Here is a 56,285-nt window from a genome sequence, read left to right as displayed (position 1 = left end):
TCGCGTGTCATCGGGCGACCTCCCCCTCGGCGGAGACGGCGCTGCGACGGCGCGCCTCCAGTTCGTCGGTGACTCTCCGGGCGTCGCGGGGATAGGTGAAGTACAGAGCACTGAGGATCACGCCGTTGACGGCCATGAGCACGAACAGCACCCAGAAGAACACGCCCTGGATGCCCAGGGCCTCGGCGAGGTACCCGGCGGAGAGCGAGAACAGCGCCCAGGCGATCGTCTGGAAGAACGTCAGGAAGATCGCGAAGGCCTGGCCCCGCAGCTCCGGCAGGACCACGGACATGACGATCGGGCGGTTCACCGGCGGGTTCATGCCCTGCGTCGCCCCGAACAGCGCCCAGAAGATCGCGTACACGCCGATCGAGCCCCACTCGAACTGAGTGCCGAGAAGCGCGGCGATCGCGAAGAGGAACTGGGCCGCCTGGATGAACACGACGCGTCCGTGGTCGGGGAGGAGTCTGTCGAGCAGCTCGACGGCGTAGCCGCTGAGGAAGGTGGCGATCACGTATCCCAGTCCGAAGGGCACGAGGACCGTCGCGGCAGTGGCGTTGGAGAACCCGCGCTCGGTGACGAGGAACTGGATGCCGAAGACGGTGATCAGGAGGTGCCCCGAGAGCAGTCTCGAGAGCATCATGATCGAGAAGGTGGGGATGCGGAAGAGCGCGAGCACGCCGCGGACGGTCACCTTGGATGCGCGCCGCGACTCATCGAGATCGGCGAGCTGCGCCTCGGCCGCGCCGATGCCGGGCTCGCGGTAGAAGGCGGAGATCAGCAGGGACGACAGCAGGCAGATCCCGCCGATGATCCACATGCCCCAGCGCCAGCCGTCGGGGTGCCCGGAGAACAGGGCGAGGACGGGGCCGATGAACGAGGACACGGCGGTGAGGATGCCGTAGTAATAGCCGGTGGCCCGCGCCCGGGACCGCTCGTCGAAGGAATCGGCGATGATCGCGTTCGTCAGCGGCTGGCCCGAGCTCACGGTGCCGGCCAGGAGCGTGTTGAACAGCAGCAGGGTGATGAAGCCCGGGGACATGCCGGCGGCGATGCCGAGCAGCCCGCCGATGACGTTGTTGAGGATGAGCGCCTGCTTGCGGCCGATCCGCGTCGCGATCCAGACCCACATCGGACCGAACGGGACCGCGGCGAACTTGCCCAGGGCGCTGAGGATGCCGAGGTGGCCGTTGTCGAGGCGCAGCGCGGCGGCGATCGAGGGGAACAGGGTGTTCAGCAGGCCCGCCTCGGTGTTGTCCACGACCTCGGCGCCCGTGATCGTGATGAGGTTCCGCCAGCGGTGGGGCACCTTGGTGGAGGGGGCGGGCCCGGCGGGTTCGAGCACGGGTGCGTCCGAGCTCTGCGCGGGGTGGGTCATGGTGACTCCTGTCGTCGTCGTCAGGTGCGGGGCGCGACTGCTCGCCGACGAGCGGTCCGAGCCGACGTGGCCGTCCACGCTGTGCATGACACAATGCGAATGCCTCGCTGCGCAGACGATGACACAACTGGAACGGTCTCGTCAATGGAACCGAGGCGATCGCTCCGTTGCGCAATCCATTCCACATGTGTAATGGTGGGCGTGCCACAGCTGCAGCTCCGAAGGAGGGCGCCTTGAAGCTCGAGCACCTGCTGCTCGGTGTGCTGGCCATGAAGCCCGCGACCGGCTACGACCTCAAGAAGTACATGGACACCCACGGGCGATTCCTGCGCGCCAACACGCAGATGAGCCAGGTCTACCGCTCGCTCGCAGGCATGGAGCAGCGGGGGTGGGTCGTCCACGACGTGGAGCCGCGCCCCGGTGCGACGGACGCGAAGCGCTACCGCCTCACCGAGGAGGGGTCGACCGTCTTCCTCGACTGGCTCACCGGCCCCTACCAGCCGCCCACGCGCTTCGAGGAGCCGGACCTCCAGGCCCGGCTCGCCTTCGCCGGATTCATGGACCGGGAGAACCTGATCGCGCTTCTGGACACCGAGCTCGAGGCGCGCACCCAGGAAGTCGCCCGCTACCGCTTCCGCGACAGGCGCCTCGAGCGCACCCCGGAGCTGCCCTTCGATGCGGGCCTGGCCGACGCGGTCGGGGAGTGGGCTCATCGCGCCGGAGCGGAGGCCAAGGATGCGCACATCGCGCGGATCGCCGCGCTGCGCGACCAGATCCAGGACGCACCGTCGACCCCGCCGAGCGCGCCGGCCGTGAAGATCGACGCACCGCAGAACCTCGAGGAGCCCACCCGATGAAGGCCATCATCCTGATGTTCGACAGCCTGAACCGGCACATGCTCGAGCAGTACCGCGACACGATCGTGCAGGCTCCGAACTTCGCCCGTCTCGCCCAGCGCGCCGTGACCTTCGAGAACTTCTACGCCGGCTCGATGCCCTGCATGCCCGCCCGGCGGGAGATGCACACCGGCCGGTACAACTTCCTGCACCGCTCCTGGGGTCCGCTCGAGCCCTTCGACGACTCGATGCCGCAGATCCTCAAGGATCACGGCGTCCACACGCACCTCGCCTCCGATCACCCCCATTACTGGGAGGACGGCGGCGCCACGTACCACACCCGCTACTCGACCTGGGAGTTCTTCCGTGGTCAGGAGGGGGATCCGTGGAAGGGAGTCGTCGCGCAGAGCGTGCCCGACGCCCCGCTGCACGAGCGCATGGTCGCCCAGGACGGCGTGAACCGCACCTACATGGCGACCGAGGCCGACCACTCCCAGACCCGCACGGTCGACGCGGGCATCCACTTCATCGACACCAATGCGGCGGCCGACGACTGGATGCTGCAGATCGAGCTGTTCGACCCGCACGAGCCCTTCTTCAGCCACCAGGCCTACAAGGACCTCTACCCCCACCAGTACGACGGCCCCGCCTTCGACTGGCCCGGATATCAGAAGGTCACCGAGCCCGAGGCGCAGGTCGAGCACGCCCGCCGCGAGTACGCGGCGCTGGTCTCGATGTGCGACCGTTCGCTGGGGCGGGTGCTGGACGCCATGGACTCCCACGGCCTGTGGGAGGACACGATGCTCATCGTCAACACCGACCACGGCTTCCTGCTCGGCGAGCACGGCTGGTGGGCGAAGTCCGTGCAGCCCTGGTTCAACGAGCTCGTGCACCTGCCGATGTTCCTCTGGGACCCGCGCGCCGGTGCGGCCGACGAGCGCCGCGGCGATCTCGCCCAGACCATCGACATCGCCCCCACGATGCTGCGCTACTTCGGCATCGAGCCCACCCCCGACATGCAGGGACGGGACCTCGCGCATCCTTCGGCCCGCGAGCGCACCGCCCTGTTCGGCGTGCACGGCGGCCACGTGAACATCACCGATGGCCGGTACGTGTACATGCGCTCGAGCGCGGGCAGGGACAACGCCCCGCTCGAGGAGTTCACGCTGATGCCCACGCACATGCGCTCGCGCTTCGGGGTCGATGAGCTCGCCGAATGGGAGCCCGCCGAGCCCTTCGCATTCACCAAGGGACTGCGCACGATGCGGATGGACGCGCTCGGCGGCTGGATGAACCCCTGGCAGCACGGCACACTGCTGTTCGACCTGAAGGCCGATCCGGATCAGCACTCGCCGATCCTCGACGACGAGGTCGAGCTGCGGATGGCCGGCCAGCTCGTCGAGGCGATGCGCGCCGCGGATGCACCGCGCAGCCAGTACGAGCGCCTCGGCCTTCCCCTCGAGGGCGAGGTGACGACCGAGCATCTGCTGGCCCGCGCGCACGCCGAGCGCGCCGCGGAGATGGCGATCGCCATGCCCTCACGGGAGGAGCTGCCCGGTGCCGATCTGCTCGGGCTCCCGCTGCTCGAGCTCGCCTCGCGCTCCTATGCCCGCGAGGCGCTCGCCCGCGAGGTCCCGGGCGTCGTCCACACCGAGGCCGTCAACGTGCCGGCGGGCATGACCCTGTACGACATGGCCGCCGCCGGGCTCGTGAGCGTCGCGCAGCTGCGGCGGGTGGGGGAGGCGCTCGTCGCACAGTGAGCGCGCGGCGCGCTGTCGCTGGTGGGACGGGGCGCCGCCGGCCCGTTGAGCCGCGAGGGCCGGATCCGATCCCCGGATCCGGCCCTCGCGCTGTCAGCGATGCGGTGCTTACCTGCTGGTCGCGTCGATCTCGGCGACGTACTCCGCCACGCGGGCGAAGACCTCTTCGTCGTAGGGTCCCCATTCCGGGCGCGGGGTGTCCTCGCCGCGGTAGGGCTCGTCGGCGTAGCGCTGCTGGTACTGGGCGAGCTTCGCCTCCATCTGCGCCCGCACCCCGGCGTACTCCGCGTCGTCGACGACGTTGCGGACCTCCGTCGGGTCCGACTGCAGGTCGTAGAGCTCCCACTCGGGCTCGAAGATCCGATCCGAGGCTCCGGGCACCCCGAGGCCGGCCCCGTAGTAGTGGATGTACTTGAAGCGGTCGGTGCGGATCCCGTAGTGGGCGGGGGCGTGGTGGATCGGGTCGTCGTGCTCCCAGTAGCGGTAGTACATGGCGTCCGGCCAGTCTTCGACGTGCTCGCCGCGCAGCAGCGGCAGGAAGCTGCGCCCCTGCGACGTGGGCAGGGCGGAGGCGGCATCCAGGCCGCACACCTCGAGGAAGGTGGCGGCGAAGTCGACGTTGGTGATGATCGAGTCGCAGCGCGAGCCCGCCTGGATCTGCTCGGGCCAGCGGATCAGCATCGGCATCTGCAGCGACTGGTCGAACATCAGGCGCTTGTCGAACCAGCCGTGGTCGCCCAGGAAGAACCCCTGGTCGGAGGTGTAGACGATGAGGGTGTTCTCGGCCAGGCCCTGCTCCTCGAGGTGATCCAGGAGCCTGCCCACGTTGTCGTCGATCGACTGGATGCACTGCAGGTAGTCGCGCATGTAGATCTGGTACTTCCAGCGCATGCGCTCCTCGCGGTTCTCCTCGCCGCGCAGGTGCTCGGGGACCTCGGTCTTGAGGTCGTCGGCGCCCATGTCATCGGCGATCGTCATGTGCACGCCGCGCACCGCCTTGGAGCGGGACTCGAGGTCGTCGAAGAAGGTCTCGGGCTCGGGGATCGACCCGTCGGCGTAGAGGTGGCGGTGCTTCTCGTCGGGCACCCACGGGCGATGGGGCGCCTTGTGGTGGACCATCATGCAGAAGGGCTCGTCCTGCGCACGCTCGTCGACCCAGTCGATGGCGAGGTCGGTGACGATGTCGGTGGCGTACCCGGGGACGGTCGACTCGCCGTCCTCGTCGATCATCGCGGGGTCCACGTAGTCGCCCTGGCCGGGGAACACCTTCCAGGCGTCGAAGCCGCGCGGGCGGGAGACGCCGTGCTCGCCCAGGTGCCACTTGCCGAACATCGCCGTCGCGTAGCCGTCGTCGTGGAGGGCGTCGATGAAGGTGGGCACCCGGTAGTCCATCTCCGTCCAGATGGAGGAGACGCCGTTGACGTGGCTGTAGGTGCCGGTGAGGATCGACGCCCGCGATGGGCTGCAGATGGAGTTCGTGCAGAACACGGCGTCCATGCGCATGCCCTCCTGGGCGATGCGGTCGAGGTTCGGGGTCGAGTTCACGCGGCTGCCGTACGCGGAGATCGCGTGCGCGGCGTGATCGTCGCTCATGATGAAGACGATGTTCGGGCGGGTCATGGGGTGCTGCTCCTTGCTGGGTGTCGTGCGGGATGGCCTGAAGGGATGAGACGGGCGACGCGAGGTCCGGTCACTGCGGTCCGACGCAGGATCGGGTCAGGACGATGACAGCGCCTCCGGCGGCAGGAGCACGTGCTCGTGGTGCGCGTCGGGCGTCAGCTCCTGGGTCAGCAGACGGGCCGCGGTCTCGCCCGCCTCCTCGAGGGGGAGCCGTGAGTAGGTGAGCCCGGGCCAGACCTCGACCCTCGGCCAGCCCCCGGCGAGGGCGGCCACCGTGGCCCCTGGAGCGACGCGCTGGACGACGCTGAGCGCGACCTCGACGTCCGCGCCCCACGAGCAGAGCACTGCGACCCGCGCGGCCCGCTCATCGACGTCCTCGAGCGCTGCCGTCAGTCGCGCCGCCTGGTGATGCAGGTAGTCTCCGTGCTGGCCCGCGGCGTCGAGCTCAGCGAGATCTGCGTCCTTCAGCCCGGTGCTCACGACCTGCAGGGAGATGCGGTCGTGCGATCCCAGGACGCGCATGAGCGCCATCTGCCTCAGTCGCTCCGCCCTCGACGAGACCTCCGGCCGCACATGGAGCACGGTGGTGATCCCGCGCCCGGCCAGGTGCTCGATCATCGATGCGGTGCCGAGCTCGTAGTCGAAGTCCACGGTCGAGAAGGGGGTGTCGGCGTCCGAGGCGCCGCAGTCGATGGCGACCATCGGGGCGAGGCCTTCGCTCGCGGCGTCGACGAGCTCCTGGGGAACCGTGACGTCGTCGTGGCCCACGAAGATGATGCCCTCGAGGAAGCCGCTTCGGCAGTCGTCCAGATAGCCGCTGACGTCCGGCCGGGGGAGGACCGTCATGCGCAGGCCCCGATCCATCAGCGCAGTGCCCGTGCCATGGACGATCGCCGCGTAGCGGGGGTTGGTCAGGGGCTTGCTCACCACGACGCCGATCGTCCTGCTGGACCTCGCCTGCAGGGAGCGCGCGAAGAGGTTCGGCGTGTATCCGAGCTCCTTGGCGATGCGCCGCACGCGGCCGCGAGTCTCCGCGGACAGCTGCACGCGGGAGGTGTCGTTGAGGGCGTAGGACACCGTGGAGACCGATACTCCCGCCCTCCGGGCGACATCCTTCAGGGTCGGGCGTGCCATCAGATCACCTCGTCGTTCGCGGCGCGACGCTCGGCGAGCACGGAGACGTTCTCCTGGACCTTCCGGCGGCCGAGCGGGTAGAGCACCAGCAGTATCAGCGCGGCCGCGATGTACAGGAGGCCGGGGACGAGGGTCGAGACCATGTAGATGCCGTCGATCGTGGAGGACGACTGGGCGGACGACGCGGAGCGGAATCCGACCGCGGACAGGGCGAACCCGCCCAGGCCGCCGGCGACGGCCTGGCCCACCTTGCGCGCCCACGTGTTCACGGCGTACACCGTGCCGTCGTCGCGGTGCCCGCTGCGCACCTCCTCGGCATCGATGATGTCCCCGATGAGGGCCCAGATCAGAAGGTTGTAGAAGCCCAGGCCGAAGCCCGCGACGAACATCAGGCCGATGAAGACCCACGGATCGGAGATGTGCAGCAGGGACAGGAGGACGTAGAGGACGCCCGCGCCGAGGAGCGCGAAGGTCACGACCTCCTTCTTGCCGAATCGGGCGGCGAGCCGTGCTGCGACGACCGAGAGCAGGAGGCCCGGGAGGAACGACGTGAGCTGCGCCGGACCGGAGAGCGCGCCGTTGTTGAAGTGGTAGAGCCACAGGTAGGCGGCCATGGTGCCGACCAGGAGCGAGGCCAGCATGATCAGGATGTTGGCCGCGATCAGCGAGAGCAGGGGCCGGCTGCTGGCGAGGGAGCGGAAGAGCGCGAGCAGGCCGGGCTTCTCGATGCCCTGCGTCGGCGCGGCGACCCGCTCGGCGGTGTTCGCCCAGCACAGGACGTACCAGAGCGCGGCCAGCAGGGAGAAGACGACGGCCACCGCGAAGAGCCGTCCCGGCTGGAGCTCGGACGAGCCGTCGACCATCGCGTAGATGAACAGCGGTGGCACCAGTGAGACGAGGAGCCCGGCGCTGTTGGCCCCGATGCCTCGGAACACGGAGAGGGAGGCCCGCTCCACGGGCACGATCGTGAGCACGGAGGCCATGGAGCCGTAGGCGATGTTCGTGGTGGTGTAGAAGACCGAGCCCCACAGCAGATAGGTCACCCCCGCGTAGGCGAGCTTCAGCCCGTAGTCCCACCCGCTCGTGAACGGGACGTACATCAGGGAGCTCGCGATGGCGACGGGGATCGCCATCCTCCCGATCCACGGGCGGAAGCGACCATTGCGCCCAGGGGTGTGGCGATCCAGGAATCGACCCCAACCGATGTCGGTGAAGGCATCGATGAACCGTGCGATGAGGAAGAGCAGTCCGACGTGGGCCGCGGAGAGGCCCGCGACGTTCGTGAAGTAGATCATCAGGTACGACGACGCGAGGAGGAACGTGAAGTCGTTCCCGAGGTCGCCGAACATGTAGCCGATCCGGTCCCGTGCCCCGAAGGGGCGGGGAGTCGCTGGGAGGGATCGGGATGCGAGTTCTGCGGAGGTGGACATGGCTCTCCTTCGAGCACGTTCAAGGGCAGGTCGCTCGAGCTGTCGGCGACTCCGGACCGACGCTAGGGACTCAACCGTTTGAGGGGAATCCTCAAAGGTTTGAGGTCTCGCCCCGGTGGCCGCGAAAGCGCGGCGGGACGGCTTCCCGTGAACGCCGAGACCTGGAAAAGAGCAGGCCAGCCGCGAGGGTGGGCTCGCAGCGCGACGGCACGTGACATGGCGCACAACGGGTTCTGCACGAGGCCGCGGTCCGCGTGCGCACACGAGTCGTGGGCCGGTTCCTCTCGGACCTCGCCGGACCTGAGAAGATCGGGGACGGATGGAGACGGCGCGAGCCACGGAGGAGAGGAGCTCGATGAGCGAGCACACGGGATGCGGATGCGGCTGCGGCATGCCGGAGCGCGAGAGCCTCGAGCTCGCGAGCGCGCCGCCGGAGCCCGCGCCCTCGGTGCCCCGCTTCTCGGGCGCGACCGACGTCGCCCAGAATCCAGCCTCCCGCCACGGCATCCCTCAGGCCCGGATCCCCGCCGGCACCTTCACCATGGGCGACTCCTCCGGCGACAGGAACCGGGCCGACGGCGAAGTGCCGCGCCACCCCGTCTCGATCAGCGCCTTCGACATCGATGCCACGACCGTCACCAACGCCGACTTCGCTCGCTTCGTCGAGGCGACCGGCCACCGGACCGAAGCCGAGACCTTCGGCTACTCCGCGGTCTTCCACCTCGCGATCGCGGCCGACGACGCCGACATCATGGGTCCCGCCTCCGGGACGCCCTGGTGGGCCGGCGTCCAGGGTGCCGACTGGCGGCATCCGGGCGGCAGGCGCTCGAGCATCGACGGTCTCGGCGACCACCCCGTGGTGCACGTGAGCTGGAACGACGCCAAGGCGTACTGCGCGTGGGCGGGCCGACGTCTGCCCACCGAGGCCGAATGGGAGTACGCCTCCCGCGGCGGCCTCGAGGGCGCCAAGTACCCGTGGGGCGACGAGGAGCCGGACACCGGCGGCGACGCCGACCGCGGCGGCTGGCGCGCGAACATCTGGCAGGGCGACTTCCCGCGCGCGAACACGCGCGAGGACGGCTTCCTCACCACCGCCCCGGTACGCGCCTTCGCCCCCAACGGATACGGGCTCTTCCAGAGCGTCGGCAACGTGTGGGAGTGGTGCGAGGACTTCTTCCACCCCGCGACGTACCGTCGGCCCGGCGTGGAGAGGGACGCCGACGGCGCCGTCCACGACCCCACCGGACCCGAGGAGGGGCAGGCACGGCTCCTGCGCGGCGGCAGCTACCTCTGCCACATCTCCTACTGCAACCGCTACCGCAACTCCGCCCGCTCCCAGAACACCCCCGACTCGTCGATGGGCAACGCCGGCTTCCGGACCGTCGCCCTCGCCGCCCCTGCCTCCGCCGCCCCGACCGACACCGCCCCCGGAAAGGCCACCGCATGACCGCCCCGCGCCGCTTCCCCGCCTCCGTCTACCGCGACGGGGACGAGCCCGATCCCCGCTTCAGCCTCGCCAACGAGCGCACCTTCCTGGCCTGGCTGCGCACGGCGCTCGCGATGTACGCCGGAGCCTTCGCCCTCGAGGCGCTCGCCCTGCCCGAGGCCGTGGGCTGGCGCGCCGCCGCCTCGATCGTGTTCCTCGCGCTCGGCACCCTCGCCGCCGTCCAGGCCTGGCTGGGATGGAAGGCGACCGAGAAGTCGCTGCGCGCCGGCACCCCGCTGCCGGGCCTCGCCGTCGGCGGGATCCTGGTGATCGGCGTCGTCGTCGCGGCCGCCCTGGTCACGATCGGGCTGTACGCGTGAGTCGAGATCCGTCCGATGGGCCCGAGGGGTCCGGCGCGTCCGGCGCGTCCGGCGGGTCGGGCGGGCCGGCAGGGCCCCCGCCCGTCGAGCCCGACGCCGTCTTCGACAAGGGGCTGCAGCCCGAGCGGACGCTGCTCGCCTGGCGCCGCACCTGCCTCGCCTTCGGGGTCGCGAGCCTCGTGGGCATGCGCTTCACCGTCGGGGCGATGGGGATCCTCGCGGTCGTCGCCGGCGTGATCGGTGCGGCCCTCGCCGTCCTCGCGTATGCGCTCGCCGCGACCGGCTACCGCCGCGCCCACCACAGCCTGCGCGGCCAGGGCATCCTGGTCCGCGGAGGCCTGCCGATGCTCGCCGGCACCGCGGCCGTGCTCGTCATCGGCGCCCTCTGCGCCGGCTATCTCGCGATCGGGCTGCTCGGGTCCTGAGAGCGGAGCGGCCGCGCGTCGGCCCCGATCCCTCCGCTCCCCGACGGTCCTGGCCCAGACCCTGCTGCCGTCTCGCGGCCGCGATGATGTTGCGCGCCATCGAGGGGAACACCAGCGCGTGGAACGGCGAGATGCCCCACCAGTACAGCCGTCCCAGCAGCCCGTCGGGGAAGTAGACCGCCCGCTGCCGGTACACGGCCCCGTCGCTCTCGTCGGGCCCCTCGCCCCCGTCGGTCCCCTCGACGCCCAGCTGCAGCCAGGCCCGCCCGGTCATCCGCATCTCCGCGCGCAGGGTGAGCAGCCGTCCCGGCTCGACCTTCTCCACGCGCCACCAGTCCACCGCGTCGCCCGCGCGCAGGTGCCACGGGTCCCGTCGGCCGCGGCGCAGTCCGGGGCCGCCGACGAGCCTGTCCGCCAGCCCGCGCAGCGACCACAGCAGGGGAGTGGAGTACCAGCCGGACGCGCCGCCGATCCCCTCGATGACCTGCCATATCGCGGCCGGGTCGACGCCCTCGGCCCGTCGCTCGCGCACGTCGGTGAACACCGTGTGCCCCGCCCAGTCGGGGTCCTCCGGCAGCGGCGCCTCGGGCCCGCGCGCGGCCGCCGCGTCGTCGTCCCAGCTCGAGGCGAGATCGCCCGACTTCTGCGCCTCCAGGGCGGCGCGCACCGCCCGGCGGTAGGGGAGGGGCCCGCCGGGCGGGGACCCCAGGACCTCCTCGGCGAGGGGATGGTGCGTGATCGCCTCGTGGCGCATCGACTGCGCGAGCGGCACCGCGATCGCGAGCGGCACCGGGGTGACCAGCCCGATCCACAGTCCCGACAGCAGCGGCGCCGGCAGCGGCAGCGCGAACACGCGGCGACGCGGCAGACCGGCCTCCTGCGCGTACTCCTCGAGCAGGTCGGCGAAGCGCAGCTCGCGCTCGCCGCTGCCCAGCCCGAACGTTCCCGAGACGGGCTCGGGGACGACGACGGCGCGGGTCAGGTGGTGCAGCACGTCGGTGATCGCGACCGGTTCGATGCGGTTGTGCACCCAGCTCGGGGCGGGCATCACCGGCAGCCGCTCGGCCAGGTGCCGGATGATCTCGAAGCTCGCCGATCCCGCGCCGATCACGGTCGCCGCCTCCAGCACGAGCGTGGGGACCTCGCCCTCGCGCAGGATCCGCGCGACCCGCTCCCGCGAGGCCATGTGCTCGCTGAGCTCCTGGGAGCGCGGATGCAGCCCGGAGAGATAGACGATCCGGCCGACGCCGGCGCGCTGCGCCTCCTCGGCCATGATCCGCGCCATCCGCGCCTCGCGCTCCTGGTAGCCGCGGCCCCCGCCCATCGCGTGCACGAGGAACACGACCGCGTCGACATCCGCGAGGGCGCGGCGCACGGCCGCGCGGTCGTCGAGATCCGTCACCGCGATCTCGACCTCGCCCGACCACGGACGCGCACGCAGCCGCTCGGCGCTGCGGCCGGCCACGCGCACCGTCAGCCGCTCCTCGAGCAGGCAGGGCACGAGCCGACTGCCCACGTAGCCGGTGGCGCCCGTGACGAGGACGCGCCGGGTCCGTCCGGCGTCGCTCATGCCTGCGCCCCACTTCCCTCGAGCGCCCGGGCGACGCCCTCCTGCCCGAGCGCCGCGCGCGCATCCGCCGCGGAGTCCAGGGCCGAGGTGGTCGGGCGCGCGCTGGCCCTGGCGCTCCCGGACAGGCAGCAGGCGGTCCCGCACACGTCGGCCGTACCCCCGAAGTCCGTCGCGCAGCGGCGCGGCGCGTCCTCGCGCATCCGCTCCTCGACGAGGTCGGCGAGGGCGGCGACGAAGCGCGCGTCGGTGCCGGGCGTCGGCAGGCGGAGGCACGCGAGCCCCTCCTCCTGTGCGGTCTGCGCGGCCTCGGTGTCGAGGTCCCAGATCACCTCGACGTGGTCGCTGACGAAGCCGATGGGCACCAGCACCACCGCGTCCGCGGCACCCGCGCGGGCGATCTCCCGGATCGCGTCGTTGACGTCGGGCTCGAGCCACGGCACCTGCGGCGGGCCGGAGCGCGACTGGAAGACGAGCCGCCACGGGACGGGGGAGGTCGGGGCGGGGGAGGCCGGGGTGTCCCCCTCGGCCCTCTCCATGACGTACCGGCAGGCGGCCTCGTGCTGGGCGACGTACCAGCCGCCGGGCGTCCCGTGCCCCTCCTCGGCGGGTCCGGAGGCCGTGGCCATGGCGAGCGGGATCGAGTGCGTCGTGAACAGCACCTGCACGCGCTCACGCGGCGTGCCCCGGCGCTCCAGGGTCGCCAGGGCCTCCGCCAGGTGCTCGACGAAGGGGTCGAGGAACCCCGGGTGATCGAAGTACGGCCGCACCTTGTCGATCCGCATCCGGCCCAGCATGCCGGTCTCGACGAGAGCGCCGGCCACGTCCTCGCGGTACTGCCGGCACGAGGAGTAGGACGAGTAGGCGCTGGTCGCGATCGCCAGTACGCGACGATGCCCCTCCTCGCGCAGCCGCTCGACGGCCTCGCGCATGGTCGGGGTCCAGTTCCGGTTGCCCCAGTGCACGGGCACCGTGATGCCCCGCTCGCCGAGCTCCGTCCGCAGCGCCGCGAGCAGGCGACGGTTCTGCTCGTTGATGGGGGAGCGCCCGCCGAGCGCCCGGTAGTGCTCGCCGACCTCCGCGAGCCGCTCGTCGGGGATGCCGCGGCCGCGGGTGACGTTGCGCAGGAACGGCATCACGTCGTCCTGTCCCTCGGGACCGCCGAAGGACGCCAGCAGCACCGCGTCGTACGGCTGAGGAACGGCGCGGCGTCCCCGGGGCGAGGCCTCCGTGTCCGGCCGGAGGTCGGCATGGAAGGGGTTCTCGATGTGCGTGTCCACAAGACCTCCGTTAGAGTGGCGAATACTTAGGCAGGCTACGGAAAGAGGTCGAGCGTGTCCATTCGACCCCGCGCGGTCGGGCACAATGTGCTCAGCGACATCGGCGAGAGTCAGGAGGTGGCCGGTCGTGGACTCCGCATCGGCCGACGGCTTCTGGTACCCGCCCTCCCACGAGGCCTCGCCCACGGCGACCGAGCTGCTCGAGGAGCTGCGCGTCTACCAGGAGTCCGGCCACCGCATGCGGTCGCGGATCCGCGAGCACATGCGGATGGGCGAGAAGGACCTGCTGGCCATGCGCCATCTGCTCGCCGCCCGCAGCGCCGGGACGGTGCTGCGGCAGAGGGACCTCGCGGCCAGGCTCGAGGTGCGCGAGGCCTCGGCGAGCGCTCTCGTGGACCGGCTGGTGCGCCACGGCTTCGCCGAGCGGACACCGCATCCCGACGACCGCCGCTCGACCGCCGTCGCCCCCACGCCTCGCGGGGAGCAGCAGGTGCGGCGCACACTGGAGGACACCCACGCGCGCATGCACGAGGTGGCCTCCTCCCTGAGCCCGCACGAGCGGGCCGTGGTCATCGACTTCCTGCGGCGCATGAACCACGACGTGGACAACAGCTGATCGCCCGCGCGGGCGATGAAGGGCGGGGGCGCTGATGAAGCACAGCCTCCAGCAGAAGGCGGCCGACGACTTCCGCCGCACCGCCGAGGCCGCCGCCGAGCGCGTCATCGGCCGCTACTCCTCGAGCTTCGGACTGGCCACGCGCCTGCTGCGCGAGCCCGTGCGCACCCGTGTGCGCAGCATCTATGCCCTCGTGCGGATCGCCGACGAGATCGTCGACGGCGCCGCGGCCGGCAGCGGTGCCGGCGCGCGCCTGATCGCGGCGGCCCTGGACGACTACGAGGAGCGCACCGAGGCCGCCATGTCCGCGGGCTTCAGCACCGATCTCGTGATCCACGCCTTCGCGACGACCTCCCGCGCCTGCGGGATCGGCACCGACCTCACCCGTCCCTTCTTCGCCTCCATGCGGGCCGATCTCGAGGTGACCTCCCATACCGACGCGAGCTTCGCCCGCTACGTCGACGGCTCCGCCGAGGTGGTCGGGCTGATGTGCCTGCGCGTCTTCGCGACCGACGGGGCCGACCGCCCCGTGGAGCCCAGCCCTTCCCTCGTCGAGGGCGCGCGCAGCCTGGGCGCCGCGTTCCAGAAGGTGAACTTCCTGCGTGACCTGGGCGACGACGCCGACGGGCGCGGACGCGCCTACTTCCCCGGCATCGACCTGCACGGGCCCACCGAGCGCCAGAAGCTCGCCCTGCTCGACGACATCGACCAGGACCTCGCGCGCGCCCAGGGTGCGATCGCCCACCTGCCCGTCTCGAGCAGGGCGGCCGTGCAGTCCGCCCACGACCTGTTCGCCGCGCTCTCGGCGCGGCTGCGGCGCACGCCCGCCGAGGTCCTGCGCGGCCGGCGGGTGCGGGTCCCCACCGCGCAGAAGGCGCTCATCGCCGCGCGCGCCGCCCTCCCCGGGCGCCGGGCCCCCGCGGGCCCGGCTGCGGGCCCCGGGTCGGCCCCAGGCGGGGCCGCGGGTCCGAGGACCGCCCCGGCCCCGGCGTCGGAGCAGGCCTCGGCCCCCGCCCCGCGCGCCGACGCCCGGCGCGTCGTGATCATCGGCGGCGGCATCGCGGGGCTCGCCACGGCCGCGCTGCTCGCGACCGAAGGGCACCGGGTCACGGTGCTCGAGCGCGGGCAGGAGGTCGGCGGCCGCGCGGGGACCTGGCGCGAGGGCGGCTTCACCTTCGACACGGGCCCCTCCTGGTGGCTCATGCATGAATGCTTCGAGCACTTCTTCGCGCTGCTGGGCACCCGCCTCGAGGACCATCTGGACCTGGTCGACCTGGACCCCGCCTACCGCGTCTTCGGCGAGGAGTACGCGCGGCCGCTGGACCTGTTCGGCGACCGGGAGCGCTCGGCCGCCGCCTTCGAGGCCGAGGAGAGAGGGGCGGGCGATGCGCTGCGCCGCCACCTCGACTCGGCGGGCGCGGCCTACCGCATGGCCACCGCCCACTTCCTCTACACCACGTTCTCGAAGGTGCCCGCGCGCACGCTCCGGGAGCTCGCCCCGCGCTCGCCGGCCCTCGCCCGTCTGCTGGGCGAGTCCCTCCACGACCTCGCCGCGCGCACGGTGCGCGACACCCGGCTGCGCCAGGTGCTCGGCTACCCGGCGGTCTTCCTCGGCGCCACCCCGCGGACCGCGCCGAGCCTCTACCACCTGATGAGCGCCATGGACCTCGAGGACGGCGTGCGCTACCCGCGCGGCGGGTTCACCCGCTTCGTCGAGGTGCTGCGCGCGCTCGCCGAGGATGCGGGCGCCGAGATCCGCACCGGCGCCGAGGTCACCGCGATCCGCACCACGCCGAGCGGGCGGGGCGTCGGTGCGCGCCGCGCGCGAGTGACGGGCGTCGAGGTGCGCGCCGCGGACGCGGCCCTCGCCGCTGATGAGACCCGCGAGGCGGGGGCGTCGACCGAGACGATCGATGCGGACGTCGTCGTCTCCGCGGCCGACCTCCACCACACGGAGACCGCGCTGCTGCCCCGGGAGCTGCAGACCTACCCGGAATCCGCGTGGACGAGGCGCACCTCCGGGCCCGGGGCGGTGCTCGCGATGCTCGGCGTGCGCGGACGGGTGCCCGAGCTGCTGCACCACTCCCTGTTCTTCACCGACGACTGGGACCGGAACTTCGCGCAGATCACGCCGGTGGACGCGCGTGGCGCCAGCCGCGCACCGGATCCGGCGAGCATCTACGTCTGCGCGCCCTCGCGCACGGACCCGACCGTCGCGCCCGAGGGCAGGGAGAACCTCTTCGTGCTCATCCCCGTCGCCCCGGAGACGGCCGACGGCCGGGGCATCGGCCGCGGCGGCGTGGACGGCGCGGGCGACGCGGAGGTCGAGCAGGCTGTTGACCGCGCCATCGCGCAGATCGCCGACAGGGCGCACGTGCCGGACCTCGCCGACCGCATCGAGCTGCGCCGCACCGTCGGCCCCGGCGACTTCACCGACGCCTTCCACTCCTGGCGCGGCAACGCCCTCGGGCCCGCCCACACGCTGCGGCAGTCCGCGTTCCTGCGCGGCAGCAACCGCAGCAGGAAGGTCGAGGGGCTCCTGTACGCCGGGGGCACCACCGTGCCGGGTGTCGGAGTGCCGATGTGCCTGATCAGCGCCGAGAACGTGCTCAAGCGCCTGCGCGGGGACACGAGCAGCACGCCGCTGCCGGAGCCGCTGTAGTCCGCGGGGGTCCTATCGGCGCCGCGACCGGGCGCGGCGCAGCACCCCTGTCATCGGCACCGTCCACCAGTCCTCGCCGCGCACGCCCCAGCGGGCGAGCAGGCTGTTCGCCGCCTGCACTCCCGTGAGCGCGGCCCGCTCCATGAGGGCGACCGGCTCCCGCGTGCGCAGCCAGTCCCCGGCGACGACGATGCGCGCATCTGGGGTGTCCACGCCCGCCCGCTCGTCCCACGGCTCGGTGCCCACGAGCGGGCAGTCGTCCTCGACCAGCCACTGCTCGTGGAGGATGCGCGCGTCGGCGAGCTCGGGGTGCAGGCGGTGCATCTGCCGCAGCAGCTCGTCGCGCAGCCGCCCGTCCCGCGCGGCCTCCTCGGCGGCGGGGTCGAGCGCGTAGGCGTGCAGCTCGACCACGCTCCCGCCCCGGTGGCGCGCCCACTCGTGGGCCGTCCTCTCGAAGCGATCCACGACCGAGACGTTGTCGAGCGGACCGAAGCCGCTGGTGCCCAGGAACGCGGGGGCATCCGGTGCGGCCGGCCTATCGAGCCAGAGCCGCAGCACCGCGAAGGGCGGCGCGTTGCGCTGGGCCGAGACCCGATCGAGCCAGCCCTCCCACCCCGGCACGGCGGCGGCGGTGGAGCCCAGGAGTCCGCGCGCGGAGAGCGGATCGGCCGCCATCACCACGGCGTCGGTGCGCAGGTCGCCCTCGGCGGTCCTCACCACGAGCCCCGGCGCTCCTCCAGGCCCGTCGGACGCAGGGCGCGGCAGGCTGTCGATGCCGTGCACGACGACGCCCGTGCGCGCGTCCGCGCCCAGGCCGCGCAGTCGCTCGACGAGCGGATCCCAGAGCGTGGGGGAGTAGGCGTCGGAGGGCACGTCGAAGATCAGGCCCTCCGCGGACCCCATGAAGTAGGCGTGGAACATGCCCACGAGCTCCCCGCCGGAGAACTCGCGCGGGTCGGCGAAGAAGGACCGGGCGAAGACCTCGAGCGCGAGGTGCCGGGCGTCGTGGGGGAAGCGAAGCCCGTCGAGCACGTCCTGCGCGCTCCTCCCGTCGAGCGCGCGGAAGGTGCCGGGGAAGTCGACGCGCAGCAGGTCCAGGGCGCGGCGCACGTCGACCCGCGCGAGCTCGCGCAGCGGGAAGCTGTCGCTGCGCAGGGCGAACGCGGCGACGCTCCACGGCGGGGTGCGGGGGATGCCGCGGAAGGTGTCGCGGGGTCCGTCCGCGAGCTGCAGGGGGTAGTCGCCGATGTCCCGCAGGGCCGCCAGGGACGGGTCGGCGCGCGCGAGCAGTCGGCGCAGCGTGTAGTACTGGCGGAAGAAGGCGTGGAAGCCGCGGCTCATGGAGCGCCCGTCGCCCAGGTCCCACGAGCGCGCCCTGCCGCCCCAGGTCTCGCGCGCCTCGAGGAGGTGCACGTGCACGCCCCGCTCGGCGAGCACGGTGGCGGCCGAGATGCCCGCGATCCCGCCCCCGATCACCACGACGTCGGTCGACGGTGCGTCCTCGCGCCCCGCCGGCCCGCGATGCAGGACGGCGCGGCGGTCGCGACCGGGACGCGCGCTCATCGCTGCGCCCTGCGGTGCTCGTCGGCCGCCTCCGTCGATCCCGCGCGCGTCCACAGCAGCATCGCGAGCGTGACCATCGCGGCGCCGAAGCCGAAGTCCTCGATCGGGATGTCGAAGGGGAAGCGGATGCCCAGGGTCATCGCGTCGTCGTAGAGGACGATCGGGGCGGAGAGCTTCGTCAGCCAGCCGTCCACCAGCACCTGGAAGCCGAGCACGATGGCCATCGAGATCCAGTAGGCGGGGCGGCGGAACAGGCCCGTGCGCAGCCACAGCAGCTCGAGCGCGGGGACGGCGAGGAGCGCGATGACGGTGAGGATCGTGTACTCAGGCACTCCGGCTCCTCGTCTCCTCGTCGGCGGGGCGGGCCCGACGGCGGGTCCGTCGGCGGATCCGGCCGAGGAGGATCTCCACGGCCTCGAGCGTGAGCAGCGCGCAGATCGGGATCACCAGGAAGAACAGCAGCTCCTCGAGCGGCATGCCGCCGGGCAGGGTGATCCCGGAGATCTTCGCGGGGTCGTACCACCAGTGATGCCTGTGGATCCCCACGTAGTCCCAGGCCAGGAAGATGATCGCGGTGGGGAGCAGGGCCGCGAGCAGACGGCGCGGGCTGCGGTGCACGCGCGCTCCGATGACGAACTCGAGCGGCAGCGTCACCAGCAGGCACAGCCCCAGCAGGATCAGGTACTCACCGTGCATGCGGTGCTCCAGCGCTCCTCGTCGAGCCCTCCGCCCAGTCCAGCCCTGCAGGGGACAGCTCGCCGGCCATGTCGAGCAGGAAGCGGGTGACGGTCCCGCGCTCCTCCGAGCTCAGACGCGCAGCGGCGCGCACTCGCCCCGCCTGCTGGCGGCCCATCGAGTCCATCGCCGCGCGGCGGGTCGCGGGGGAGACGGCGATCGTCACCGCCCGACGGTCCGCGGGGTGGTGCCCGCGCGTGATGTGCCCGCCCCGGGCGAGCCGGTCCAGCAGCTTCGTGGTCGCGCCCGAGGAGATGCCCAGGTGCTCGCCGAGGGCTCCCGGCGTCGCCAGCTCACCCGTGTGGGCTGCGGCGATGAGGTAGTGCAGCGCGCGCATGTCCGTCGCGCCGAGGTCCATGAAGGCCCGCGATGCGGTGGAGAGCTCCTCCTCGGCCCGGCGCAGGGCGACGAGCGCCGCCATCAGCTCGTCGATCTCGTGCTCGGCGGACTCGTCGAGTCCCGAGCGGTCGGCGAGCTCCCCGTCGGGATCGCTCGCGGCGAGGTCGTGGACGCGCCAGGGCCGACGTCCGCGGGCGCTCGCGGGGGACTCGGGTGCGGCGGTGTCGCTCGTGCCGGGCTCGGTCATGGCGGCCACCCTACTGCCGGACGGCGAATTCTGCTTCCACGGCTGGAATCTTTCCGGGGAAGATGGCATGCTGAGGCACTCCGCGGCGCCGCTCGGATCCGCGGGTGCGCGCGGTGCGGATACCGTGCAGACAAGGGGACGATGGTGGAGATGAGCAGCGAGGCGATGGAGGAGATCGATGCCGTCGAGGACCACGTCGACGCCGCGGCGCACGACGTCCGCGTCCCGGGGGATCTCCGCCTGGCCGGAGACCTCCCCGCCCGCTCCGGCGATCTCGTGATGGACGTGAGCGAGGACGTCCGCCGGGCGACGGCACGACTGATGGACGAAGGGTCCCGGCGCGCACGCCGTCACGGGGCGGAGGTCCTGCAGCTCTGGGAGCTCGCCGCCGCGCAGCTCCAGGGAGGGAAGCTGCTGCGGCCGCGTCTGCTGCTGGAGACCTTCGACGCCCTGAGCGCGGACCTTCCCTCGCGCACAGGCCGGCCCGTCGCCGAGCGCGCCGGGGCGGTGCGTCTCGCCGCGGCGCTCGAGGTGCTCCACTTCGCCTTCCTCCTCCACGACGACGTCATCGACAACGACCTCACCCGGCGCGGCCGCGCCAACCTCGTCGGCGCCCTGATCGCCCAGGGCTCCGGCTCGGACTCCGACTCGGACCCGGATTCGGGGTCGGACTCGGGCCCGGCGGGGCCGGACTCGGACTCGGGCTCGGTCGGGACGGGCGACCGGCGCAGCCACTGGGCCCGCAGCACCGCTGTCCTGGTCGGCGACCAGATGCTCGCCCTCGCCCACCAGGTGGTCGCGCGCGTCGACCTCCCCCGCTCCGAGCGTCTCGCGCTGCTGGACGCCCTGGGCGATGCCGTCGCCGAGTCCGCCGTCGGCGAGTTCCTCGACGTCTCGCTCAGCGACGGCTTCGTCGCCCCCGAGACGGACGTGATCGCGGAGATGACCCGCACCAAGACGGCCACCTACAGCTTCGAGCTCCCCCTGCGCGCGGCCTGCGTCCTGGCCGGCGCCCCCGAGCCCGCGCGCGAGGCGCTCACGAGCGCCGGACGGCACCTGGGCATCGCCTTCCAGCATCAGGACGACGCCCTCTCCGTGTTCGGGTCCGCCGCCGAGCACGGCAAGGACCCCAGCTCCGACCTGCGCGAGGGCAAGCAGACGGCGATCACCGACTTCGCCCGCGGCACCTCGGACTGGCCGCGCATCGAGGCGGCGCTGGGACGTGCGGACCTGTGCGCTCCCGACGGTCGGCACGTGCGCTCCCTGCTCGCGGACTGCGGCGCCGAAGCGCATGTGCAGGCGCTCGTGGCACGGGAGGTGGCGCAGGCGCGCGCCGTCCTGGCGGAGGCCCAGGACGTCGTTCCCGCACCCGCCGCCCGCGTGCTCGGCGCCGTGATCGAGGAGCTCGACGGGAGGCTGCGGTGAGCCGCGACCCCACCGACTCCGACGACGCCCGTGCGGACCCCAGTGGCGCCCGCGCCGACCCCACCGGCTCCGGCGCCGATCCTGCCGGCTCCCGACGCTCGGATCGGCCCGAGGAGCGCGGCTGCCCGCTGCACAGCGACATCCCCGGCGCGGGCCCCCTCGGCCTGCGGTCCCTGCTGAGGGGCTCGCGCGTGCCCGGTGCGGATCCGGGCGCTGACCGGCCCGGCGGCTCCCGAGTCCCGCGCGTCTGGCGGATCCGTTCCCACGCGGCGGCGCGCGAGGTGCTCCGGCGCCGCGAGGGCACGACGCAGGCAGGGTTCACCGCGGAGGCGATCCCGCGCGGCCGGCTGCGCCGCCACCCGATCCTGCTGTCCGACGGACCCGGCCACGACGCCCAGCGCCGCGCCGTCGGCCGCTTCTTCTCCCCGCAGGGCATCGAACGCTCCAGCGCGGAGACCATGGAGCGCGAGGCCGTCCGCCTCGTCGGCGAGGCGGTCCGCGAGGGCGGCTGCGACCTCGGTCAGCTCGCCCTGCTCTACTCGGTGGCGGTGAGCCGCGAGATCGTCGGCCTCACCGCCTCGCCCCTGGAGGCGATGTCGCGCCGGCTCGTGCGCCTGCAGCGGCAGCCCGACGTCGACCTCACCCGCCCGCGCTGGGGCCGCTCCCTGCCGCAGTGGGCGCTCGCCGCCGTCCGCGGGCTCGGACCGCTCGCCGCCTTCCACCTGCGCGATGTCCGTCCGGCGATCCGCCGGCGACGCCGACACCCCGCCGACGACGTGATCAGCCACCTTCTCGACCAGGGCGCGCGTGGCGCCGACATCCTCGTCGAATGCGTCACCTACGCGAGCGCAGGGATGATCACCACCCGCGAGTTCCTCGTGATGGCGTGCTGGCGCCTCCTGGACGACGAGGCGCTGCGCACGGAGTTCCTCGCCGGCGACCGCGAGGAGAAGGCCGCGATCCTGCGGGAGATCATCCGGCTCGAGCCCGTGGTCGGGCACCTCTACCGCCGTGCCCGGGAAACCTTCGACGTGTCCGGATGCCCCGCGTCGGCCGACGTCCGGCCCGGTGACCTGATCGACGTCCACGTCCGGGACGCCAACGCGGACGCGCAGGTCATGGGGGAGGATCCGCTCGAGATCCGGCCCCACCGCCCGCTGCCGCGCGGGGTCTCGCCCGCCGGTCTCAGCTTCGGCGCCGGGCCCCATCGCTGCCCCGGCGAGCACCTCGCGATCACCGAGTCGGCGGTGCTGCTGGAGCATCTGCTCGCTGCCGCTCCGCGCCTCGCACGCGCCCCCGAGATCGCCTGGGACGACGTCGTCGCCGGATACCGCCTGCACGGCATGAGGGTCGAGTTCCCCGACCGCGTCGCCTGAGGGCGCCGCAGTGTTCACACCGCGACATCGACTTCCCGAGCACCCGGATCGCGGTGCTAGTGTCGCTCGCGAATGAACCACATTCTCCGGGGTCAGTGAAACTCTGAACCGGCGGTGACAGTCCGCGACCCGGCTCCCTCGGGAGCCGGTTGACCTGGTGGAACTCCAGGACCGACGGTAAAAGTCCGGATGGGAGGAGATGTGGCGTCGCTGTGCGCGACGTCGGCTCGCCGTCGTCCGCCCCGGTGACGCTTCTGCCGCCGTGCCATCGCCCCGGACCACCGCCGATCCGGAGGCTTCCGTGCACGGGCACCACACGCCCCCATCCGCTGCAGCCGCGACGCCCGACGAGCGCGCCGCGATGGACCGCGCACTCATACTCGCCGCCCGCGGTCCCGCCGAGGACGCGAACCCCCGCGTGGGCTGCGTCCTCTTCGCGACCGACGGGACGACCCTCGGCGAGGGCTGGCACCGCGGCGCCGGCACGCCCCACGCCGAGGTCGCGGCCATCGCCGACGCGCGCTCCCGAGGCGGCGAGACCCGCGGCGCGACCGCCGTGGTCACCCTCGAACCCTGCGCGCACACCGGCCGCACCGGCCCCTGCACGAGGGCGCTGCGCGACGCCGGGATCGCCCGCGTCGTCTTCGCCCTGGCCGACCCCGGCGCCGCCTCGGGCGGAGGCGCCCGCGAGCTCGCGGCGGCCGGCGTCGACGTGGTGGGCGGCCTGCGGGAAGAGCAGTCGCGCCAGCTCCTGGCCGGCTGGCTCGATCAGGCCGCTCCGGCAGCTCGGGACGCAGCCGGGGCGTCGGAGCCGGACCGGGCGAAAGCCCCGGAGCAGGCATCGGACTCCGAGCAGGGACCGAGTCCCGAGCCGACCACCGTGCATCTCGTGCTGAAGACGGCGACGAGCCTGGACGGCAAGGTCGCCGCGGCCGACGGCACCAGCCGGTGGATCACCGGCGAGGCCTCCCGCGCCCACGCCCACACGGTGCGCGCCCGGACCGACGCGATCATCGTCGGCACCGGCACCGTGCTCGCCGACGACCCGTCGCTCACCGCCCGGCCGGGAACTCCCGCGCACCCCGCTCCCGCCGCGCCGAGCCAGCCGCTGCGCGTCGTCGTCGGACGCCGCGACGTCCCCGAGGACGCTGCGGTGCGCGGCAGCGACGGACGATTCCTGCACCTGCGCACGCACGACCCGCGGGAGGTCCTCGCCGCGCTCGCCGCCCGCGGCGTCGGCCACGCCGTGATCGAAGGAGGGCCGGGGCTCGCCACCGCCTTCCTCCGCGCCGGCCTGATCGACCAGGTCCATTCCTACCTCGCGCCCCTGCACCTCGGGGAGAGCGGCCGATCGGCGATCTCCGACCTCGGCATCCCGACCCTCGCCGATGCCCCGCGCTGGCACACCGAGGACGTGCAGCGCCTGGGCGAGGACGTGCTCCTCATCGCCCGTCGCGCCGCGCCCGTGCACGCCTCGGGGACCTGATCCCCGCCCCGTCGTCCGCTCGCCCACCCACCACCGGACCCACCACCACCGGACCCACCACCACCGGACCGCCCACCGTCCCCTCCCGGAAGGAGACCCCATGTTCACCGGCATCGTCGAGGAGATCGGCACCCTCGAGACCCTCACCCCGCTGCCCGGCGGCGAGGCCCGCCTGCAGCTGCGCGGCCCGCTCGCAGCGTCCGACGCCCGCCTCGGCGACTCGATCGCGGTCGACGGCGTGTGCCTCACCGTCGTCGACCTCACCGGCGACGGCGGCTTCGCGGTCGACGCGGTCCCCGAGACCCTGCGCCGCACCGCCCTGCGCGACGTCGCCCCCGGCGCGCGCGTGAACCTCGAACGCGCGCTGCGGGCCGACGCCCGTCTCGGCGGCCACATCGTCCAGGGGCACGTCGACGGCGTCGCTACCCTGCGCAGCCGCCGCGACGGCGGACGCTGGGTCGACCTCGTCTTCGCCATCGATCCCGCGCTCGCACCGCTGATCGCCGAGAAGGGCGCGATCACCGTCTCCGGCGTCTCCCTCACGGTCACCTCCGCGGGCGAGGACAGCTTCGGCGTCTCCCTCATCCCCGCGACGCTCGAGGCCACCACCCTGGGCGGCCTCGTCGAGGGGGGCCTGGTGAACATCGAGGTCGACGTGCTCGCCCGATACGTCGCGCGTCTGCAGCAGACCGGCGCGGTCGGGGCCGACGCGCCTGATCAGGCCGTTCCCGACGTGCCCGACGTTGCAGAGGCCCCCGACGTGCCCGAGGTGCCTGAGGCCGAGGCGGCGCGGCGATGAGCGGTTCGACGCCGACGACGGACACGACGACGGCCGGTGCCCTGTTCCCCGGGACGCGCGAGGCCCGGATCGACGCGGCGCTCGTGGAGCTGCGCGCGGGTCGGCCCGTGCTCGTCGCGGACTCGGAGGACCGTGAGAACGAGGTCGACGCGATCATCTCCGCCCAGCTCGCGACCCCGCGCTGGGTGGGCTGGATGGTGCGGCGGACGTCCGGCTACCTGTGCGCGCCGATGCCCGCCGAGATCGCGGATCACCTCGAGCTGCCGCTCATGGTGCCCCGCACCGAGGACTCCCTGCGCACCGCGTACACCGTGAGCGTCGACGCCGCGCGCGGTGTCACCACCGGGATCTCCGCGAGCGACCGCGCCACCACCCTGCGCGCCCTTGCCGACCCCCGGGCCGTGCCCGCGGACCTCATCCGCCCCGGCCACGTGATCCCGCTGCGCGCCGTGCCCGGCGGCGTCGGCGAGCGGCCCGGGCACACCGAGGCCGCGGTCGATCTGTGCCGTGCCGCGGGCCTCCCGCCCGTCGGCGCGATCGGGGAGCTGGTCAGGGACGACGGCGAGGTCATGCGGCTCGAGGAGGCGAGCGTCCTCGCCGCCGACGAGGGACTCGTGCTGCTCACGATCGCGGACCTCGTCGACGGGCTCGCGGGGCGCGCGCGTGACCGCGGGCGTGCGGGGCAGGATGCGGGGCAGGACGAGTCGCGCAGCGTCGGACCCGCCCCTCAGGCATCAGCGCCGGCTCGTGTCGAGCACACGGGCAGTGCCGACCTGCCGACCCGGCACGGCGCGTTCCGTATCCACGGCTTCCGCGACCTGCGCACGGGCGCCGACCACGTCGCCCTGGTGGCGGACCCGCCCGAACACCTGGCCGAGGCGGCTCTGGCATCCGCGTTGGCCCCGGCACTGGTCCGCGTGCACTCCGAGTGCCTGACGGGGGAGGCGTTCGGCTCCCTGCGGTGCGAGTGCGGGCCGCAGCTCGAGGAGTCGCTGCGCCAGGTCGCCGAGCGCGGCGGCACCGTCATCTACCTGCGCGGGCACGAGGGCCGCGGCATCGGCCTGCTCGAGAAGATCGCCGCGTACGACCTGCAGGACCACGGGTTCGACACCCTCACCGCCAATCTGGAGCGCGGATTCGAGGGCGACCTGCGGGAGTACGGAGCGGCCGCCGCGATCCTCCGCGATCTGGGCATCGAGCACGTCGACCTGCTGACCAACAATCCGCAGAAGGCGCAGGAGCTCGCGCGGCACGGGATCGACGTGGCCCGCACGACCCGGCTGCTCGTCGGCCGCACCCCGCACAACGCCCGCTACCTGCGCACCAAGGCCGAGGCGATGGGGCACCTCATCCCCCTCGACACCACCACGACCCCGGCCACGACAACACAGGCCACCGCAACCCAGGCCACCGCAACCCAGGCCAGCACACCTCTCACCACCACAGGAAGGACACCCCAGTCATGAGCGGAGCAGGAGCGCCCCAGCTGAACACGGACGGCAGCGACCTGAGGGTCGTGATCGTCGCCGCGAGCTGGCACGAGCAGATCATGAACGGACTGATCGACGGCGCCGCGCGCGCCCTGGAGGAGGCGAAGGTCAGCTCCGTGGACCTGGTCCGCGTCCCGGGCTCGTTCGAGCTGCCGGTCGCCGCCCTCCACGCCGCGGCCTCGGCCGATGCGGTCATCGCGCTCGGCACCGTGATCCGGGGCGGCACCCCGCACTTCGAGTACGTGTGCCAAGCCGCGACCCAGGGGCTCACCGACGTCACCCTTCGCACGGGCATCCCCATCGGATTCGGCCTGCTGACCTGCGACACCGAGCAGCAGGCCCTCGACCGTGCCGGTCTCGCGGGCTCCATCGAGGACAAGGGGGCGGAGGCCGCCGAGGCCGCCGTCGCGACCGCCAACGTCACCCGGCGTCTGCAGGAGGAGGCGGAGAGCTCGGGCCGTCCGATCGGCAGGTCCGCGTCCCGCGCCGGAGGCGTCGGCTTCCGCATCGCCGGGGTCGACTGACCCGATCCACTGCGCCTGCCTGGCGCTGCGCGTGACGACGCGGGACTGCGCGTGACGACGTGGGACGGCGCGGGGCCACCGGGCCTGGGAACGAGGGCCGAGTCCTCGACGTCGGACGGCACCCCGTGCTCCGCCGACTATTCGGGCGGCGGCGGACGCGGTCCGAATGACCGCCGCCGGGCCGCACGCGCTGATGACGGGACATGTTCCGGAGGCTACGAGTTGCGGTGGATTATGTACGGACAGCCGAGCTCGGCGATACCGTCTGTTTCCCACCGCAACTCGTAACGGCGGGACAGCTGAACGGCGGGACACCTGGTTGTACTGACCGGAGACGTTGAACGAGCGGTCAGCGGCAGGTCAGTGCGCCCTCTCGAAAGTGTCCAAGTCGACGTCGTAATAGCGGTCGCTGCGACCGAGGTAGGTCATGCCGAGTCGTCGGCAGACAGCCTGTGAGGCGAGGTTTTCCGGGGCGACGACGGCGATGATCCGTTCGTGTCCCTCGCCCAGCACGGCGGTGAGGAGTGCTTGGCCCGCTTCGGTGGCGTAACCATGGCCTGTGTGGTGCGGGTGCGTGCGCCAACCGATCTCGACCTCGTCGCCGGTCTGGCCAGCCGAGTAGATGACTGGTTCCAGGAGGAGCGCGGCGACGGGGGTTGTGTCGTGGAGGGTGGCGCACCAGAACCCGTGCCACGGGTTGCGCTGACCGATCGACCGGGAGATCCACTCGTCCGCATCTTCGAGGGTGTCGAGGACTGCGGACTCGATGAACCTGCGGAGATCGGGACCTTGGTGGAGTTCCAGCACGAACTGGCGATCGCTGGGCTGGAATCGTCGGAGGGACAGTCGGCTGGTGCTGAGTCTGGGTGCGCTCACGCGCCCATGATGCGACATGGTCGAGCTGGCGGCCGCCGGCCTCGGCACCGAGAGGCCCGACTGCGTGCTGTCACGACCGCTCGACCAACGTCTCCGGTCAGTGCACCCAGTCCACGGCGTGGTCTGAGAACCGGGGCACGGCAGCGCACGCGTCGGCGGGCCCGACCGCCGCCGGAGCCGCGACGTGGCCGGACGGGACCGGGGCCGAGCGAGGCAGACCGGCCGGGGCGGACCGGCCGGCGCCGCCGCGCCGCCCCCGCCCCGGGCTCAGCTGTGCTGCTTGTCCGGACCGAACAGGCGGTGCTGGGCCTCTTCGCGGAAGGTCGTGGCGGCGGCGATCGAGTCGACCTCGCCGACCACGGGGTTCGGCTGGTGGGTGGCGCGGGTGCCGGCGTACAGGCTCAGCAGGTTCATCGAGACCGCGCGCTGGTTGCGGTGCCCCAGCAGCTTCGTGACGTGCACGCCCAGCCAGGCGAACCAGCCCACCGTGCCGGAGAGGCCGATCGAGCCCGCGATCGGCAGGTCGGGAAGCTCGGTGATGGCGGCGCGGCGCCCGATCGTGGCCATGGTGCCCAGGTCCACGTAGTGGAAGGGCTTCTTGCCCTTGCCCTGGGCGCGGACGTCGGCGTCGATCATGCGGGCGACGGCGCGGCCGGACTGGATGGCGGGCTGCGCGAGCTGGGGGAGGGCATTCTCGCCGCCGGCGATGTCACCGGCCGCGTACACGCCCGGGAAGCCCTTGACCTGCAGGTTCTCGTCGACGTCGAGGCGTCCGCGCGAGTCCTGGGGCAGACCCCAGTCCTTGACGGTCTCCGCGATCGCGACGCCCGCGGCCCACACGGTGATGTCGGACTCGAGGATCGAGCCGTCGTCGAGCTCGACGAAGTCGTAGCCCACGGACTTCACGCCGTGGCCCAGGCGCAGCTCGACGCCGCGGGCCTCGAGCTCCTCGGCCGCGTACTCGCGGAACTCCTCGCGGAACTCCTTGATGAGCTCGCCGCCGCGCTGCAGGAGCGTGATCTGGAGGGTGCCCGGGTCCATCTCCGGGTAGAGGATGTCCAGCTCCTGCATGCGGAAGTCCGCGAGGGCGCCGGCGATCTCGACGCCCGTCGGCCCGCCGCCGACGATCGAGACGTGCACCCTGTCGGTGTCCTCGATGCGGCTGGTGCGCTCGAGCTCGGAGAAGACGCGGTCGCGGATGGCGATCGCCTGCGAGCGCGTGTACATCGGCATCGCGTGCTCCTCGGCGCCCGGGGTGCCGAAGTACGTGGTCGTCGCCCCGTTGGCGAGGACCAGGTAGTCGTAGGAGAGCTCGTCGGGGCTGTTCGTGCCGTTCTCGAGGCGGACCACCTTCTGCTCCGGGTCCACGCCCACGACCTCGCCCTGGCGGTAGCGCATGTTCGGCACGTTCAGCGAGAGGCCGCGCAGGAACATGGTGACGTCGCCCGGGTTCAGGCCCGCGGTCGCGACCTGGTACAGCAGCGGCTGGAACGTCTTGTAGACGTTGCGGTCGATGAGGGTGACGCGCACACGGGTGTCGCGCAGGCCCAGCACGGCGTTGGCGCCGGCGAAGCCACCGCCGATGATGATGACGTGAGGCCAGCTCGCGCCGTCCTTGGCAGGAACGGTCCGGCGACTGCCGAAGGGGAACTCGAACATCTTTCTCCTCGATGGACGGGATGGAGACGTGTCGGCGGCGGGCACGCCTGGGGGTTGGCGGGCGCGAGGATCACGGCGGGCGGACATCCCGAGGGGGCGTGAGCATCGACCGCGTCCCCGGAGGCTGTCCTCCACGACGGTATCGAGGGCCGGATCGATGCTAGTCCTTTCCTCCGTCGCGGTCTCCACCCCAGGCGTGGAAAGAGAAGGCGATCACCTCCTGCGCGCCACCAGTGTGGCACCCGTGACGCGCAGGCGCACCGATCCGGGCAGACTGGACCCGATCCCACGACGGCCGAGCCCGCCGATCCGTCGGCCCTCAGCCCCGCAGACCGAGGAGACCACATGCCCGCACCCTTCTCCCTCCCCGACGGCTTCCTCGCCGATCTCCAGGCGCTGCGCCGGGATCTGCACGCCCATCCCGAGGTCGGGCTGCAGCTGCCGTGGACCCAGGAGAGGGTCCTGCGCGAGCTCGAGGGCCTCGGGCTCGACGGCAGCCGGCTCGAGATCATCCGGGGCCGCGACCTGACGTCGGTCGTGGGCGTGCTGCGCGGCGGCAGACCGGGACCGGTGACCCTGCTGCGCGGCGACATGGACGCACTCCCCATCACGGAGGCGACGGGCCTCCCGTTCGCCTCGACCAACGGGGCGATGCACGCGTGCGGGCACGACCTGCACGTGGCCGGGCTCGTCGGCGCCGCCCGGCTCCTCGCCGCGCGGATCGACGAGCTGCCCGGCACCGTGATCCTCATGTTCCAGCCGGGCGAGGAGGGGTACGACGGGGCCGGCCGCATGCTCGCCGAGGGACTCCTGGACGTCGCCGGCGAGCGGCCCACCAGCGCCTTCGGCATCCATGTCCACGCCGACTCGCCGACCGGGAGGATCGGCGTGCGCGGAGGCACGCTGATGGCGGCCTACTCGATCCTGGAGGTGACGGTGCTGGGCACCGGGGGCCACGGCTCGCGTCCGCAGGAGGCCCGCGACCCCGTGCCCGCCGCCGCGGAGATCGTGCTCGCCCTGCAGACCGAGGTCACCCGCCGCTTCAGCGTCTTCGACCCGGTCGTGGTCACCGTCGGCGAGCTCCACGCCGGATCCGCCCCGAACGTGATCCCGGATCAGGCGCGGCTGCGCGCCGGCGTGCGCACGTTCAGCGCCGAGGCCGTCCGACGCGCCGCGCGCGAGCTGCCCGAGCTGGTGCGGCACGTGGCCGCCGCCCACGGTCTGGAGGCGGAGGTCGAGTTCCGCGAGGTCCTGCCGGCGACGGTGAACGATGACGCCGCCGCCGAGGAGTTCGCGCGCGTGGCGCGCGACCTGTTCGGCGCGGACCGCGTCGAGCAGCTCGAGCGCCCCCGCACGGGATCCGAGGACTTCTCGCGCGTGCTCGAGGCGGTGCCCGGCGCGTACGGCTTCGTGGGCGTGGCCGCCGACTGGGACCCCGAGCACCCGCCGGCCTCGAACCACTCCGCGTACGCGATGTTCGACGACGAGGTGCTCGCGGACCAGGCGCTGCTGCTCGCGACGCTCGCCTGGGAGGCGCTCACGAGCGGCCGCTGAGCGCCCGCTCCCACCACTCCTGGATCGCGGCGAAGCGCTGCAGGCGGTGACGGGGACGGCCGGAGCGCGTGAGCTCGTGGTCCTCCCCGGGGAACACCAGCATCGAGGACGGCACCCCGTTGCGGCGCAGCGCCGAGAAGTAGCGGGTGCCCTGCTCGAGCGGGCAGCGCAGGTCCTGCTCGGAGTGGATGACGAAGGTGGGCGTGCGCACGTCGCCGATGTGCGCGAAAGGGCTCTGCCGGGCGATGTCTTCCGGGGTCGTGCCCACGTACTCGTCGCCGAAGTAGGAGCCGATGTCGCTCGTGCCCTGGAAGCTCGCCGGGTCCAGGAAGCCGCGCTCGACGATCGCCGCGGCGAAGCGATGGTCGTGGGCGATGGTCCACGCGGTGAGGAAGCCGCCGTAGGAGCCGCCCATGATGCCCAGGCGGGAGGCGTCGAGCCGGCCCGGACGGTCCTCGGCGTCGGCGGCGATCGCGCCCTCGAGGAAGTCGATGACGTCGGCGAAGTCGTCGGTGCCCATGCGGTGCCTGATCGCGCGGCCGTGCGCCCGCCCGTACCCGGCGGAGCCGCGCGGATTGCAGTAGGCGACGGCGAACCCGGCGCCCGCGAGCACCTGCACCTCGTCGAACACGCTGACGCCGTAGTGGGCGAAGGGGCCGCCATGGATCATGAGGATCACGGGGAAGGGGCCGTCGCCCTCGGGCACCGCGAGCCAGCCGTGGACCGGGTAGCCGTCGCGGCCCGTCACCTCGAGCTCGCGCGGGGCGACGAGTCCGGTCGAGCGCAGGTCGGCTCCGAGGTCGGTGAGCACGCGCGGGGCTGACGGCAGGGCCCGCGCCTCGTCCCCGTCGGACTCGCCCGGCGCCGGGACCCGCACCTGCACGAGCTCGCCCGCGCTGGAGGGGGTCGAGACGGCGGCGAGGACCACGACCTCCCCGGCCTCGCCGAGCGGGGAGACGGCCGCGGCGCCGTGCGCCTCGAGGTCCCCGCCGAGCACCTCCTGCGTGGAGCCGTCGCGGGAGGCGAGGTGCAGGTGGATGCGCCCGCGCGTCAGCTCGTGGACGAGCACCCGATCGCCCGCCGTGACGAGCGGTCCGGCCGTCGTCAGCTCGAGCTGGTCGGGGTCGGTGATCCGGCGCGGGCGGGAGGATCCGGCGGCGGTGGGTGGATCCAGCAACCAGAGCGCGCGGTCCGGCGCGATCGCGTCCCGGCCGTCGACCGGCTCGGAGGCGAGCAGGGCGAGGGCGCCGCCGGGGAGCGGGACGAGCTGGTCGATCGAGAGGCCGTCGGCCTCCTCGAGCAGGATCGATGCGGCCGACGGGGCCTCGGCGTCGATCGCGACGAGCACCGAGCGCAGATCGCGCTCGTCGGACTCGAGGCGGTCGCGCACCGCGAGCACGCGCGTGCCGTCGGCGGCGAACGCGAGGGCGGTGTGGTCGTCCGTCCCCTCGGTGATCTGCCGGGCCGCGCGGGACGTGCGGGCGTCCCCGTCGGACCCGAGAGCCCCGTCGTGACCTTCGTCGGTGCCGCTCTCGACCCGCGGCGCCTGCGGGTACTCGGGCTCGTCGTCCAGGGACGGCAGCTCGAGGACGTGCACCTGGCGGGGTCGGTCGATGCTCCAGCCCACGCCGTTGGCGTGCCAGCGCACGCTGTCCACGCGGCGTGCGGGCTCCGCATCGGGGCCGATCCCGTCGACGGTGCCGTAGCGGCCGGGCTCCGGGACCCGCGCGAGGAACGCGAGGCGGGAGCCGTCGGGCGAGAAGACGAACTGGCCGACGCCCAGCGGGGCGTCCGTGACCTGCCTCGGCTCGCCGCCGCGGGGGTCCAGGAGATGGATCTGCGCGCGACCGCGCGCGTCGGGCCGCAGGAAGGCCAGGACGGAGCCGTCGGGGGAGAGGTGCGGTGCGGAGTCGGAGAGCCCGCGGGTCAGGCGCCGGCGCGCGCTGCTCTCCTGCCGCGGTGCTCCGTGCCGGCGCCGGGCGCCGTCGAGCTCGACGCGCCAGAGCTGGCCGACGCTGCGGTCGGCGCCCTCGTCCGGATGGGAGACGGCGACGACCGCGAAGGTCGCGTCGGGGGCGAGGGCGGGCGTGGAGACGGAGAGCAGGTGGCGGATGTCCGTGGGGTGCACCCCCAGACAGTACCAACGCGATGCGACCCCGTTCACATAAGTTGACGCTGTGAAGCCCATAATCACTAATAGTGTGTGGTGTGCCGACGAGCACTCGCCGACCGCCGCATCCACGCCCCGTTCACACCCCCAGGTGGTCCCGTGTCCCCCTCGCCCTCCCCCTCCCGCATCTCCCGTCGCTCGTTCGCCGGCGCCGCCGCGCTCGCGGCCGTCGCCTCGCCCCTGCTGGCCGCCTGCGGCGGCTCCTCCGGATCCGGTGGCTCCGCGGACACCTCCGTGCTGAAGGTCGGCTTCCCCGAGGACAGCGAGAACTACGACCCACACCAGCCGCCGTATACGGTCTCGCGCGCGGTCGCCCGGCAGATCGCCGACACCCTCGTCGACCAGGACCCGGAGTCCGGGGAGATCGTGCCCTGGCTCGCCGAGTCCTGGGACGTGAACAAGGACAGCTCGCAGTTCACCTTCCACCTGCGAGACGGCGTCACCTTCTCCGACGGCACGGCGTTCACCGCCGAGTCGGTGAAGAAGAACTTCGACCGGGTGGTCGACCTCGGGGCGCTCGCCTACATCGGCGCGAGCCACCTGCGCGGCTACCAGAAGACGGAGGTGGTCGATGAGCGCACGGCGAAGGTCTCCTTCGACGGCCCGAACGCCCAGTTCCTGCAGGCCGCGAGCACCCAGACCCTGAGTATGCTCGCCGACGCGACCCTCGAGCTCGATCCGAAGGAGGTCGCGGCCGGGAAGGTCATCGGCAGCGGCGCCTTCACCCTCGAGGACTACACGCCCGGCGAGTCCATCACCCTCGCCCGCCGCGACGACTACGCCTGGGGGTCGTCGGTCTACAGCAACCAGAAGGCCGCCGCCTACGAGAGCATCAGGATCTCGTTCATCCCCGATCCCACGACGCTAGCGGGCGCGGTCTCCTCCGGCCAGGTCGATTTCGCGTTCCTGCTGGACACATCGACCCTCCCCGCCGTCGAGGGCGGTCAGCTGCAGGTCTCGAAGAATCCGACGCGCGGCATCACCTTCCCGCTGATCCCCTTCATCTACCGGGAGATCTTCGAGGACGACGGCGTGCGGCGGGCGCTCAACCCCGCGACGGACCGCGCGGAGATCGCCGAGCGCATCTACCAGGGCCAGGTGAAGCCCGCGACCGGGCTGCTCACGGCCTCCACCCCCGGTGCGGCCGACCTCTCGGAGTTCCTCGAGCACGATCCCGAGGTGGCGAAGAAGCTGCTCGAGGACGCCGGCTGGAGGACCGTCGGCAAGGACGGCATCCGCACCAACGACGACGGCGATCGGCTGAGCGTCTCCATCCAGTACACCAGTGGGAACACGGTCTACGAACAGCTCTTCCAGCTGCTGCAGGCGCAGTGGAAGAAGGTCGGCATCGAGTTCGAGCTCAAGCCCGTCACCGAGGCGCAGGCCAGCGAGACCGGCCTCTACGACGCGAAGTACGACCTCTCGACCTGGACGCAGGGCCGCGCGGATCCCGACGTGCTGCGCGTGGTCTACAGCTCCTTCTACGAGAACCAGTCGTTCTTCTACGGCCACCCGGTCGACGAGATCGACGACGCCCTGCTGGCCCTGCAGAGCACGACGGATCCCGACGAGCGCGCGGCGGCATCGGAGAAGGCCCAGCGCCTCCTGCTCGAGGGCGGGTACTCCGTCCCGCTCGTCGACGCGATCTCGGTGAGCGCGGCCTCGAAGAAGATCCGGAAGATCGCCCTGGACGCCGAGAACAAGCCCGCGTTCGCCGATCTCGCGCCCGCGGACTGACCGCCGTGCTCCGCTACGTCCTGCGACGCCTCGGGCAAGCGGTGGTCGTCCTCTGGGGCGCCATCAGCCTGTCCTTCATCATCGTCCAGCTGACCCCGGGGGACCCGGCCCGGCTCATCGTCATGGGCAGCGGGCAGGGGGATGCCGGCGCGGCCGACGAGGCCCAGCTGGGCCGGATCCGCGACGAGATGGGGCTGGACCGGCCGCTGCTCATGCAGTACCTGAGCTATCTGCACCGTGTGCTCACCCTCGACTGGGGCACGGCCTACTCGCGGCAGCGCCAGGCGGTCTCGGCCGTGATCGGCGACAGCCTGGGATCCACCCTCGAGCTGGGGCTGGTGAGTCTGCTGTTCCTGGTGATTCTCGGCATCGCCTTCGCACTGGGCGGCGTCCTGCTGCCCACGGCCGCCCTGCGCTCCGCCTTCCAGGCCGTGACCGTCATCGGGATCGCAGTGCCCTCGTTCGTGATGGCGATCCTGCTGCTGCAGATCTTCTCCTTCCGCCTGGGATGGTTCCCCGCCTTCGGGGCCGACGGACCGCGCGCCGTGCTGCTGCCTGCGCTGACCATCGCGCTGCTCGGCGCGGGGACACTGAGCCAGGTGTTCTCGCGGAGCATCCGCGAGGTCTCCGCGGAGGGGTACGTGGAGGTCGCCCGCGCTCGCGGGCTCGGCCCCGTCCGCGTCGTCCTCGGCCACGTGCTGCGCAATGCGAGCCTTCCGGTGTACACGATCATCGGGATGCTCGTGGGCGGCGTGGTCTCCGGCGCGGCCATCATCGAGACGATCTTCGGTCGTCCGGGGATCGGCAACCTCTACGTCGAGGCGGTCACCGCGCGCGACTTCCCGCTGATCCAGGCGCTGATCGTCCTCACGGGCGGGCTGTACGTGCTGGTCACGCTGGTGGTCGATCTGAGCTACCCGTTCATCGATCCGCGCGTGGTCTCCCCGGCCCATCGAGGTGGCCGACGATGACGAGCGACCAGCGGGCCGAGCAGGCCCCGCACCCGCAGCAGACGCAGCGCCCCCAGCACCCCCAGCGGGCCCGGCATGCGCTGCGCGTCCTCGGGGCGCGGCCGGGCGTCGCGCTCGCGAGCCTGTTCCTGCTGCTGCTCGTGGGATGGATCGTGGTGCCGAACCTGTTCGCGCCCACGGACCCGATCGAGGCCGTCGGACCGTCGCTAGCCCCGCCGAGCTCGCACTATTGGTTCGGCACGGACCTCAACGGGCGCGACGTCTACAGCCGCGTGGTCCACGGAGCGCGCTCCTCGCTGCTCGCGGGCCTCGTCGCGATCGCGATCTCGCTCGTGTGCGGCGGGCTGCTGGGCATGGTCGCCGGCTACGCCGGCGGGATCCTGGACGCGGTGATCTCGCGCGCCGTCGAGGTGCTGGTCTCGATCCCGGGCCTGCTGCTCTCGCTCGCGATCATCTCGGCGCTCGGCTTCGGCGTGGACAAGGTCGCCATCGCGGTGGGCATCTCCGGCATCCCCGGCATGGTGCGGATCGCGCGCGCCGAGACCCTGCGGATCATCGGGCTGCCCTTCATGGATGCGGCGGTCACCAGCGGCACCCGGCGGGTGATCGCGATCCTCACGCACGTCGTCCCGAACGCCTCGGGCGCGATCGCCGTGGTCGCCGGGATCGACCTGGGCGGCGCGATCCTCGCGGTCGCGTCCCTGAGCTTCCTGGGCTTCGGCGCCGTCCCGCCGCAGCCCGAGTGGGGATCGCAGATCAACGAGGGGCGCACGTACATCGCGAGCGCCTGGTGGTGGACCCTGTTCCCGTCTCTGGTGGCGGCGCTGACCGTGCTGAGCGTCAACCGGGTCAGCCGCGGCATCGGCACGAGGGAGAACCGATGAACGAGAGCACGAGGACATCCTCGGGACGCGACGTCCCGCAGACGCTGCACGGCGCCGCGTCCCCTGTCCTACGGATCCAGGACCTGGCCGTGCAGTACGTCCGCCGCGGGCGCTCGACCACGGCGGTCGACGAGGTCTCCCTGCAGATCGCGCCGGGCGAGTCCGTCGCGCTGGTGGGGGAGTCCGGTTCGGGCAAGACCACGATCGCGCGGTCCGTGCTGGGGCTGCTCGACGAGCGCGCCCGCGTGCACGGGTCGGTGGAGGTCGCGGGGCGGGACCTGCTCGAGCTCGGGGCGCGCGGCGCGCGCCGTCTGCGGGGTCGCGACATCGGTTACGTCCCGCAGGACCCCGGCGGTTCGCTGGATCCGTTGAAGAGGGTCCTCGACCAGGTCGTCGAACCGCTGCGCATCCATCGCATCGGCGATCCACGGCAGCATCGGGGCCGGGCGCTGCAGGCCCTGCGGGACGCGGGGCTCGACGATCCGAGGGCCCTCGCCGGTCGCTGGCCGCACGAGCTCTCCGGCGGGCAGCGCCAACGGGTGCTGATCGCCGCCGCGATGGTCATCGAGCCCGCGCTGATCGTCGCCGACGAGCCGACCAGCGCACTCGACGTCACCGTGCAGCGCCGGATCCTCGATCGGATCGGGGAGCTGACGAGCTCGCACGGCACCTCGCTGCTGCTCATCACCCACGACCTCGCGATCGCGGCGGACCGCACCGACCGCACCCTGGCGCTGCGCACCGGGAAGGTCGTCGACGAGGGCCCCAGTCGCAGCCTCCTGGTCGCTCCGCAGCACCCGTACACCCGCGCACTCGTCGACGCGATCCCGGGCCGCTCCCGCACTCTCGAGGAGATCGAGCCGCCGCGGCCCTCGCCGGAGGACGAACCGCTCGTGCGGGCTCGCGGCATCGCCCGGACCTTCGGGTCGAGGCGCGAGCCCGTCACCGCGCTCCTGCCCACCGATCTCGAGGTGCGGCCGGGGGACAGCATCGGGATCGTCGGGGAGTCCGGCTCGGGCAAGACCACGCTCGCGCGGATCCTGCTGGGGCTCACCCGCCCGGACGAGGGGGACGTGCACGTCGCAGGTCGCGCCGTCACCCGCGGCGACCGGGCGATCCGCCGCGTCGTCCAGCCCGTCTTCCAGAACCCCCACTCCTCCTTCGACCCCGCGCGCACCGTAGGCTGGTCGGCGCTGGAACCGGTGCGGGCGCTGGCGCCGCGGCCCCGCGCCGCTCGACGGCAGCTGCTCGAGCGCCTCTTCCGGGACGTGGGGCTCGACCCCGTGCTCGCGGGCCGTCGCCCGGACGAGCTGTCCGGCGGGCAGCTGCAGCGGGTGGCGATCGCCCGCGCGCTCAGCGTCGAGCCCCAGGTGCTCGTGTGCGACGAGGCGGTCTCCGCCCTGGACGTCACCGTGCAGGCGCAGATCCTGGCGCTGCTCGCGCGCCTGCAGCACGAGCACCGGCTGGCGCTCGTGTTCATCACCCACGATCTCGGCGTGCTCCGCCAGGTCTGCCGGGACGTGCTGGTGATGCGCCGCGGAGAGGTGGTCGAGCGCGGGGCCACCGCGGACGTCCTCACCGACCCGCAGACGGACTACACCCGTGAGCTGATCGCCGCGATCCCCGGCGCCGCCGAGGAGGCTCCCCTCGTCTGAGAGGACCGCGCCCGCCCCGGAGGCACCGCACCAGCCCTCGGGGGAAGCCGCGCCCGCTCCCGTGGGCCCCGGGACGGCGGTGCGCCCGCGTCGTGGCGACACTGTGACGCGATTGTGACCAAGGCACGCCCGACCTCGCGGGAAAAGGACCCGTGACCGGCGCGAATGCACCCGAAGGTCGAAGGGTCGCGGACGGGGTGCCACGCGCCGCCCGGCGGGTGCGCGGGCAGTGCGGAGTTGAGTTGTGGTGCGCGGCACCCTACGGTCGACGAGGCGCCCAGCGGCGTGTCGGTGCGGCTCCGCCCGCCGTGGCGCTGCGGCTCCGACCTCCGAGCAGACCCCGACCCCCGACGAGAGCGCAGGCGATTCCGTGGACTTCGGCGAATTCCTCAGCTCCCGCTCGAGCGAGATCCTGTTCGCCGCCGCCCAGCACTTCAGCCTCGTCGCCCAGTCCGTCGTCCTGGCGACGGTCCTCGCCGTCGCGATCGCCGCGCTCGTGCACCGCTCGAGCCTCGGCCGCGCCGTCGCGAACTCGGTGAGCGCCGTGGGGCTCACCATCCCGTCCTTCGCCCTCATCGGCCTGATGGTCGCGCCCTTCGGCTTCGGCGTGAAGCCCGCCGTCATCGTTGTCGTCTTCTTCGCGGCCCTGCCCATCCTGCGCAACGCCATCGTGGGACTCGCCGGGGTGGATCCGGCGCTCGTCGAATCGGCGCGCGGCCTGGGCATGAGCCGCCTGGGCATCTTCTTCCGCATCGAGCTGCCGCTCGCCTGGCCCGTGATCCTCAGCGGAGTGCGCGTCTCCGCCCAGATGGTCATGGGCGTCGCGGCGGTCGCCGCCTACGTGCTCGGTCCCGGGCTCGGCGGCTTCATCTTCCAGGGCCTCTCGCGCCTCGGCGGCGCCGGGGCGATCGAATCGGTGGTGACCGGCACCGTCGGCGTCATCCTCCTGGCCCTCATCCTCGACCTCCTGCTGCTGGGCCTCGGCAGGCTCACGACCTCGAAGGGCATCCGGTGACCGACTCAGACCCCCGCACCCAGACCACCGCCGCGGACTCCGCCTCCGGCGAGGCCACGGGCCGCTCGATCTTCCTGGACGCCGTCACCAAGCGGTACCCCGGGCAGGAGCGCCCGGCCGTCGACGGCGTCACCCTCGAGATCCCCGAGGGCCAGGTCGTCATGCTCGTCGGCCCCTCAGGCTGCGGCAAGACGACCACGCTGAAGATGATCAACCGCCTCATCGAGCCCACCGAGGGGCGGATCGTGCTGGGCGGCGAGGACGTCACCACGATCAACGGCGACGAGCTGCGCCGCCGCATCGGCTACGTCATCCAGGCCGGCGGCCTGTTCCCGCACATGACGGTCGCCCAGAACATCGCGCTCGTGCCCAAGATGCTGGGCTGCGACAAGGCCCGCATCGCCGAGCGCGTCGAGGAGCTGCTCGAGCTCGTCGGCCTCGACCCCGACGTCTACCGCTCGCGCTTCCCCAAGGAGCTCTCGGGCGGACAGCAGCAGCGCGTGGGCGTCGCCCGGGCGCTCGCCGCCGACCCGCCCGTGCTGCTCATGGACGAGCCCTTCGGGGCCGTCGACCCGATCACCCGCCAGCGCCTGCAGGACGAGCTGATCCGCATCCAGCAGGAAGTGCGCAAGACGATGGTCATCGTCACCCACGACTTCGACGAGGCGGTGAAGCTCGGCGACTGGATCGTGGTCTTCCGCGAGGGCGCGCAGATCGTCCAGTACGACACCCCCGAGCGGATCCTCGCCGAGCCGGCCGACGAGTTCGTCGAGAACTTCATCGGCTCGGGCGCCGCCCTCAAGCAGCTGGGCCTGCGCCGCGTGCGCGAGGTCGAGGCGGCCGACGCGGTCGTCGCGCACGCCGGCGGCAACGCCGCCGAGGCCCTGCGCCGCGCCGAGCAGGCGGGCCACAACCACGCGGTCGTGGTCGACGAGCGCGGACGACCCATCTCCTGGCCCTCCCGCCGTGCGCTCTCCCGCATGACGCGCCTGCCCACCGAGCTCGACCCGGCGCTGCCCGTCGTCGGCTCGGGCGCGACCCTCAACGACGCCCTGGACACGATGCTCGTCTCGAGCGCCGGCGCCACCCTGGTCACGGGCCGCGGCGGTGTCTTCGAGGGGGTCGTGGACGTGGAGACGATCATGGACGCGATCACCATGGCCCGTCAGAGCGCCGCCGAGCGCTCGAGCGAGGCGCCGGTGGGCACCAACACGGGCGCCGTCGACGTCGTCATCGACGACGAGGGCACGGCCGTCACCGCCCCGCAGGGATCGGCCCGCGATGACTGAGCGCACAGCGACCGACACCGCCGACCAGGCAGCGGACGATGCCGCGACCGGCGCCGCGACCGAGGCGACGACCGATGGGGCAGACGCGCGCCGCGTCCCCGCGCCGCGCCCGTGGCGCCCGCTCATCGTGCAGATCCTGGTGCTGCTCGCGATCCTCGTGGTCTACGGCGCGTGGCTGCTGCTCGCGCCGCTCACGGCGACCGAGCGCAACACCCTGAACCCCTCGACGATCCTCGAGCTCACCGGCCAGCACCTCGCCCTCACCCTGGTGGCGACCGTGATCGTGCTCGTGATCGGCGTGCCGCTGGGGATCCTGCTGACCCGCGGACCCTTCCGGAAGATCGCCGAGCCCGTGCTGGCCGTGGCGAACTTCGGGCAGGCCGCGCCGGCCGTCGGCCTCATCGTCCTGCTCGCCGCCTTCGTGCCCAACGGGTTCCAGGCCTCGATCATCGCCCTGGTGCTCTACGCGATCCTGCCGGTGCTGCGGAACACCATGATCGGCGTGCGCGGCGTGGACCAGCGCCTGGTCGAGGCGGGGCGGGGGATGGGCATGACCGCCTTCTCCGTGCTGCTGCGCGTCGAGCTGCCGCTCGCGGTGCCGGTCATGCTCTCGGGCGTGCGCACGGCGCTCGTCCTGCTCGTGGGCACTGCCTCGCTCGCCGCCTTCGTCAACGGCGGCGGACTGGGCCTGCTGATCACCACCGGCATCAACCTGTACCTGTTCAAGGTCCTGATCTCCGGCGCGCTGCTGGTCGCGGTGCTCGCCCTGATCGTGGACTGGGCCGGCCGCGTCGTCGAGCACGTCGCCCGACCGAAGGGACTGTGAGCATGCACGAGACCACGCCCACCGGCCGGCCCGGCCGCCGGCCCGCCGACCGACCGGACCCCATATCCGCGGACCTTCCCGGCGGCTCCTCCCTCGCCGGTTCTGCCAGCGGCGGCGGCTCCCTCGGCAGTCGTCGCCTCAGCCGCCGACGGCTCGGGGTCCTCGCGGCGCTCGGCCTGCTGCCGCTCGCCGGCTGCGGGCTGCGCCCCGCGACCGCCTACACGCCGGACGTCGCCCCCGGGAAGATCAAGCGCATCGACGACCTGCCCCAGGGCGCGCGCATCACCGTCACCGGCAAGAACTTCACCGAGCAGCTGATCCTCGGCAAGATCGGCGTGATCGCCGCCCGTGCCGCCGGCTTCGAGGTCGACGACCTCACCAACGTCCCCGGCAGCGTCCCCGTGCGCGAGCTCATGACCAACGGCGGGGCCGACATGACCTGGGAGTACACGGGCACCGCGTGGCTCACCTATCTGGGCGAGACCAAGGGCATCCCCGACAAGAAGAAGCAGTGGCAGGCCGTGCACGACGCGGACCTGGACAACGGCCTCACCTGGCTGCCGCCCGCGCCGCTGAACAACACCTACGCCCTCGCGGTGCGCAGCGAGGCCGTCGAGGAGCTGGGCGGCATCACGAAGCTCAGTCAGCTCGAGGACCTCCCCGTGAAGGACCGGACCATCTGCGTGGAGTCGGAGTTCAACTCCCGGGCCGACGGTCTCGTGCCGCTTCTGAAGGCCTACGACATCCCGCGCGGGAAGGACGACGGCGTCCCCGCCGGCAACATCAGCCTCTACGACACCGGCGCCGTGTACACCGCGACCGATCGGGGCAGCTGCAACTTCGGCGAGGTCTTCACGACCGACGGGCGCATCCAGAGCCTGGACCTGAAGATCCTCGAGGACGACCGCCACTACTTCCCCGCGTACAACGTGGCCCCGGTGCTGCGCACCGAGACGCTGAAGAAGCACCCCCAGCTGGAGGACGTCTACGAGGCGGTGACGCCCGAGCTCACCGACGACGCCCTGCGCTCGCTCAACCTGCGGGTCGACGAGGGCGGCGAGCTGCCGGCGGACGTCGCCTTCGACTTCATGGTCGAGCAGGGGCTGGTGTCCCGGCCGTAGGCCGCTCCCGCCGCGGACCCGTCTGTCCGTCGGCCCGCCGGCCCGTCGGCCCGCCGACGGGCGCCTCGGCTCGGTAGGATCGAACGGTCGCGTCCGACTCCACGCGCGGAGGTCCTCCCGGCATGTCACCTCGTCACCTGTCCTCCCGCGCCAGACCGCGCCCGGAGGAGCTGCGGGTCGACCTCCAGCACCTGCCCGTCGGCATCCCCGTGCGCGGTGCGCGCTTCTCCTGGGTGGTCCCGCAGCTGGGCGACTCCATGCAGAGGCTGCACCGCATACAGGTCGCTCGCTCGCCGCGCGGCTTCGGCAGCCCCCTCTGGGACACCGGCTGGGTGACCTCGGAGCGCTCGGTGGCCGTGCCCTACGAGGGACCGGACCTCGATGCCTCCACCCCGTACTGGTGGCGGGTCGCCGTGGACACCGACGCCCCCGGCGACTGGTCGAGCGCCCAGTGCTTCGTCACCGCGGCGGACGCCTGGGGCGGCGAGGCCATCTGGGGCCCGGTCGCGATGGACGAGTGGACCGCGGAGGACATCCCGTGGGTGCTGCTGCGCACCGAGTTCGATCTGCCCGCACAGCCCATCCGCGCCGCCTTCGTCGAGGCCGCGGGCCTGTCCCCGGAGGGCGGGCCGACGCCCCAGGGCCCCCGCGGCGGCCGACAGCACGTGTACAAGCTGTGGGCGAATGCGCAGGTCGTGGGCTACGGCAGCGTACGCTCGGGCTTCGAGGAGGCGATGTACCACACGCATGACCTCACCGGCGTGCTGCGGCCCGGCCGCAACGCCCTCGCCGCCCTGTGCTGGGCGGAGCAGGGGCGGGCGTTCAGCGCCCGCCTGGTGGTGGTCCTGGCCGACGGCACCCGCCTCGAGGTGCCGACCTCCACCCGCTGGCGGGCGTTCAGCGGGGCGATGATGCTGCCGGGCCTCGGGGACATCGGCGGCGGCTGGTTCCGGGCCCCGCGCGAGGACTGGGACATGCGGCACGAGCCCCGCGGCTGGCAGAGCCCCGGCTTCGACGACTCCGGGTGGGACCGCGCCCGGCCCAGCGAGGCCGAGCTGCCGCCGCCGATGCCCGCGACCGTCAGCATCCGCCACCACCTGGGCGAGACCGTGCGCGCCCACCGGGTGAGCGGGTCCGCGCCCGCCGGCTCCGCTCTCGCCGGGGCCGCGCCGGCCGGGCCCCCGGCCGCCGGTTCCCCGACCGGCTCGTCGGCACGGGTGGGCGGCGGTGAGATCTGGCGAGCTGACCTCGGCCGGGAGATCGTCGGCGGGATCCGCCTCGAGGTGGTCGGTCGCGCGGGCGTGCGGATCCGGGTGCGGCTCGGCGAGGAGCTCGAGGCCGACGGCACGGTGCGCTCCCGCTTGCGCACGAGCAACTTCTACGAGGAGACGTGGACCCTGCGCGACGGCCCGCAGACCATCGAGCACTGGGGGCTGCGCGCCTTCCGCCACGTCGAGCTCGAGGCCGACGCCGGCTCCGGCCTCGACCTCTCCCGCGCCCTGCGACCCGTGGTGCTGCGATCGCCGGCCATGGGCGGCGGCTCCTTCACCTCCTCCGACCCCGACCTGGACCGGGTGTGGGAGATGTGCCGGTACTCGATCGAGGCGACCAGCCAGGACCTCTACGTGGACACCCAGTCCCGCGAGCGCCTCCCCTACGAGGGGGACGCCCTGGTCAACCAGCGCTCCCAGTACGCCGTGGAGCCGTCGTTCGCGCTCGCCCGCAGCTCGCTGGCCTTCCTCGTCCGCCGCCCCACCTGGCCGGCCGAGTACCACCTGATGCCGCCGCTCATGGCCTGGGAGGACTATCTCGCCACGGGCGATGACCGGCGCCTGCGCGAGGACCTCCACTTCCTCGAGCAGGGCGGCTACCAGCATCTCCTCGACGGCGGCCTGGTCCGCAAGGACCCGGGCAGCGCGAGCGAGTGGGACGCCGACCTCGTCGACTGGCCGCAGAGCTCACGCGACGGCTTCGAGTTCACCGAGGTCAACACGGTCGTCAACGCCTTCCAGGCCGCGGCGTTCCGCGCCCTCGCCAGGATCGGCGAGGCGATCGGGGACGAGCGCGTCGCGCAGAGCTATGCGGAATCGGCCGCAGCGGCGACCTCCGCGCTGAACGACCGGATGCTCGGAGACGGCCCCTCCTACGTCGACGGGGAGGGCAGCGAGCACCGCTCCCAGCACGCGACCGCGATCCCCGTCGCCCTCGGCCTCGCACCGGCCGCGCGACTGCCCGCCCTCGGTGGGTTCCTCGCCTCCGGCGGCATGCGCATGAGCGTCTACGGGGCGCAGTTCCTGCTGGACGCCCTGTTCACCGCCGGACGCTCCCGCGAGGCGATCGCGCAGATGACGGCACGGACCACCGAGAGCTGGCTGCACCAGATCGACGACCTGGGCGCGAGCATCGTGCCCGAGGCCTGGGACTCCGCGCAGAAGCCCAACATGTCCTACTCGCACGCCTGGGGGACCACGCCGGTGAACGTCATCGCACGCTGGGTCCTCGGCGTCCAGGTGATCGAGCCGGGAGCCGCGCGGGTGCGCATCGCCCCGCATCCCGGCCCACTGGCACGGATCCGCGGGGTCGTGCCCACCATCCGCGGGCCCGTCGACGTCGACCTGGATCGTGACGCCGGTCGGCTCCGGGTGCACGTGCCGCCGAACACCCGCGCCGAGCTCGTCCTGGACCGTGCGGAGCTCGGGATCCACGGCCACCCGCGCATCGAGGCGCCGGGGGAGTGGGCGCTCGGTGCGAGCGAGGACGAGATCGTCCTCGACGGCGTCACCGCGGGGCACGTGCAGGTGCGCTGGCACGAGTGAGCAGCGCCTGAGGGGCGCGGGCCCTCGATCTCACGCGTCCGTGCCCGTGTCCCTGCCCGCGTCCGTGTCCGCGGGCGCATCGGCCGGAGCCGTGCGTCGCGCCGCTCGGCGCATCAGGAGCGCGCGGACCACCACGGCGAGGGCCGCGAGGACGATCACGACGGCGTGCAGCGGATGCAGGTCCTTGGTGAGGCTCGGGGCCGGATCCGGCCCGGCCAGGTGCAGTGCCAGACCGGAGCCGTAGGCGATGACGAGCAGGGCGGTCCAGGGACGCAGCGGACGCAGCCGGACATCGAGCAGGACGCTCAGCGCGGTGAGGATGACGGGGAGCACCGCGATCATCGCGAACCCTCCGGCGACGAGCACCGCGCTGGCGGCGGCGGAGATGAGGGCGGTGCGGGGGAGGGCGCGGCCTGTGCGGTTCATCGTGCCGCCTCCGCCGTGGTGCGCAGGTCGTCGAGCCAGCTGACGAGCCCTCCGCCGAGCATCTGCGCGGCGGCCTCGGCATCGTCTCCCTCGAGGGATTCCAGCACCTCGGCGTCCCAGGACTCCTCGGTGTGCACGAGCGTCCCGTCCTCGGTCTCCGTGACCGTCCAGAGGTGGGTTCCCTTGTCGATCGTCAGCGTGTCGCCGACGGCCGGGCCCTCCCAGAGCACGCAGTGACCGGGGTCGATCTGCCGCACGGTGGAGGTGATGTGCAGGGTGTCCGCGGCGGAGATGTCGGATTCCGGCACCGGCGTCGTCCAGCGGAACTGGGAGCCCTTCGCGAGCGGCCCGGAGTCCAGGCGCTCGATGCTCGTCACGGCGCTCTGCCAGTCGGCCCAGGTCTCGACGTCGGTGAGGGTCTTCCAGACCGTGTCGGCGGGGGCGTCGACGAGGAGGTCGTGCGCGCTCGTCACCGAGGCGGAGGTGTCGATGCCCTCGCCCCCGCACGTGGCCTTGCCGGCGGTGCTCGTGGTGACGTCGGCGGGGGCTGCCGCCGACCCGCCGGCATCGGAGGCATCGGAGCCGTCCGAGCCGTCCGGGGCCTCGATGGCGGATGGTTCGGCGTCGTCGGCGGCCGAGCGAGCGTCGGGTGAGGGGGAGCCGCACGCGGTGGCGACGGCGAACAGGGTCGTGGCGGCAGCAGCGACGAGGCTGAGGCGTAGGGGGCGTCGAGTGATGGTCATGGCGGTTCCTCTGTCCACGGTGGCCGGCTCGAAGGGAGCCGGCGAGGTGAATGTGGCCGAACGATCGTAACCTTACGGCCGTTTACTCAAGTTGCGCAAGACCCTCCGACATCTTCGGTGAACGCATGTAAGGTCAGGGCATGAGCACGTCGACGACTGATGGGGGTGCGCCGCCCGCACGCAGGCGCAATCCGCGCGGCGAGGGGGAGCGCCTCAAGGGCGAGATCAGCGATGCGGCACTCGCGCTCCTGGACGAGACGGGGGACGCCGGCGCGGTGACGCTGCGGGCCGTCGCCCGCCGGGTGGGCATCTCCGCCCCGTCGATCTACGGGCACTTCGAGAACCGCCAGCAGATCCTGCTCGCCGCACTCACCCGCGCCTTCGCCGAGATCGACGCCGAGCTGCGCCGGGTCGTCGAGGCGGCGGGGCCGGACAGCCGTGACCGGCTCCTTGCGCTCTGCGAGGGCTACCTCGATTTCGCCCGCGCCCGCCCCCACCGGTACCTCGTCATGTACGGCGGGGTCTGGAACGCGGCGCAGGACATGGCCGATGACGCCGTCCCACGCCATGAGGTGGCCGCCCTGGGCATCGCGACGCTCGAACTGCTCCAGGAGCTCCTGGCGGCGTGCGTCGCCGACGGCAGCTCGCAGAGCACGGATCCGGACGCCGATGCGATCGCGCTGTGGGTCGCGATGCACGGGCTCGCACACCAGAGGATCGTCTCGACCGCCTTCACCTGGCCGCCCGACATCGACTCCCGCCTCGTCGCGAGGATGGCCTACATCTGACCAGCTTCGCCGCCGGCGGGAGCGGTCGCGGACCGATCAGCCGCGCCGCCTCGGCGGTACGGACGGGTCGCCGCGGTGCGTGAGGAGCCGAGCGCTTCGTAGACGCGCTGCGCGTCCGGTCGATGCTCGGACTGTCACCCGCTGTGGGCGAATCCGTCCGTCCTCCGCAGCTCGGCGAGCCATTCCTCGCCCACGCGTGCGCCGTCGGGGAACGCGTCCTCGACGTCGAACCGCCAGGTCGTGGCGAGGGCCAGCGTGAGCCGTCGGCACTGGGCGAGCAGGGTCGCGTCGGGGTGCGCGGGGCCGCCGTGATCGGTGCTCGCCGCGGACCGGTAGTGCTCAGCGCCCTCGGGCCGAAGATGCGCGAGGTCGAACTCGACCGGTCCTCGGCAGCATGTCTCGAGATCGATGAACACGGGGCCGCGTGGCGAGTCGAGGATGTTGCCCGGATGCGGCTCGCCGTGCAGCAGCTGCTCGCGACCCGTGGACCCCACGGCGTCGCGCAGCTCCACGAGCGTCCCGCGCAGCAGATCCCGATCCTGAGTGCGGAGCCGTGGGGAGCGCTCGCGGTCGTCGAGAAGTTCGAGCGCGCTGCGGACGCGATCGGTGAAGCGCGGCGCCGGGACGTCGACGCTGCGCATCGCCGCGTGCAGGTGCGCGAGGGCCTCGGCGAGGGCGGCGGGAGCCGTCGGCGCCCGATCGGGACTGCCGGAAGGATCCACCCAGCTCCACAGGGAGACCTCGAAGCCGTCGCGCAGGCGGGCGGCCGGCGCCACGCGCGGATCCGGGGCGACCACGGGAGCGCCCGCGTCTGCGAGACGGACGGCGAGATCCAGCTCGAATGCTGCGATCGGCTGGTCCGCCGGGCCCACGCGCGCCACGACCGCGCTCGGCAGCAGGAGGAGCACCGCCTTGTTGGAGTTGCTGAGGACTCGCGCCTCGTGGGCATCGAGCCCCTGGGCGCGGGCGACCTCGAGAGCGGCGGTGATTGCGCGGGAGAGTCGGGAGGGATCCATGGTGCGGGCCTAGGCGTGCTCGTCGAGGCCGTCGTGCTCGTCGTGCTCGTCGAACTCGTCGAGCATCGCCACGAGCTTCGCGACCGTGTTCATGTTCCGCGCGGTGCCGTTCTCGGCGGCAGGGATCCGCAGGCGGGAGGTGCCCATGCCGGAGGGGTAGTGCACATAGATCTCCTGCGCGCCGAGCACCATCTGCTCGTCGGCCGCGCCGCGCACGCGCTCGAGGGCGTCGGCCGGGGGAGGAGCGTCCAGGAAGATCACCATCGCGCGGTTCCCGGGGACGTGGGGGAACGGGTTCGCGGCGAGGACCGCGCGCATCTGGTCGGCGGTGCGCACGATCGCCCCCACGGGGCGTCCCGCGTGCTGCTCGAGCCGGGCCTCGAGCGCGCCGCGCACCGCGTCGGCCGCATCCTCCGAGCGCAGCACGACGTTGCCGCTGGCGATGTAGGTGCGCACGTCGGCGAAGCCGAGCGCGGTGCACATCTCCCGCAGCTCCGCCATCGGCAGCTTCCCGGTCCCGCCCACGTTGACGGCGCGCAGCAGCACGGCATAGCTGGTCATCGTCGACCTCCTCGCGCGTCGCCCGGTGCACGCAAGCTTCCCACGGCTTCAGCTCGCGCGGGCGGCGTGCGTGAGCAGGAGTCCTCGCGTGTGCGGGTCCGGGTGCGTAGCGTGTCGGGGATGCGCCCGTTCCGACCGCGCGAGAAGACCCGCCCCCGGGGTCTGCGCCCCGAGACCGTCACCGATCTCCTCCAGATCGTGAAGTCCGTGCTCGCGGCCGCGTTCGCCTGGTGGCTGGCCTCGGCGGTCCTGCATTCCACGATGCCGTTCCTCGCGCCCTGGGTCGCGCTGCTCACGGTGTATCCGACGGTCTTCGAGTCCTTCCGGCGGGGCGCGCAGTCCACGGCGGCGTCATGGCTGGGCGTCGCGCTCTCCTTCGTGATCGGCGTGACGCTCGGGACGTCGGTGTGGACTCTCGCGGTCGCACTCCTGGTGGCGCTCGCCCTGGCCAGGATCCGATGGATCCGGGAGGAGGGCATCGCGATCGCGACCACGGTGATCTTCGTGCTCGGAGCCGGATCGGCAGGCGACGTGAGCCTTCTGACCGATCGCATCCTCGAGGTCGCGCTGGGCGCGCTCGTGGGGATCGTGGTGAACCTGCTGCTGATCCCGCCGCTGCGGGATCGGCAGGCCGCGCGCTACGTGGACAGCGTGAACCGCCGGATGGGCGAGGTCCTCCTCTCCATGTCCGACGAGTTCCGCACGTCGTGGGAGACCGATCGCGCCCAGGAATGGCTCGAGGAGACCGAGTCGATGAGCAGCGACCTCGCGTCGGCATGGTCGACGGTGCGATCGGCGCACGAGAGCAGGCGTGCCAACCCGCGCAACCGCCTGCGCTCGACCCGGTCGCAGAGGGAAGGCGAGTCATCACCGCCCGAGGAGAAGAGCGGATACACGCAGATCCTCTCCCGGATCGACGAGGGCATCTCCCATCTGCGGCACATGGCCCGCACTCTGCGCGAGGCCAGCAGCGCGGAACGCCCGTGGGACCAGAAGTTCCGGGAGGATTGGGCCGACCTCGTCGGCGACACCGGGAGATCCGTCGCGGACCCCGACGCGGACGTCGCCCCGATCCTGGACCGGATCGATGCCCTGGCCGACGAGCTCACGGGCAGGGAGGGCCTGCGCAGCACCAGCTGGCCGCTCTACGGGTCGCTGCTGACGAGCCTGCGCCACATCGTGGCGGTCGTCGACGATGTCGCGACCGCGCGCGAGGCACGGGAGCCGGGACACGCACAGGCCGACGCGGAGAAGCGACCCCAGGAGGAGTGACCCCTGGAGAACCGGCAGCGTCGACGCCCAGGCGTCCTCTCAGGCTCCCTCTCAGACGTCCTCGGAGCGCAGCGGCGAACCGGCAACGTCGAAGCGGAACCCGCCGAAGGAGCCGCTGAGCAGCGGGCGCGCCGCGGTGATCGCGGCCGAGACGTCCGGATCCGAGAGCGACTCGCGATGGGCCTGCGCGCTCTCCCAGATCTCTACGACGAAGACCGTGTCGGGCTCCTCGTCGTTCGTGCCGACCTCATAGGCGAGGCAGCCGAGCTCGCGGAGCCGGTCGTTGCGCTGGATCAGTCGGGAGACGAGCTCGTCACGTGCTCCGGCGACGGTGCCGAGAGTGCCTGCGTTCACGAAGGTCATGGAATGAGAGTAGGGGCCGAGCCCCGCATGCGCGCGGGGCGCGACCAAAGCTCCGAGGTCGCGCCCGACGCCCTCCGTCACCGCGCCGTCGCGGCCCGCCGCAGACCGAGCACCGGCGCCGCGAGCGCGGTGCCCACCCGCGCGAGCTGCGCCATCGGCGGCTTCGCGAGACGGCGCTGCCACACGATCGGCGTCATGGAGGTGCGGATCGCCGCGCCCGCGTAGGCGTGGAGGGCGCGCTCGTACTCGTGCACGGCGACCGGGATGGTCGTCGTCCCCTGCGATGCGTCGATCAGGGCGCTGGCCAGCGCCTCCGCATCGCGCACGGCGGTCGCCGCCGCACGCCCGCCGGTCGGGGGCATGGCGTGCACGGCGTCGCCGAGCGCCGTCACGGGCCCCGAGGACCACGGGGTGAGGTGGGCGTCGGGGTCGCTCGCGTGATAGCGGAAGGTGTCGACGCTCCCCGGCTCCGCATCCTTCACCAGACGGCGGATCAGGGGCGACCAGCCCTTCAGCAGAGCGTCCGTGGCGCTCAGGGCCGCGGCCGTGCCGTCCCTGCGGGCATGGGGGAGACGGTCGAGCGTTGCGTTCACGCCCCAGTAGACGAAGGGCGGCTGGTCGGCCCGTGCGTAGGAGCGCTCGCCGTCGGCGCCGGCGCCGACGGACACCGCAGGACCCTGCGTCGTGTCCTGCGGCGTGACGAAGATGCTCGTGCCGCCGGGGCCGATCCCCAGGATCGACCCCGTGGACAGGGAGGCGGGGAGCATGCTCCGCAGGGCCGGGGTCAGAGGGCTGCGGCCGGCGATGCCTCCGATGCCCACCGGGGAGGCGGTGGGCCGGCCGGCGAGTGCCTCGGCGACCTTCGAGTTCGCGCCGTCGGCGCCCACCAGCACGTCGGCCGTGTCGGTGGAGCCGTCCGAGAAGTGCGCCCGCACGCTGCCGTTCTCCAGCACCTCGTGGCCGACGTAGGAGCTGCCCCAGGTGATCGCGTCCTCGATGCCCGAGGTCAGCACGGTGCGCAGCGGCACCCGGCCGACGAAGAGCATCTCCTCGTCGAGCGGGATCGGGGCCTGCGCGAGAGGGCGCAGCCGGTGATCGGTGAAGGTGATGCGTCGATGGGAGGAGCGGTTCGCGGAGCTCGCCAGCAGCGCCTCGTAGGCGCTGGGCGGAAGGTGGCGGCGCAGCACGGCGCAGGCTTCGTCGTCGAGGTGCAGCTGGTAGCCGCCCGTCGCGGCGACGTGCGGATCGCGGTCGTGGACGGCGACCGCGATGCCTGCCGCGTGCAGTGCCTGGGCGAGGGCCAGGCCTCCGATGCCTGCTCCGATGATGAGGACGCGCATGGGTGTTTCTCCGGATCCATAGGTGTGGACGACTGCTACGCAATGAATATAGCGCGCTATATCGAATATGGCGACGGAGACGTGCGGCACATGACGGAGAGTGCTCGCGGGGTGCGTGAGGGCATGGCGCGCCCCGTCCGCTGGGTGCGGGCGCGACGTGGCTCAGCGCAATGCGCGCGGTGCGGCGGGGGAGGGGCGACCGAGGGCCGGCGACCGGGTCGGGCGGGCTGTGCTCAGGCGGCCGGGCGGGTGAGCTGTGCGAGGAGGGACTGGGCGAGCCACGCCTCGTACTGGTCGTCGTCCCAGCCCAGCCCGGCGGTCCCGCGGAAGTAGAGCTCGAGGGCGCTCAGCATCCAGGCGCGGTCCACGGCGTCCTCGCGCGAGAGTCCGACGGCGAGGGCGTCCGCCTCCGCGAGAGCGTTGACGATCGGGGCGAGCCATGCGCGGGATCGCTGCTCGCCGCGCTCCTTGAGCTCGGCCACGGCGGGATCGCCTGCCGCCCCCATCGCTGCAGGCCAGATGCCCTGTCCGCCGGAGTAGAGAGCGCGCAGGAAGGCCGCGTACAGGGCGAGGCGGCGGCGAGGGTCCTGCTCGGAACGGATCCTGGCGTCCCACGCCTCGCTCTGCGCCTCCTGCTCGAGGCCCTCGAGCATCGCGCCGACGATCGCGGACTTCGAGCCGAAGGTCGCGTACACCGTCGGCGCGGCGACCTCCGCCCGCGCGGCGATCATCGCGACGGTGGTGGAGGCGAATCCTTCGCTCGTGAACAGCTCCCGGGCGGCGCGCACGATCCGACGTCGTGTCTCCGCCGCGCGCTCCTCCCGCAGGGTCGACCGGTAGGCGCGCCGCGTGGGCGCGGGACCGTCGTTCGAGGAGGTGGGCACGCTGGGAGGGTACCAATCGGTGGGGAGGCCGATCCTCGCAGCGCGGCTCCACTCATGCCTGCGCCGCGCGCCGCCAGTCCCTGGCGTGCTGGACCGCCAGGCAGGCGCAGATGATCATCAGCGCCGGGTAGATGAGCTGCGACCAGCTGAGGGTCCAGTCGGGATCGGTGAGGCCGATGAGCCCCACGAGCGGCCACAGCACCACCAGCGCGGAGTACAGCAGTGTGAGCCGCCGCGGGGCGGTGCGCGGATCGGCCGGCAGGGAGCGGGCGAAGTCCTCGGGCGCTCCGAATTCGCCGACCAGCGAGGAGTCGCCGTCGGCCGCATGAGCTCCCGCCTCGGCGAGTGCGCTGTCGATCCGGGAGCCGGTCAGATCCCCGCGTCGGCGCAGTGCGCCCCTCGCGCGGGAGAGCCACTGCTCGTCCCCGAGGCGGGAGGCCTCGAGGATCTGCTGGGCGGTGATCGGCGGGGCCGGGGCGGGCGCGGGCTTCGGCCAGACCTTCCCGATCACCCAGGCCAGACCGGCGTACACCGGCACCATCACCACCACGAGCAGGCTCGGCACGCCCAGGCGGACGCCGCCGAGCGGGATCATGACGTTCGCGGCGACCGCGGCGCCGGCGGCGACGGTCAGGGCGCACAGCAGGATCGTCACCGGGAACGAGAAGCGCCCCAGCGCCCGCTTGTACACCGTGATCGTCGCGACCAGGAGGGCGCCCAGCAGCAGCGGCGCGATCGCGAGCCCGATGCTGAGGCCCGCCCGCAGGTCATCGCCGATCAGCAGGGAGATCAGCTCCGCGACGAAGAACAGGGCGGCGAGTCCTGCGGCGAGGCCGAACGCGGTCAGCACGCTCTCGCGCGGACCCATGAGCAGGCTGTCGTCGAACACGTCGACGCCCGAGGCCCTGAGCTCCGCGACCTGCTCGTCGGCCCAGTCGCCGGGCGCTCCCCACAGGGCCGAAGGCGCCTCCTGGGCCTCCGCGAGGGTCTGTGCGGCGCCGGTGAGCAGCTGCTCGGCGACCTCGACCTGCACGTCCGCGAAGACCAGGCGCGCGAAGGCCAGTTCGGCCCAGTCCGTGTCGGTGGCCTCGCCGCGGGCGGCGAGGAACGCCTCTTCGGCGCGCCGCAGCTGTTCGCCCGACGGCCGCTCGATCGCGGTGCTCGCGTTCGGGGCGGGCGCGGGGTCATCGGCGGTGGTCATCGGTTCCTCCTGTCGATGCGGCGGCGGGTGCGGGGTCGGAGCGTGCGGGCTCGATGTGCGAGGCGGTGGCGGGTGCGGAGGTGGCGACAGTGTCGTCGGGTCGGAGTGCCTCGGCGAGGTCCGTGAGCTGGGTGCGTTCGCGTGCGAGCCGGTCGCGACCCGCGCCGGTGAGCGTGTACTGGCGGCGCGCGGGCCCCGAGGCGCCCGGCGTCCAGGCCGCCTCGATCGCCCCCGCCTCCTCGAGCTTCGCCAGGGCCGGGTACAGCGATCCGCCGCGCGGGACTCCGAAGCCCCGAGCGCCGAGCGCCTGGGCGATCGCGTAGCCGTGGAGAGGAGTCCCGTCCAGGCTCGCGAGGATCGCCGTGGGCAGCAGCGCGCGCACCCACATCGGCGGCCACGAGGGCTCGGTGCTCGGGTGCTCGGGTGGGACGTCCGGTAGATCCGTCATGGAGCTAAGTATAGAACGTACATAGCGAGTGTGGCGTGGGTGCGCGCGTCCCCGAGGCCCCGTGAGATCACCCGCGGTCCCGTGAGGGCACCCGCGGTCGCGCGATCGCACCTGGGCCAGGGGTCGCGCGCCATGACGCGGAGCCGCTCGCCTCAGCGATGCACTGTGACCGCGTCGACCGCGGCGAGCTCCTCGGGTGTGGGCGGCTCGACGAGCTCCAGGATGCGGTCGAGCTCTTTCGGCGGGATGGGGACCGCGCCCGCGGCTCGGGCCCCAGCGCGCTCGGCGAGCCGTCGCAGCAGCTCCTCGCGGCCGACGTCGAAGACGTGCCAGTGGATGCGTGCGCCACGGGCCCGGGCGTCGGTGAACGTGCGAGTGCGCTCGTCGCGCATCCAGAGGCCGTCCTCGAGGATCACGTCGACCCCGCGCTCGAGCAGCGTGAGCGCGTGGGCGTAGAGATGCCGCTGCAGCCGCTCGTGGAAGTCGTCATCGGTGAGGTCGACTCCGAGTGCGTCCTGCCAGTCGTCGGTCGAGATCCGCAGGCCGACGCCGTCGGCCTCGAGGCGCCGGGCGAGCGTCGTCTTGCCCGCACCGGGCGGGCCGTGGAACAGGGTGAGCGCGGGGGAGTGGTCGGGCACGTGGAGAGAGTATCGACGAGGGACGTCGGCGGCCCTCACAGCGCCCGCACGAACACTCGGAGCGCCTCCGGTCGTCCCTGGTCGTCGACGTCGGTCGTGCTGCGCATCTCGTGCGAGAACACGAATCCGGCCTTCTCCGCCACGCGCTGGGACGCCGGATTCTCGGCCGACGCGCGGATCGCCGCCCGCTCGCCCAGGTGCCGCTCGGCGATGATCCCGCACACCAGATCGACGGCGCGCACCGCGACGCCCCGCCCGCGAATCCACGGCGCGACCCCGTAGGCGATGTTCACGTCGCCGGGCTCGAGGCCATCGTTGACCTGCGGGTCGAAGTCGACGGTGCCCACGCAGGCCCCGTCGGCCCATATGCCGAAGGCGCGCTTCGAACGACCTACCTTCGCCTCGCGCTCCAGGCGGTCGATGAACTCCTCGGTGCCCCGCACCGTGCTGCGGCCTCCGCTGAGGAACCGCACGGTCGCGTCGTCCTCGGCGGCGACGATCGCGCGCGCGTCCTCGCGACGGAGCGCCCGCAGCGTGATGTCCATGACGCGAACATAGGGCGGGCTCCCGGGACGGGACAAGGAAATTCCCTGGCCACCGAGGGGTCTGAGCCCCAGACTTCCGAGCATGGACGACACGAGGCGCTTCGGCCCCATGCTCGCGGGGGAGCGGGAGACCCTGGATCACTGGGTCGACTTCTACCGCGAGACCCTGCTGCTCAAGATCGACGGCCTGGACGCCGCGCAGCTGTGCGAGAGGCCCCTCCCGCCCTCGACCCTGAGCCCGATCGGGATCCTCCGCCACCTCACCGAGGTCCAGGCGTACTGGCTGCGCGAGGTCACGCTCGACGAGGAGCTCCCGGACTACTACTGCACGCAGGCCAGCCCCGACGGCGACTTCGACGACATCGACCCCGCCACCGCGCTCGCCGACGTGGAGCGCTACCGCCGCGAGATCGAGACTACGCGCGCGGCCGCGGCGAGCTCGGCGGACCTCGACGGCCCGGTGCGCGGACTGCGCCGCGGGGAGCATTTGAACCTGCGCTGGATCCTCACCCACCTCATCGAGGAGTACGCCCGGCATCTGGGGCATCTCGACCTCGTGCGCGAGGCGATCGACGGCCGCGTCGGGTACTGAGAGGCGTCACGGCGGCGTCGCCGCAGGGCAGAGAGGCGAAGCGCTTCATCGCGCTGCGACGGCTTGTCCTCCCGATGGCGGCCGACTCGTCCACATTGCCGGATGTGTTCTGGTCAGGGTCGCCGGTCCTGGCTAGGGTCGTCACGTCGCGAGGCCTCGCCGACCGAGGCGCAGGGCCGGGTCACCTCGCGACGAGAGGGACGAGTAGACATGATCATCTGGCGCGGCTGGGGAATCCTCGCGGTCCTGTACATCGGGGCGCTGATCGGACTGCTGGTGGGCGGGCTCGGTGCGGGCGTGCTGCGCTTCGAGGGAGCGATGCCGCTGATGGCGGGCGTGGCGCTGCTCCTCGGCGGCGCGATCACCACGCTGCACGGCTGGTACGTGAACATCACGG

52 protein-coding genes and 1 riboswitch (2 of these 53 only partly in view) are annotated in these 56,285 nt (G+C 72.7%); of the genes, 27 read left to right on the top strand and 25 right to left on the bottom strand.

Annotation, left to right across the window (positions count from 1 at the left end):
- Nucleotides 1-11: the beginning of a sulfatase family protein gene (locus M4486_RS11355; protein ID WP_249477275.1), read on the bottom strand. The gene continues 1,678 nt to the left of window position 1, outside the view; only the first 11 of its 1,689 coding nucleotides appear in the window; it begins with the start codon at nucleotides 9-11; the stop codon falls past the left edge of the window.
- Nucleotides 8-1,378: an MFS transporter gene (locus M4486_RS11350; protein WP_249477274.1), complete on the bottom strand. Its 1,371-nt coding sequence runs from the start codon at nucleotides 1,376-1,378 to the stop codon at nucleotides 8-10. The genes M4486_RS11355 and M4486_RS11350 overlap by 4 nt, the downstream gene beginning before the upstream one ends.
- A 233-nt stretch (nucleotides 1,379-1,611) precedes the next feature.
- On the opposite strand from M4486_RS11350, the gene M4486_RS11345 reads away from it, so the two are divergent.
- Both M4486_RS11345 and M4486_RS11340 read left to right on the top strand, forming a co-directional pair.
- Entirely contained in the window at nucleotides 1,612-2,235 is a 624-nt protein-coding gene (locus tag M4486_RS11345; protein WP_249477273.1) for a PadR family transcriptional regulator, read from the top strand.
- Entirely contained in the window at nucleotides 2,232-3,974 is a 1,743-nt protein-coding gene (locus M4486_RS11340; protein ID WP_249477272.1) for a sulfatase, read from the top strand. The genes M4486_RS11345 and M4486_RS11340 overlap by 4 nt, the downstream gene beginning before the upstream one ends.
- 108 nt (nucleotides 3,975-4,082) lie before the next feature.
- Here M4486_RS11340 and M4486_RS11335 read toward each other — a convergent pair whose 3' ends face one another.
- From M4486_RS11335 to M4486_RS11325, 3 genes are all read right to left on the bottom strand, one after another.
- A complete protein-coding gene (locus M4486_RS11335) occupies nucleotides 4,083-5,594 on the bottom strand; it encodes a sulfatase family protein (RefSeq protein ID WP_249477271.1) in 1,512 nt (503 codons plus the stop codon).
- Between the two features lie 96 nt (nucleotides 5,595-5,690).
- Entirely contained in the window at nucleotides 5,691-6,728 is a 1,038-nt protein-coding gene (locus M4486_RS11330; RefSeq protein ID WP_249477270.1) for a LacI family DNA-binding transcriptional regulator, read from the bottom strand.
- Nucleotides 6,728-8,158, bottom strand: a complete 1,431-nt coding sequence (locus M4486_RS11325; RefSeq protein ID WP_249477269.1) for an MFS transporter — start codon at nucleotides 8,156-8,158, stop codon at nucleotides 6,728-6,730. Before M4486_RS11325 ends, M4486_RS11330 begins: the two co-directional genes overlap by 1 nt.
- A 355-nt stretch (nucleotides 8,159-8,513) precedes the next feature.
- On the opposite strand from M4486_RS11325, the gene M4486_RS11320 reads away from it, so the two are divergent.
- The 3 genes from M4486_RS11320 to M4486_RS11310 are packed head-to-tail and all read left to right on the top strand — an operon-like array spanning nucleotide 8,514 to nucleotide 10,389.
- Nucleotides 8,514-9,605 carry a formylglycine-generating enzyme family protein gene (locus M4486_RS11320; protein WP_249477268.1) on the top strand — a complete coding sequence of 364 codons (1,092 nt, stop codon included), beginning with the start codon at nucleotides 8,514-8,516 and terminating at the stop codon, nucleotides 9,603-9,605.
- Complete coding sequence (locus M4486_RS11315; protein ID WP_249477267.1) at nucleotides 9,602-9,964, top strand: YidH family protein; 363 nt, start codon at nucleotides 9,602-9,604, stop codon at nucleotides 9,962-9,964. The genes M4486_RS11320 and M4486_RS11315 overlap by 4 nt, the downstream gene beginning before the upstream one ends.
- On the top strand, nucleotides 9,961-10,389 hold the full coding sequence (locus M4486_RS11310; protein ID WP_249477266.1) for a DUF202 domain-containing protein: 429 nt from the start codon (nucleotides 9,961-9,963) through the stop codon (nucleotides 10,387-10,389). The genes M4486_RS11315 and M4486_RS11310 overlap by 4 nt, the downstream gene beginning before the upstream one ends.
- Here M4486_RS11310 and M4486_RS11305 read toward each other — a convergent pair.
- Nucleotides 10,337-11,959, bottom strand: a complete 1,623-nt coding sequence (locus M4486_RS11305; protein ID WP_249477265.1) for an SDR family oxidoreductase — start codon at nucleotides 11,957-11,959, stop codon at nucleotides 10,337-10,339. The two genes, M4486_RS11310 and M4486_RS11305, sit on opposite strands and share 53 nt — an antisense overlap.
- A complete protein-coding gene (locus M4486_RS11300; protein WP_429798296.1) occupies nucleotides 11,956-13,236 on the bottom strand; it encodes a ferrochelatase in 1,281 nt (426 codons plus the stop codon). The genes M4486_RS11305 and M4486_RS11300 overlap by 4 nt, the downstream gene beginning before the upstream one ends.
- A 127-nt stretch (nucleotides 13,237-13,363) precedes the next feature.
- Here M4486_RS11300 and M4486_RS11295 point away from each other — a divergent pair, with 127 nt between their 5' ends.
- Together M4486_RS11295 and crtI are read left to right on the top strand one after the other, a co-directional pair.
- Complete coding sequence (locus M4486_RS11295) at nucleotides 13,364-13,852, top strand: MarR family winged helix-turn-helix transcriptional regulator (RefSeq protein WP_249477264.1); 489 nt, start codon at nucleotides 13,364-13,366, stop codon at nucleotides 13,850-13,852.
- A 34-nt stretch (nucleotides 13,853-13,886) separates the two neighbouring features.
- Nucleotides 13,887-16,514, top strand: coding sequence for a phytoene desaturase family protein (gene crtI, locus M4486_RS11290; RefSeq protein WP_249477263.1), 2,628 nt, complete (start codon nucleotides 13,887-13,889; stop codon nucleotides 16,512-16,514).
- Between the two features lie 12 nt (nucleotides 16,515-16,526).
- On the opposite strand, the gene M4486_RS11285 is transcribed toward crtI, so the two are convergent.
- The 4 genes from M4486_RS11285 to M4486_RS11270 are packed head-to-tail and all read right to left on the bottom strand — an operon-like array spanning nucleotide 16,527 to nucleotide 19,398.
- The gene (locus tag M4486_RS11285; RefSeq protein WP_249477262.1) at nucleotides 16,527-18,077 is read right to left on the bottom strand and encodes an FAD-dependent oxidoreductase; all 1,551 of its coding nucleotides are present in this window, start codon (nucleotides 18,075-18,077) and stop codon (nucleotides 16,527-16,529) included.
- Nucleotides 18,074-18,409 (bottom strand): lycopene cyclase domain-containing protein, encoded by a 336-nt coding sequence (locus M4486_RS11280; RefSeq protein WP_249477261.1) that lies wholly within the window; start codon nucleotides 18,407-18,409, stop codon nucleotides 18,074-18,076. The genes M4486_RS11285 and M4486_RS11280 overlap by 4 nt, the downstream gene beginning before the upstream one ends.
- The gene (locus M4486_RS11275; protein WP_249477260.1) at nucleotides 18,402-18,773 is read right to left on the bottom strand and encodes a lycopene cyclase domain-containing protein; all 372 of its coding nucleotides are present in this window, start codon (nucleotides 18,771-18,773) and stop codon (nucleotides 18,402-18,404) included. The genes M4486_RS11280 and M4486_RS11275 overlap by 8 nt, the downstream gene beginning before the upstream one ends.
- Nucleotides 18,763-19,398: a MarR family winged helix-turn-helix transcriptional regulator gene (locus M4486_RS11270; RefSeq protein ID WP_249477259.1), complete on the bottom strand. Its 636-nt coding sequence runs from the start codon at nucleotides 19,396-19,398 to the stop codon at nucleotides 18,763-18,765. The genes M4486_RS11275 and M4486_RS11270 overlap by 11 nt, the downstream gene beginning before the upstream one ends.
- 150 nt (nucleotides 19,399-19,548) lie before the next feature.
- Here M4486_RS11270 and M4486_RS11265 point away from each other — a divergent pair, with 150 nt between their 5' ends.
- The 6 genes from M4486_RS11265 (at nucleotide 19,549) to ribH (ending at nucleotide 26,498) form a co-directional block, all read left to right on the top strand.
- Nucleotides 19,549-20,823, top strand: a complete 1,275-nt coding sequence (locus M4486_RS11265) for a polyprenyl synthetase family protein (RefSeq protein ID WP_249477258.1) — start codon at nucleotides 19,549-19,551, stop codon at nucleotides 20,821-20,823.
- The gene (locus M4486_RS11260; protein ID WP_249477257.1) at nucleotides 20,820-22,199 is read left to right on the top strand and encodes a cytochrome P450; all 1,380 of its coding nucleotides are present in this window, start codon (nucleotides 20,820-20,822) and stop codon (nucleotides 22,197-22,199) included. The genes M4486_RS11265 and M4486_RS11260 overlap by 4 nt, the downstream gene beginning before the upstream one ends.
- 77 nt (nucleotides 22,200-22,276) lie before the next feature.
- Nucleotides 22,277-22,404: riboswitch (FMN riboswitch) on the top strand.
- A gap of 156 nt (nucleotides 22,405-22,560) precedes the next feature.
- On the top strand, nucleotides 22,561-23,685 hold the full coding sequence (locus M4486_RS11255) for a dihydrofolate reductase family protein (RefSeq protein ID WP_249477256.1): 1,125 nt from the start codon (nucleotides 22,561-22,563) through the stop codon (nucleotides 23,683-23,685).
- A 100-nt stretch (nucleotides 23,686-23,785) separates the two neighbouring features.
- A complete protein-coding gene (locus M4486_RS11250) occupies nucleotides 23,786-24,484 on the top strand; it encodes a riboflavin synthase (RefSeq protein WP_249477255.1) in 699 nt (232 codons plus the stop codon).
- The gene (gene ribB, locus M4486_RS11245) at nucleotides 24,481-25,950 is read left to right on the top strand and encodes a 3,4-dihydroxy-2-butanone-4-phosphate synthase (protein WP_249477254.1); all 1,470 of its coding nucleotides are present in this window, start codon (nucleotides 24,481-24,483) and stop codon (nucleotides 25,948-25,950) included. The genes M4486_RS11250 and ribB overlap by 4 nt, the downstream gene beginning before the upstream one ends.
- Entirely contained in the window at nucleotides 25,947-26,498 is a 552-nt protein-coding gene (gene ribH / locus M4486_RS11240) for a 6,7-dimethyl-8-ribityllumazine synthase (RefSeq protein ID WP_249477253.1), read from the top strand. Before ribB ends, ribH begins: the two co-directional genes overlap by 4 nt.
- A 360-nt stretch (nucleotides 26,499-26,858) precedes the next feature.
- Here ribH and M4486_RS11235 read toward each other — a convergent pair whose 3' ends face one another.
- The gene (locus M4486_RS11235) at nucleotides 26,859-27,374 is read right to left on the bottom strand and encodes a GNAT family N-acetyltransferase (RefSeq protein WP_249477252.1); all 516 of its coding nucleotides are present in this window, start codon (nucleotides 27,372-27,374) and stop codon (nucleotides 26,859-26,861) included.
- Between the two features lie 267 nt (nucleotides 27,375-27,641).
- Nucleotides 27,642-29,033 (bottom strand): NAD(P)/FAD-dependent oxidoreductase, encoded by a 1,392-nt coding sequence (locus tag M4486_RS11230; RefSeq protein WP_239204674.1) that lies wholly within the window; start codon nucleotides 29,031-29,033, stop codon nucleotides 27,642-27,644.
- A gap of 345 nt (nucleotides 29,034-29,378) precedes the next feature.
- On the opposite strand from M4486_RS11230, the gene M4486_RS11225 reads away from it, so the two are divergent.
- Complete coding sequence (locus M4486_RS11225) at nucleotides 29,379-30,587, top strand: M20 metallopeptidase family protein (protein ID WP_249477251.1); 1,209 nt, start codon at nucleotides 29,379-29,381, stop codon at nucleotides 30,585-30,587.
- Here M4486_RS11225 and M4486_RS11220 read toward each other — a convergent pair.
- On the bottom strand, nucleotides 30,571-32,715 hold the full coding sequence (locus M4486_RS11220) for a S9 family peptidase (protein ID WP_249477250.1): 2,145 nt from the start codon (nucleotides 32,713-32,715) through the stop codon (nucleotides 30,571-30,573). The two genes, M4486_RS11225 and M4486_RS11220, sit on opposite strands and share 17 nt — an antisense overlap.
- 141 nt (nucleotides 32,716-32,856) lie before the next feature.
- Between M4486_RS11220 and M4486_RS11215 the strand changes: the two genes are divergently transcribed.
- From M4486_RS11215 to M4486_RS11175, 9 genes are all read left to right on the top strand, one after another.
- A complete protein-coding gene (locus M4486_RS11215) occupies nucleotides 32,857-34,494 on the top strand; it encodes an ABC transporter substrate-binding protein (RefSeq protein ID WP_249477249.1) in 1,638 nt (545 codons plus the stop codon).
- 5 nt (nucleotides 34,495-34,499) lie between these two features.
- Nucleotides 34,500-35,465, top strand: coding sequence for an ABC transporter permease (locus M4486_RS11210; RefSeq protein WP_249477248.1), 966 nt, complete (start codon nucleotides 34,500-34,502; stop codon nucleotides 35,463-35,465).
- Entirely contained in the window at nucleotides 35,462-36,349 is an 888-nt protein-coding gene (locus M4486_RS11205; protein WP_249477247.1) for an ABC transporter permease, read from the top strand. The genes M4486_RS11210 and M4486_RS11205 overlap by 4 nt, the downstream gene beginning before the upstream one ends.
- Nucleotides 36,346-38,004: a nickel ABC transporter ATP-binding protein NikE gene (gene nikE / locus M4486_RS11200; protein ID WP_249477246.1), complete on the top strand. Its 1,659-nt coding sequence runs from the start codon at nucleotides 36,346-36,348 to the stop codon at nucleotides 38,002-38,004. The genes M4486_RS11205 and nikE overlap by 4 nt, the downstream gene beginning before the upstream one ends.
- 370 nt (nucleotides 38,005-38,374) lie before the next feature.
- On the top strand, nucleotides 38,375-39,019 hold the full coding sequence (locus tag M4486_RS11195; protein ID WP_249477245.1) for an ABC transporter permease: 645 nt from the start codon (nucleotides 38,375-38,377) through the stop codon (nucleotides 39,017-39,019).
- Nucleotides 39,016-40,308, top strand: coding sequence for an ABC transporter ATP-binding protein (locus M4486_RS11190; protein ID WP_249477244.1), 1,293 nt, complete (start codon nucleotides 39,016-39,018; stop codon nucleotides 40,306-40,308). Before M4486_RS11195 ends, M4486_RS11190 begins: the two co-directional genes overlap by 4 nt.
- Nucleotides 40,301-41,134, top strand: coding sequence for an ABC transporter permease (locus M4486_RS11185; RefSeq protein ID WP_249477243.1), 834 nt, complete (start codon nucleotides 40,301-40,303; stop codon nucleotides 41,132-41,134). Before M4486_RS11190 ends, M4486_RS11185 begins: the two co-directional genes overlap by 8 nt.
- Before the next feature lie 2 nt (nucleotides 41,135-41,136).
- Nucleotides 41,137-42,255 (top strand): glycine betaine ABC transporter substrate-binding protein, encoded by a 1,119-nt coding sequence (locus tag M4486_RS11180; protein ID WP_249477242.1) that lies wholly within the window; start codon nucleotides 41,137-41,139, stop codon nucleotides 42,253-42,255.
- 122 nt (nucleotides 42,256-42,377) lie between these two features.
- Nucleotides 42,378-45,071, top strand: a complete 2,694-nt coding sequence (locus tag M4486_RS11175) for a family 78 glycoside hydrolase catalytic domain (protein ID WP_249477241.1) — start codon at nucleotides 42,378-42,380, stop codon at nucleotides 45,069-45,071.
- 30 nt (nucleotides 45,072-45,101) lie between these two features.
- Here M4486_RS11175 and M4486_RS11170 read toward each other — a convergent pair whose 3' ends face one another.
- A complete protein-coding gene (locus M4486_RS11170; RefSeq protein WP_249477240.1) occupies nucleotides 45,102-45,497 on the bottom strand; it encodes a hypothetical protein in 396 nt (131 codons plus the stop codon).
- Nucleotides 45,494-46,240, bottom strand: coding sequence for an SRPBCC family protein (locus M4486_RS11165; RefSeq protein ID WP_249477239.1), 747 nt, complete (start codon nucleotides 46,238-46,240; stop codon nucleotides 45,494-45,496). The genes M4486_RS11170 and M4486_RS11165 overlap by 4 nt, the downstream gene beginning before the upstream one ends.
- A 140-nt stretch (nucleotides 46,241-46,380) precedes the next feature.
- Between M4486_RS11165 and M4486_RS11160 the strand changes: the two genes are divergently transcribed.
- Nucleotides 46,381-47,028 (top strand): TetR/AcrR family transcriptional regulator, encoded by a 648-nt coding sequence (locus M4486_RS11160; protein ID WP_249477238.1) that lies wholly within the window; start codon nucleotides 46,381-46,383, stop codon nucleotides 47,026-47,028.
- Between the two features lie 134 nt (nucleotides 47,029-47,162).
- Here M4486_RS11160 and M4486_RS11155 read toward each other — a convergent pair whose 3' ends face one another.
- Entirely contained in the window at nucleotides 47,163-48,044 is an 882-nt protein-coding gene (locus M4486_RS11155) for a phosphotransferase (RefSeq protein WP_249477237.1), read from the bottom strand.
- Nucleotides 48,045-48,053: 9 nt separating this feature from the next.
- On the bottom strand, nucleotides 48,054-48,605 hold the full coding sequence (locus M4486_RS11150) for a DUF1697 domain-containing protein (protein WP_249477236.1): 552 nt from the start codon (nucleotides 48,603-48,605) through the stop codon (nucleotides 48,054-48,056).
- 120 nt (nucleotides 48,606-48,725) lie between these two features.
- On the opposite strand from M4486_RS11150, the gene M4486_RS11145 reads away from it, so the two are divergent.
- On the top strand, nucleotides 48,726-49,877 hold the full coding sequence (locus M4486_RS11145) for an FUSC family protein (protein ID WP_249477235.1): 1,152 nt from the start codon (nucleotides 48,726-48,728) through the stop codon (nucleotides 49,875-49,877).
- Nucleotides 49,878-49,928: 51 nt separating this feature from the next.
- On the opposite strand, the gene M4486_RS11140 is transcribed toward M4486_RS11145, so the two are convergent.
- From M4486_RS11140 to M4486_RS11110, 7 genes are all read right to left on the bottom strand, one after another.
- On the bottom strand, nucleotides 49,929-50,240 hold the full coding sequence (locus M4486_RS11140; protein WP_249477234.1) for a putative quinol monooxygenase: 312 nt from the start codon (nucleotides 50,238-50,240) through the stop codon (nucleotides 49,929-49,931).
- 77 nt (nucleotides 50,241-50,317) lie between these two features.
- A complete protein-coding gene (locus M4486_RS11135; protein WP_249477233.1) occupies nucleotides 50,318-51,580 on the bottom strand; it encodes an FAD-dependent oxidoreductase in 1,263 nt (420 codons plus the stop codon).
- A gap of 233 nt (nucleotides 51,581-51,813) precedes the next feature.
- Nucleotides 51,814-52,464 carry a TetR/AcrR family transcriptional regulator gene (locus M4486_RS11130; RefSeq protein WP_249477232.1) on the bottom strand — a complete coding sequence of 217 codons (651 nt, stop codon included), beginning with the start codon at nucleotides 52,462-52,464 and terminating at the stop codon, nucleotides 51,814-51,816.
- Between the two features lie 52 nt (nucleotides 52,465-52,516).
- On the bottom strand, nucleotides 52,517-53,665 hold the full coding sequence (locus M4486_RS11125; RefSeq protein WP_249477231.1) for a hypothetical protein: 1,149 nt from the start codon (nucleotides 53,663-53,665) through the stop codon (nucleotides 52,517-52,519).
- Nucleotides 53,649-54,113 (bottom strand): PadR family transcriptional regulator, encoded by a 465-nt coding sequence (locus tag M4486_RS11120; RefSeq protein ID WP_249477230.1) that lies wholly within the window; start codon nucleotides 54,111-54,113, stop codon nucleotides 53,649-53,651. The genes M4486_RS11125 and M4486_RS11120 overlap by 17 nt, the downstream gene beginning before the upstream one ends.
- Before the next feature lie 152 nt (nucleotides 54,114-54,265).
- Nucleotides 54,266-54,751 (bottom strand): P-loop nucleotide/nucleoside kinase family protein, encoded by a 486-nt coding sequence (locus M4486_RS11115; protein ID WP_249477229.1) that lies wholly within the window; start codon nucleotides 54,749-54,751, stop codon nucleotides 54,266-54,268.
- Nucleotides 54,752-54,786: 35 nt separating this feature from the next.
- Nucleotides 54,787-55,296: a GNAT family N-acetyltransferase gene (locus tag M4486_RS11110; protein WP_249477228.1), complete on the bottom strand. Its 510-nt coding sequence runs from the start codon at nucleotides 55,294-55,296 to the stop codon at nucleotides 54,787-54,789.
- 82 nt (nucleotides 55,297-55,378) lie between these two features.
- Between M4486_RS11110 and M4486_RS11105 the strand changes: the two genes are divergently transcribed.
- Entirely contained in the window at nucleotides 55,379-55,888 is a 510-nt protein-coding gene (locus M4486_RS11105) for a DinB family protein (RefSeq protein ID WP_249477227.1), read from the top strand.
- A 210-nt stretch (nucleotides 55,889-56,098) separates the two neighbouring features.
- On the top strand, nucleotides 56,099-56,285 hold the beginning of the coding sequence (locus tag M4486_RS11100) for a hypothetical protein (RefSeq protein WP_249477226.1). The gene runs 278 nt beyond the window's last position; 187 of the gene's 465 nt are visible here — the first part of the coding sequence; its start codon is at nucleotides 56,099-56,101; the stop codon falls past the right edge of the window.

This window comes from Brachybacterium kimchii, assembly GCF_023373525.1.
Lineage (GTDB): Bacteria > Actinomycetota > Actinomycetes > Actinomycetales > Dermabacteraceae > Brachybacterium > Brachybacterium kimchii.
This window is presented reverse-complemented; position numbering and strand designations above follow the sequence as displayed.

Excerpts from the sequence above, each read along its gene's own strand:
- M4486_RS11120 (WP_249477230.1), bottom strand. The coding sequence starts at position 54,113 with ATGACGGATCTACCGGACGTCCCACCCGAGCACCCGAGCACCGAGCCC.
- M4486_RS11335 (WP_249477271.1), bottom strand. The coding sequence starts at position 5,594 with ATGACCCGCCCGAACATCGTCTTCATCATGAGCGACGATCACGCCGCG.
- M4486_RS11155 (WP_249477237.1), bottom strand. The coding sequence starts at position 48,044 with ATGGATCCCTCCCGACTCTCCCGCGCAATCACCGCCGCTCTCGAGGTC.
- M4486_RS11140 (WP_249477234.1), bottom strand. The coding sequence starts at position 50,240 with ATGACCTTCGTGAACGCAGGCACTCTCGGCACCGTCGCCGGAGCACGT.
- ribB (WP_249477254.1), top strand. The coding sequence starts at position 24,481 with ATGAGCGGTTCGACGCCGACGACGGACACGACGACGGCCGGTGCCCTG.
- M4486_RS11185 (WP_249477243.1), top strand. The coding sequence starts at position 40,301 with ATGACTGAGCGCACAGCGACCGACACCGCCGACCAGGCAGCGGACGAT.
- crtI (WP_249477263.1), top strand. The coding sequence starts at position 13,887 with ATGAAGCACAGCCTCCAGCAGAAGGCGGCCGACGACTTCCGCCGCACC.
- M4486_RS11275 (WP_249477260.1), bottom strand. The coding sequence starts at position 18,773 with ATGCACGGTGAGTACCTGATCCTGCTGGGGCTGTGCCTGCTGGTGACG.
- M4486_RS11285 (WP_249477262.1), bottom strand. The coding sequence starts at position 18,077 with ATGAGCGCGCGTCCCGGTCGCGACCGCCGCGCCGTCCTGCATCGCGGG.
- M4486_RS11230 (WP_239204674.1), bottom strand. The coding sequence starts at position 29,033 with ATGTTCGAGTTCCCCTTCGGCAGTCGCCGGACCGTTCCTGCCAAGGAC.
- M4486_RS11135 (WP_249477233.1), bottom strand. The coding sequence starts at position 51,580 with ATGCGCGTCCTCATCATCGGAGCAGGCATCGGAGGCCTGGCCCTCGCC.
- nikE (WP_249477246.1), top strand. The coding sequence starts at position 36,346 with ATGAACGAGAGCACGAGGACATCCTCGGGACGCGACGTCCCGCAGACG.
- M4486_RS11265 (WP_249477258.1), top strand. The coding sequence starts at position 19,549 with ATGAGCAGCGAGGCGATGGAGGAGATCGATGCCGTCGAGGACCACGTC.
- M4486_RS11110 (WP_249477228.1), bottom strand. The coding sequence starts at position 55,296 with ATGGACATCACGCTGCGGGCGCTCCGTCGCGAGGACGCGCGCGCGATC.
- M4486_RS11325 (WP_249477269.1), bottom strand. The coding sequence starts at position 8,158 with ATGTCCACCTCCGCAGAACTCGCATCCCGATCCCTCCCAGCGACTCCC.
- ribH (WP_249477253.1), top strand. The coding sequence starts at position 25,947 with ATGAGCGGAGCAGGAGCGCCCCAGCTGAACACGGACGGCAGCGACCTG.
- M4486_RS11320 (WP_249477268.1), top strand. The coding sequence starts at position 8,514 with ATGAGCGAGCACACGGGATGCGGATGCGGCTGCGGCATGCCGGAGCGC.
- M4486_RS11315 (WP_249477267.1), top strand. The coding sequence starts at position 9,602 with ATGACCGCCCCGCGCCGCTTCCCCGCCTCCGTCTACCGCGACGGGGAC.
- M4486_RS11145 (WP_249477235.1), top strand. The coding sequence starts at position 48,726 with ATGCGCCCGTTCCGACCGCGCGAGAAGACCCGCCCCCGGGGTCTGCGC.
- M4486_RS11160 (WP_249477238.1), top strand. The coding sequence starts at position 46,381 with ATGAGCACGTCGACGACTGATGGGGGTGCGCCGCCCGCACGCAGGCGC.
- M4486_RS11205 (WP_249477247.1), top strand. The coding sequence starts at position 35,462 with ATGACGAGCGACCAGCGGGCCGAGCAGGCCCCGCACCCGCAGCAGACG.
- M4486_RS11255 (WP_249477256.1), top strand. The coding sequence starts at position 22,561 with ATGGACCGCGCACTCATACTCGCCGCCCGCGGTCCCGCCGAGGACGCG.
- M4486_RS11330 (WP_249477270.1), bottom strand. The coding sequence starts at position 6,728 with ATGGCACGCCCGACCCTGAAGGATGTCGCCCGGAGGGCGGGAGTATCG.
- M4486_RS11305 (WP_249477265.1), bottom strand. The coding sequence starts at position 11,959 with ATGAGCGACGCCGGACGGACCCGGCGCGTCCTCGTCACGGGCGCCACC.
- M4486_RS11105 (WP_249477227.1), top strand. The coding sequence starts at position 55,379 with ATGGACGACACGAGGCGCTTCGGCCCCATGCTCGCGGGGGAGCGGGAG.
- M4486_RS11165 (WP_249477239.1), bottom strand. The coding sequence starts at position 46,240 with ATGACCATCACTCGACGCCCCCTACGCCTCAGCCTCGTCGCTGCTGCC.
- M4486_RS11150 (WP_249477236.1), bottom strand. The coding sequence starts at position 48,605 with ATGACCAGCTATGCCGTGCTGCTGCGCGCCGTCAACGTGGGCGGGACC.
- M4486_RS11270 (WP_249477259.1), bottom strand. The coding sequence starts at position 19,398 with ATGACCGAGCCCGGCACGAGCGACACCGCCGCACCCGAGTCCCCCGCG.
- M4486_RS11180 (WP_249477242.1), top strand. The coding sequence starts at position 41,137 with ATGCACGAGACCACGCCCACCGGCCGGCCCGGCCGCCGGCCCGCCGAC.
- M4486_RS11125 (WP_249477231.1), bottom strand. The coding sequence starts at position 53,665 with ATGACCACCGCCGATGACCCCGCGCCCGCCCCGAACGCGAGCACCGCG.
- M4486_RS11170 (WP_249477240.1), bottom strand. The coding sequence starts at position 45,497 with ATGAACCGCACAGGCCGCGCCCTCCCCCGCACCGCCCTCATCTCCGCC.
- M4486_RS11340 (WP_249477272.1), top strand. The coding sequence starts at position 2,232 with ATGAAGGCCATCATCCTGATGTTCGACAGCCTGAACCGGCACATGCTC.
- M4486_RS11350 (WP_249477274.1), bottom strand. The coding sequence starts at position 1,378 with ATGACCCACCCCGCGCAGAGCTCGGACGCACCCGTGCTCGAACCCGCC.
- M4486_RS11250 (WP_249477255.1), top strand. The coding sequence starts at position 23,786 with ATGTTCACCGGCATCGTCGAGGAGATCGGCACCCTCGAGACCCTCACC.
- M4486_RS11225 (WP_249477251.1), top strand. The coding sequence starts at position 29,379 with ATGCCCGCACCCTTCTCCCTCCCCGACGGCTTCCTCGCCGATCTCCAG.
- M4486_RS11175 (WP_249477241.1), top strand. The coding sequence starts at position 42,378 with ATGTCACCTCGTCACCTGTCCTCCCGCGCCAGACCGCGCCCGGAGGAG.